Origin of the sequence: Streptomyces sp. NPDC001744 (genome assembly GCF_042892575.1) — a bacterium.
GTDB lineage: Bacteria > Actinomycetota > Actinomycetes > Streptomycetales > Streptomycetaceae > Streptomyces.
In genome coordinates, this window is sequence record NZ_JBIAUG010000018.1 from 1 (window position 1) to 56,306 (window position 56,306).

General features: G+C 73.8%; 49 protein-coding genes (1 of these 49 running past the window's edge). 25 read left to right on the forward strand and 24 right to left on the reverse strand.

Annotation, left to right across the window (positions count from 1 at the left end; genetic code table 11):
- Both ACFYZY_RS21090 and ACFYZY_RS21095 read right to left on the reverse strand, forming a co-directional pair.
- The coding region (locus ACFYZY_RS21090) for a hypothetical protein (protein ID WP_388696263.1) at nt 1–1,469 on the reverse strand (1,469 nt) is incomplete at its 3' end.
- Between the two features lie 344 nt (nt 1,470–1,813).
- Complete coding sequence (locus ACFYZY_RS21095; protein ID WP_388696266.1) at nt 1,814–2,557, reverse strand: SDR family oxidoreductase; 744 nt, start codon at nt 2,555–2,557, stop codon at nt 1,814–1,816.
- 135 nt (nt 2,558–2,692) lie between these two features.
- On the opposite strand from ACFYZY_RS21095, the gene ACFYZY_RS21100 reads away from it, so the two are divergent.
- Nucleotides 2,693–4,324 (forward strand): alkaline phosphatase D family protein, encoded by a 1,632-nt coding sequence (locus ACFYZY_RS21100; protein ID WP_388696269.1) that lies wholly within the window; start codon nt 2,693–2,695, stop codon nt 4,322–4,324.
- Here ACFYZY_RS21100 and ACFYZY_RS21105 read toward each other — a convergent pair.
- Nucleotides 4,311–5,333, reverse strand: a complete 1,023-nt coding sequence (locus tag ACFYZY_RS21105; protein WP_388696271.1) for a Gfo/Idh/MocA family protein — start codon at nt 5,331–5,333, stop codon at nt 4,311–4,313. The genes ACFYZY_RS21100 and ACFYZY_RS21105 overlap by 14 nt on opposite strands.
- Before the next feature lie 70 nt (nt 5,334–5,403).
- Here ACFYZY_RS21105 and ACFYZY_RS21110 point away from each other — a divergent pair, with 70 nt between their 5' ends.
- Nucleotides 5,404–6,831 carry a multidrug effflux MFS transporter gene (locus tag ACFYZY_RS21110; protein ID WP_388696274.1) on the forward strand — a complete coding sequence of 476 codons (1,428 nt, stop codon included), beginning with the start codon at nt 5,404–5,406 and terminating at the stop codon, nt 6,829–6,831.
- 9 nt (nt 6,832–6,840) lie between these two features.
- A complete protein-coding gene (locus ACFYZY_RS21115; RefSeq protein ID WP_388696277.1) occupies nt 6,841–7,818 on the forward strand; it encodes a small ribosomal subunit Rsm22 family protein in 978 nt (325 codons plus the stop codon).
- Between the two features lie 216 nt (nt 7,819–8,034).
- Here ACFYZY_RS21115 and ddaH read toward each other — a convergent pair whose 3' ends face one another.
- Nucleotides 8,035–8,865 carry a dimethylargininase gene (ddaH, locus tag ACFYZY_RS21120; RefSeq protein ID WP_388696280.1) on the reverse strand — a complete coding sequence of 277 codons (831 nt, stop codon included), beginning with the start codon at nt 8,863–8,865 and terminating at the stop codon, nt 8,035–8,037.
- A gap of 178 nt (nt 8,866–9,043) precedes the next feature.
- On the opposite strand from ddaH, the gene ACFYZY_RS21125 reads away from it, so the two are divergent.
- Nucleotides 9,044–9,838, forward strand: a complete 795-nt coding sequence (locus ACFYZY_RS21125) for a TetR/AcrR family transcriptional regulator (RefSeq protein ID WP_388696283.1) — start codon at nt 9,044–9,046, stop codon at nt 9,836–9,838.
- Between the two features lie 104 nt (nt 9,839–9,942).
- Complete coding sequence (locus ACFYZY_RS21130; RefSeq protein WP_388696285.1) at nt 9,943–10,722, forward strand: bifunctional DNA primase/polymerase; 780 nt, start codon at nt 9,943–9,945, stop codon at nt 10,720–10,722.
- Between the two features lie 167 nt (nt 10,723–10,889).
- Here the strand turns inward: ACFYZY_RS21130 and ACFYZY_RS21135 are convergent, their stop codons facing one another.
- From ACFYZY_RS21135 to efeO, 4 genes are all read right to left on the reverse strand, one after another.
- A complete protein-coding gene (locus ACFYZY_RS21135) occupies nt 10,890–11,903 on the reverse strand; it encodes a hypothetical protein (RefSeq protein ID WP_388696288.1) in 1,014 nt (337 codons plus the stop codon).
- Nucleotides 11,860–12,753 (reverse strand): iron uptake transporter permease EfeU, encoded by an 894-nt coding sequence (gene efeU, locus ACFYZY_RS21140; protein ID WP_388696290.1) that lies wholly within the window; start codon nt 12,751–12,753, stop codon nt 11,860–11,862. Before efeU ends, ACFYZY_RS21135 begins: the two co-directional genes overlap by 44 nt.
- A 94-nt stretch (nt 12,754–12,847) precedes the next feature.
- Entirely contained in the window at nt 12,848–14,128 is a 1,281-nt protein-coding gene (gene efeB / locus ACFYZY_RS21145; protein WP_388696292.1) for an iron uptake transporter deferrochelatase/peroxidase subunit, read from the reverse strand.
- 14 nt (nt 14,129–14,142) lie between these two features.
- Nucleotides 14,143–15,297, reverse strand: a complete 1,155-nt coding sequence (efeO, locus tag ACFYZY_RS21150; RefSeq protein WP_388696295.1) for an iron uptake system protein EfeO — start codon at nt 15,295–15,297, stop codon at nt 14,143–14,145.
- A gap of 289 nt (nt 15,298–15,586) precedes the next feature.
- Between efeO and ACFYZY_RS21155 the strand changes: the two genes are divergently transcribed.
- A complete protein-coding gene (locus ACFYZY_RS21155; RefSeq protein WP_388696297.1) occupies nt 15,587–16,255 on the forward strand; it encodes a PhzF family phenazine biosynthesis protein in 669 nt (222 codons plus the stop codon).
- An 18-nt stretch (nt 16,256–16,273) separates the two neighbouring features.
- Here the strand turns inward: ACFYZY_RS21155 and ACFYZY_RS21160 are convergent, their stop codons facing one another.
- Together ACFYZY_RS21160 and map are read right to left on the reverse strand one after the other, a co-directional pair.
- Nucleotides 16,274–16,924, reverse strand: a complete 651-nt coding sequence (locus tag ACFYZY_RS21160) for a heme oxygenase (biliverdin-producing) (protein WP_388696299.1) — start codon at nt 16,922–16,924, stop codon at nt 16,274–16,276.
- 115 nt (nt 16,925–17,039) lie between these two features.
- Nucleotides 17,040–17,897: a type I methionyl aminopeptidase gene (map, locus tag ACFYZY_RS21165; protein WP_388696301.1), complete on the reverse strand. Its 858-nt coding sequence runs from the start codon at nt 17,895–17,897 to the stop codon at nt 17,040–17,042.
- Nucleotides 17,898–17,956: 59 nt separating this feature from the next.
- Between map and ACFYZY_RS21170 the strand changes: the two genes are divergently transcribed.
- A complete protein-coding gene (locus ACFYZY_RS21170; protein WP_388696303.1) occupies nt 17,957–18,187 on the forward strand; it encodes a hypothetical protein in 231 nt (76 codons plus the stop codon).
- Between the two features lie 145 nt (nt 18,188–18,332).
- Here ACFYZY_RS21170 and ACFYZY_RS21175 read toward each other — a convergent pair whose 3' ends face one another.
- Complete coding sequence (locus ACFYZY_RS21175) at nt 18,333–19,637, reverse strand: MFS transporter (RefSeq protein ID WP_388696305.1); 1,305 nt, start codon at nt 19,635–19,637, stop codon at nt 18,333–18,335.
- A 185-nt stretch (nt 19,638–19,822) separates the two neighbouring features.
- Complete coding sequence (locus tag ACFYZY_RS21180; protein WP_388696308.1) at nt 19,823–20,425, reverse strand: hypothetical protein; 603 nt, start codon at nt 20,423–20,425, stop codon at nt 19,823–19,825.
- 171 nt (nt 20,426–20,596) lie between these two features.
- On the opposite strand from ACFYZY_RS21180, the gene npdG reads away from it, so the two are divergent.
- Nucleotides 20,597–21,355 carry an NADPH-dependent F420 reductase gene (gene npdG / locus ACFYZY_RS21185; protein ID WP_388696310.1) on the forward strand — a complete coding sequence of 253 codons (759 nt, stop codon included), beginning with the start codon at nt 20,597–20,599 and terminating at the stop codon, nt 21,353–21,355.
- 59 nt (nt 21,356–21,414) lie between these two features.
- A complete protein-coding gene (locus ACFYZY_RS21190) occupies nt 21,415–21,651 on the forward strand; it encodes a hypothetical protein (RefSeq protein WP_388696313.1) in 237 nt (78 codons plus the stop codon).
- A gap of 6 nt (nt 21,652–21,657) precedes the next feature.
- Here the strand turns inward: ACFYZY_RS21190 and ACFYZY_RS21195 are convergent, their stop codons facing one another.
- Complete coding sequence (locus tag ACFYZY_RS21195; protein ID WP_388696315.1) at nt 21,658–22,452, reverse strand: site-2 protease family protein; 795 nt, start codon at nt 22,450–22,452, stop codon at nt 21,658–21,660.
- 418 nt (nt 22,453–22,870) lie between these two features.
- On the opposite strand from ACFYZY_RS21195, the gene ACFYZY_RS21200 reads away from it, so the two are divergent.
- On the forward strand, nt 22,871–26,209 hold the full coding sequence (locus tag ACFYZY_RS21200; protein ID WP_388696317.1) for a BTAD domain-containing putative transcriptional regulator: 3,339 nt from the start codon (nt 22,871–22,873) through the stop codon (nt 26,207–26,209).
- 42 nt (nt 26,210–26,251) lie between these two features.
- On the opposite strand, the gene ACFYZY_RS21205 is transcribed toward ACFYZY_RS21200, so the two are convergent.
- The 3 genes from ACFYZY_RS21205 to panB all read right to left on the reverse strand — a co-directional run bounded on the left by ACFYZY_RS21205 (nt 26,252) and on the right by panB (nt 29,283).
- A complete protein-coding gene (locus ACFYZY_RS21205) occupies nt 26,252–27,121 on the reverse strand; it encodes an ABC transporter permease (protein ID WP_388696320.1) in 870 nt (289 codons plus the stop codon).
- Complete coding sequence (locus ACFYZY_RS21210; RefSeq protein WP_388696323.1) at nt 27,118–28,110, reverse strand: ATP-binding cassette domain-containing protein; 993 nt, start codon at nt 28,108–28,110, stop codon at nt 27,118–27,120. The genes ACFYZY_RS21205 and ACFYZY_RS21210 overlap by 4 nt, the downstream gene beginning before the upstream one ends.
- Before the next feature lie 297 nt (nt 28,111–28,407).
- Complete coding sequence (gene panB / locus ACFYZY_RS21215) at nt 28,408–29,283, reverse strand: 3-methyl-2-oxobutanoate hydroxymethyltransferase (RefSeq protein WP_388696326.1); 876 nt, start codon at nt 29,281–29,283, stop codon at nt 28,408–28,410.
- A 363-nt stretch (nt 29,284–29,646) separates the two neighbouring features.
- On the opposite strand from panB, the gene ACFYZY_RS21220 reads away from it, so the two are divergent.
- Together ACFYZY_RS21220 and ACFYZY_RS21225 are read left to right on the forward strand one after the other, a co-directional pair.
- Nucleotides 29,647–30,663 (forward strand): endonuclease/exonuclease/phosphatase family protein, encoded by a 1,017-nt coding sequence (locus ACFYZY_RS21220; protein ID WP_388696329.1) that lies wholly within the window; start codon nt 29,647–29,649, stop codon nt 30,661–30,663.
- A gap of 388 nt (nt 30,664–31,051) precedes the next feature.
- Complete coding sequence (locus ACFYZY_RS21225; protein ID WP_388696332.1) at nt 31,052–32,287, forward strand: MFS transporter; 1,236 nt, start codon at nt 31,052–31,054, stop codon at nt 32,285–32,287.
- A gap of 308 nt (nt 32,288–32,595) precedes the next feature.
- Here ACFYZY_RS21225 and ACFYZY_RS21230 read toward each other — a convergent pair whose 3' ends face one another.
- The 3 genes from ACFYZY_RS21230 to ACFYZY_RS21240 all read right to left on the reverse strand — a co-directional run bounded on the left by ACFYZY_RS21230 (nt 32,596) and on the right by ACFYZY_RS21240 (nt 34,446).
- Nucleotides 32,596–33,015 carry a CBS domain-containing protein gene (locus tag ACFYZY_RS21230; protein ID WP_388696334.1) on the reverse strand — a complete coding sequence of 140 codons (420 nt, stop codon included), beginning with the start codon at nt 33,013–33,015 and terminating at the stop codon, nt 32,596–32,598.
- Nucleotides 33,016–33,142: 127 nt separating this feature from the next.
- The gene (locus ACFYZY_RS21235) at nt 33,143–33,766 is read right to left on the reverse strand and encodes a DUF305 domain-containing protein (RefSeq protein ID WP_388696336.1); all 624 of its coding nucleotides are present in this window, start codon (nt 33,764–33,766) and stop codon (nt 33,143–33,145) included.
- 2 nt (nt 33,767–33,768) lie between these two features.
- Entirely contained in the window at nt 33,769–34,446 is a 678-nt protein-coding gene (locus ACFYZY_RS21240; RefSeq protein WP_388696338.1) for a DUF3105 domain-containing protein, read from the reverse strand.
- 776 nt (nt 34,447–35,222) lie between these two features.
- Between ACFYZY_RS21240 and ACFYZY_RS21245 the strand changes: the two genes are divergently transcribed.
- The 6 genes from ACFYZY_RS21245 (at nt 35,223) to ACFYZY_RS21270 (ending at nt 39,315) form a co-directional block, all read left to right on the forward strand.
- Nucleotides 35,223–36,584 carry a glutamine synthetase family protein gene (locus ACFYZY_RS21245; protein ID WP_388696341.1) on the forward strand — a complete coding sequence of 454 codons (1,362 nt, stop codon included), beginning with the start codon at nt 35,223–35,225 and terminating at the stop codon, nt 36,582–36,584.
- An 82-nt stretch (nt 36,585–36,666) separates the two neighbouring features.
- A complete protein-coding gene (locus ACFYZY_RS21250; RefSeq protein WP_388696343.1) occupies nt 36,667–37,305 on the forward strand; it encodes a hypothetical protein in 639 nt (212 codons plus the stop codon).
- A gap of 25 nt (nt 37,306–37,330) precedes the next feature.
- Entirely contained in the window at nt 37,331–37,783 is a 453-nt protein-coding gene (locus ACFYZY_RS21255; protein WP_388696346.1) for an NUDIX hydrolase, read from the forward strand.
- 56 nt (nt 37,784–37,839) lie between these two features.
- Nucleotides 37,840–38,199, forward strand: a complete 360-nt coding sequence (locus ACFYZY_RS21260) for a hypothetical protein (RefSeq protein WP_388696349.1) — start codon at nt 37,840–37,842, stop codon at nt 38,197–38,199.
- 54 nt (nt 38,200–38,253) lie between these two features.
- Nucleotides 38,254–38,778, forward strand: a complete 525-nt coding sequence (locus ACFYZY_RS21265; RefSeq protein WP_388696351.1) for an Imm21 family immunity protein — start codon at nt 38,254–38,256, stop codon at nt 38,776–38,778.
- 42 nt (nt 38,779–38,820) lie between these two features.
- A complete protein-coding gene (locus tag ACFYZY_RS21270; RefSeq protein WP_388696353.1) occupies nt 38,821–39,315 on the forward strand; it encodes a GNAT family N-acetyltransferase in 495 nt (164 codons plus the stop codon).
- 207 nt (nt 39,316–39,522) lie between these two features.
- Here ACFYZY_RS21270 and ACFYZY_RS21275 read toward each other — a convergent pair whose 3' ends face one another.
- Nucleotides 39,523–39,954: a VOC family protein gene (locus ACFYZY_RS21275; RefSeq protein ID WP_388696355.1), complete on the reverse strand. Its 432-nt coding sequence runs from the start codon at nt 39,952–39,954 to the stop codon at nt 39,523–39,525.
- A 387-nt stretch (nt 39,955–40,341) separates the two neighbouring features.
- On the opposite strand from ACFYZY_RS21275, the gene ACFYZY_RS21280 reads away from it, so the two are divergent.
- Nucleotides 40,342–41,586 carry a cytochrome P450 gene (locus tag ACFYZY_RS21280; RefSeq protein ID WP_388696358.1) on the forward strand — a complete coding sequence of 415 codons (1,245 nt, stop codon included), beginning with the start codon at nt 40,342–40,344 and terminating at the stop codon, nt 41,584–41,586.
- A gap of 89 nt (nt 41,587–41,675) precedes the next feature.
- Here ACFYZY_RS21280 and ACFYZY_RS21285 read toward each other — a convergent pair whose 3' ends face one another.
- The gene (locus ACFYZY_RS21285) at nt 41,676–43,799 is read right to left on the reverse strand and encodes a PIG-L family deacetylase (protein ID WP_388696360.1); all 2,124 of its coding nucleotides are present in this window, start codon (nt 43,797–43,799) and stop codon (nt 41,676–41,678) included.
- Between the two features lie 276 nt (nt 43,800–44,075).
- On the opposite strand from ACFYZY_RS21285, the gene ACFYZY_RS21290 reads away from it, so the two are divergent.
- Complete coding sequence (locus tag ACFYZY_RS21290) at nt 44,076–47,063, forward strand: bifunctional [glutamine synthetase] adenylyltransferase/[glutamine synthetase]-adenylyl-L-tyrosine phosphorylase (protein WP_388696362.1); 2,988 nt, start codon at nt 44,076–44,078, stop codon at nt 47,061–47,063.
- Between the two features lie 46 nt (nt 47,064–47,109).
- Here the strand turns inward: ACFYZY_RS21290 and ACFYZY_RS21295 are convergent, their stop codons facing one another.
- Nucleotides 47,110–47,718, reverse strand: coding sequence for a TetR/AcrR family transcriptional regulator (locus tag ACFYZY_RS21295; protein WP_388696364.1), 609 nt, complete (start codon nt 47,716–47,718; stop codon nt 47,110–47,112).
- A 156-nt stretch (nt 47,719–47,874) separates the two neighbouring features.
- Between ACFYZY_RS21295 and ACFYZY_RS21300 the strand changes: the two genes are divergently transcribed.
- Nucleotides 47,875–49,446, forward strand: coding sequence for an amidohydrolase (locus tag ACFYZY_RS21300; RefSeq protein ID WP_388696366.1), 1,572 nt, complete (start codon nt 47,875–47,877; stop codon nt 49,444–49,446).
- Between the two features lie 26 nt (nt 49,447–49,472).
- Here the strand turns inward: ACFYZY_RS21300 and ACFYZY_RS21305 are convergent, their stop codons facing one another.
- Complete coding sequence (locus tag ACFYZY_RS21305) at nt 49,473–50,387, reverse strand: phosphatase PAP2 family protein (protein WP_388696369.1); 915 nt, start codon at nt 50,385–50,387, stop codon at nt 49,473–49,475.
- A gap of 68 nt (nt 50,388–50,455) precedes the next feature.
- The gene (locus tag ACFYZY_RS21310; protein ID WP_388696372.1) at nt 50,456–51,496 is read right to left on the reverse strand and encodes a LacI family DNA-binding transcriptional regulator; all 1,041 of its coding nucleotides are present in this window, start codon (nt 51,494–51,496) and stop codon (nt 50,456–50,458) included.
- Between the two features lie 333 nt (nt 51,497–51,829).
- Between ACFYZY_RS21310 and ACFYZY_RS21315 the strand changes: the two genes are divergently transcribed.
- The 4 genes in view from ACFYZY_RS21315 to ACFYZY_RS21330 are tightly spaced (at most 47 nt apart) and all read left to right on the forward strand, a layout consistent with a single transcriptional unit that may run on beyond the window.
- Entirely contained in the window at nt 51,830–53,104 is a 1,275-nt protein-coding gene (locus tag ACFYZY_RS21315) for an extracellular solute-binding protein (RefSeq protein WP_388696375.1), read from the forward strand.
- Nucleotides 53,105–53,124: 20 nt separating this feature from the next.
- Entirely contained in the window at nt 53,125–54,138 is a 1,014-nt protein-coding gene (locus ACFYZY_RS21320; protein WP_388696378.1) for a carbohydrate ABC transporter permease, read from the forward strand.
- Nucleotides 54,132–55,004 (forward strand): sugar ABC transporter permease, encoded by an 873-nt coding sequence (locus tag ACFYZY_RS21325; RefSeq protein ID WP_388696617.1) that lies wholly within the window; start codon nt 54,132–54,134, stop codon nt 55,002–55,004. The genes ACFYZY_RS21320 and ACFYZY_RS21325 overlap by 7 nt, the downstream gene beginning before the upstream one ends.
- A gap of 47 nt (nt 55,005–55,051) precedes the next feature.
- A protein-coding gene (locus ACFYZY_RS21330; protein ID WP_388696381.1) for a glycoside hydrolase family 13 protein crosses the window boundary here: on the forward strand, nt 55,052–56,306 show its 5' portion. It continues 413 nt past the right edge of the window; only the first 1,255 of its 1,668 coding nucleotides appear in the window; its start codon is at nt 55,052–55,054; the stop codon falls past the right edge of the window.

Here is a 56,306-nt window from a genome sequence, read left to right on the forward strand (position 1 = left end):
CGCCCCCCGGGGGGGCGGGGGGGGCCCCGCCGGGGGGGGTGGGGGGGGGGGGGCGGCGGCCGCCGCCAGGGGGGGGGGGGGGGGGGGGGGGGGGGGGGGGGGGGGGGGGGGGCCGCGCCCCCCCCCCCCCCCCCCCCCGCCTCCGCCAGGAGCGGATCGGCCGAGCCGTTCCACTCGGTCACCTCGACGGGGCGCGGCCACGGGTTCCCGGTGTTGCAGAAGAGCCAGTCGCCGCCGTCGGCTGCCCGGCCCGCGAAGCCGGGCCCGGCCGTGGCCCGGCGGGCGCGCCGGGCGTACTCCAGGAGCAGGGCGGGCAGCGATTCCGCGAGCAGCGTCACCTCCGGGTACCCCCGCAGGGACGGGACGTCGGCGGGCACGGAGACCGCGTATCCCCACTCCCCGGTTTCCGGGTCGAGGCGTATCTGCACCAGGGTGCTGACGCTCTGGCCGTGGACCTCGGCCAGCGGCCAGTACGTGCCGTCGCCGCCCAGCATCCGGTGCACTTCCGGGTCTGTCCCGGCCCCGGCCTCCCGGGGGCGCATCCACAGTCCGGGCATGCCCTCGACCGTCACCCCGCCGGTCTCCCGCAGCACCCGGCGGACGTCCTCGGGCACCGGGACCGGCCACCCGTCCATCTCCGTGTCGTCGCAGCCGGGGGCGATCGTCACGTAGCCCGGGAACTCCTCGGCGAGCGCGCGCAGTTCGGCCGTCGACCGCGCCGCGGCGTCCGCCGGGACCGCGTGCCGCCGCACCGGCCGGCTCAGGAAGTCCCCGGTGACCTCGCTGTGCAGCAGCATCGCCCGGCCGTCGCCCGCCAGGCGGTAGTGGACCACGCTGTTTCCGGTACCGGGTGTGTCGTCCGCGTTGGAGAAGTACGGCTCCCAGTTCACCCGGCACGGGTAGTCGGGCAGGGCCCGCAGGTCGACCAGGTCGGTCAACGAGTCGCCCTCCCCGACCAGTCCGGCGAGTTCCGCGTCGGCTCCTCCCGCCACCTCGATGCTCGCCACCGCCTCGACGGACGCCTTCGGTCCGGGCCGGCCCGGCACGCCGGACACCAGGCGTTCGGCGCGGTCGGTGAGCCAGCCGAGGAAGTCGGGCGCCTCGACCGTCACCTCGCACACGTCGCTCCACTGGTCCGCGCTCACCACCGGTCCCCATCCGGCGGCCCGCGCGCCCACGAGCAGCGAGCCCTCGCCGGTCTCCATGTCCCCCAGACGCCAGAAGCCGTCGAGGGTTTCGATGTGCCGGTGCGGGCCGAACCTGTACGTCTCGCCGGGGGAGCCGGCGAGGCGCACGCCGCCGATCTCCCGCAGCACGGCCCGTACCTCCGGCGGCACCGGCACCCCCCAGCCGTCCATCTCGGCGTCCGTGAAGCCGGCGGACAGCTCGCATCCCTCCACACCCCGGCGGGCCGCTTCCCGCAAGGTCCGGACGACGGCCCCGGCCCGGTCGAATTCCTGCCCGCTCATTGCACACGCTCCCGAATCTGTCCTTGGCGACGGGCCGAAGCGTAACCACCGTCGTCACCGTGCCGAGAGGCCGTGGCCCCGTCGCGGCGGAGCCACGGCGGCCCGTGTACGGCCCGTCCCGCTCGCCCGGGTGGCCCGAGCCCGGCCGCCGACACGCGCGTGCGTACGGCGGGGTTCCCCGGGGAGCCGGGGCGGGCGGACGCCGCCCGCCCCGGCCCTCGCTGCCCGCCCCGGCCCCCGCCCCGTGTCCCCGGGTACCCCGGGCACTCCGCGCCGCCGCGCATACCTCCCCGGAACCCGGGCACGAGGACAACGCCCCGACCGGGGCCGTACGTCGGCCGGGCTCAGCCCCGGCCGACGTACGGCATCGCCGTCGCCATCACCGTCGCGAACTGCACGTTCGCCTCCAGCGGCAGGTTCGCCATGTGGACCACCGTCGCCGCCACGTCCGCCGCGTCCATCACCGGCTCCGGGGCCAGCTCGCCGTTCGCCTGGAGGATGCCCGTCCGCATGCGGGCCGTCATGTCGGTCGCCGCGTTGCCGATGTCGATCTGGCCGCAGGCGATCCGGTACGGACGTCCGTCCAGGGAGAGGGACTTCGTCAGGCCCGTCACCGCGTGCTTCGTCGCCGTGTACGCGATCGAGTGCGGGCGCGGCACGTGGGCCGAGACCGAGCCGTTGTTGATGATCCGGCCGCCCCGCGGCTCCTGCTCCTTCATGGCCCGGAAGGCCGCCCGCGCGCACAGGAACGCCCCCGTCAGGTTGACGTCCACCACCGCCCGCCAGGTCGCCGGGTCCAGGTCCTCGACCGGGACGCCGCCGCCCGCGAACGTCCCCGCGTTGTTGAAGAGCAGGTCCACGCGCCCGTACCGGTCCCGTACCGCCGCGAAGAGGGCCGCCACCTCGTCCTCCGAGGTCACGTCCGTCGGGACGCACAGGAAGTCGCCCGCCGGAAGGGCCGCCGCCGTCTCCTCCAGGGCGCCCGCACGGCGGCCCGCGAGCGCCACCGACCAGCCCGCCGCCGCGAGGGCGAGCGCCACGTTCCGGCCGATGCCCGAACCCGCTCCCGTCACCACTGCGATGCTCATGGGGGCGCAGCGTACGCGAGACGCGTGCCCCGTGAACTCATCCGTCCGACACGTGGATGCCCCGTGGCCGACAGCGCCGTGTCGCCCCGTGCCCGTGGAATGACGTGCGCACAGCAACCGTCAGGGGAGGGGCACATGAACCAAATCCACCAGCACTCCGGGGAACTCCGGGCCGCCGCACGCCACTTCGGGCGGCGGAGATTCCTCACCGCCACCGGGGCCGCCGCCGCGCTCGCCTTCGCCACCCAGCTGCCCGCCGCCGGTTCGGCCGCCGCCGCCGAACTCGACGCCCGGCACGTCACCGAGGACCCCTTCACCCTGGGCGTGGCCTCCGGCGACCCGCTGCCCGGCTCCGTCCTGCTCTGGACCCGGCTCGCGCCCCGCCCCTTCGAGCCCGACGGCGGACTGCCCGCCCACCGGGTCACCGTCCACTGGGAACTCGCCCGCGACGAGCGCTTCCGGCGGCCCGTGCGGCGCGGGGCCGCCACCGCCCACCCGGAGTTCCGGCACACCGTGCACGTCGAGGTCGAGCACCTGGAGCCCGGCCGCGTGTACTTCTACCGCTTCCGCGCCGGCGCCTGGACCAGCCCCGTCGGCCGCACCCGCACCGCCCCCGCCCCCGGCGCCCACAACGCGGCGCTCTCGCTCGCGGCCGTCTCCTGCCAGGCGTACCACGACGGCTACTTCACGGCCTACCGCCACCTCGCCGAGGAGGACGTGGACGTCGTCTTCCACCTCGGCGACTACCTCTACGAGTACGCCGTCAACGCCACCGGCGGCGCCCGCGCCCACACCGACCGCGTCCTCCCGGCCGTCTTCAACCGCGAGACGATCACCCTGGAGGACTACCGGCTGCGCTACGCCCTCTACAAGACCGACCCCGACCTGCGGGCCGCGCACGCCGCCCACCCCTTCGTCGTCACCTGGGACGACCACGAGACCGAGAACAACTACGCGGGCGACACCCCCGAGAACGACGTCCCGCCGGAGGAGTTCCTGCTCCGCCGCGCCGCCGCCTACCGCGCCTACTGGGAGCACCAGCCGCTGCGCCGCCCCCAGCTCCCCGACGGCCCCGACATGCGGCTGTACCGGCGGCTGTCCTTCGGGCGCCTGGCCCGGTTCGACATCCTCGACACCCGCCAGTACCGCTCCGACCAGGCGTACGGCGACGGCTGGCAGGTCCCCGGCCCCGCGTCCGAGGACCCGTCGCGCACCCTGACCGGCGCCACCCAGGAGCGCTGGCTGCTCGACGGCTGGCGCCGCTCCCGGGTCCGCTGGAACGTCCTGCCGCAGCAGGTCGTGTTCGCCGAGCGCCGCGACCGGCCCACCGCCGACTTCAAGCTCTCCATGGACTCCTGGGACGGCTACCCGGCCTCCCGGCGGCGCGTCCTGGCGGGCGCGGAGGCCGCCGGCGTCGAGAACCTGATGGTGCTCACCGGCGACGTCCACGTGGCCTACGGCCTCGACCTCAAGGCCGACTTCCGCGACCCGTCCTCCCGGACCGTCGGCACCGAGATCGTCACCACCTCGATCACCAGCGGCAAGGACGGCGCCGACCGGCCCGCGAACTACGACAAACTGATGCGGGCCAACCCGCACCTGCGGTTCTTCCACGGGCGGCGCGGCTACGTGAAGGTCTCCCTCGACCGGGAGAGCGCCCGCGCCGACTTCCGCACGGTCCCGTACGTGACGACCCCGGGCGCCCCCGTCACCACCGCCGCCTCCTTCGTCACCGAGGCGGGCAACCCGGGGCTCACCCCCGCGTGAGCGGGGCCTCCCCGGGGTAGCGGACGCCGATGCGGTCCCGTACCGCGTCGAGCGTCCGCATCACCGCGAGCGAACCGTCCAGCGGTACCAGCGGGGACTCCGTCCCGCCCGCCCGCAGGCAGCGCGCCACCTCGGCGGCCTCGTACCGCAGGGAGTGCGGGTCGCCCTCCGCCACGAACTCCTCCGGTTCCCGGCCGTCGCGGTGCAGGGTGAACCGCTCCGGGGCGAAGAAGGAGCGCGGCACGTCGATCCGCCCGAGCGTGCCCGTCACCGAGGCCGTCCCCGGCGTGTCCGCGACGATCGAGCAGGACAGCAGGGCCGACGCCCCCGACCCGGACCAGCCCAGGAGCACGCCCGTGTTCAGGTCGACGCCCTCCGGCGAGAGCAGGGCGTGGGCCCGGACCGTGTCCGGCTCCCCGAGCAGCAGCTGCGCGAACGACACCGGGTACACCCCCAGGTCGAGCAGCGCCCCGCCGCCGGTCTCCGGGTCCCGCAGCCGGTGGTCCGCCGCGAACGGGCCCGCGATCCCGAAGTCCGCCTGGACCGTGCGGACCTCGCCGATCGCCCCGTCGCGCACCAGCTCCGCGATCCGCCGGACCAGCGGATGGCAGTACGTCCACATGGCCTCCATCAGGAAGAGGCCCCGGTCCCGGGCGAGCGCGACCAGCTCCTCCGCCTCCCGGGCGTTGAGCGTGAACGCCTTCTCGCAGAGCACCGCCTTCCCCGCCTCCAGGGCGAGGCCGGCCGCCGCCCGGTGCGCGTGGTGCGGGGTCGCCACGTACACCACGTCGACGTCCTCGTCGGCGAGGAGACCGGCCCACTCCCCGTACGCCCTCGGTATCCCGAACCGCTCCGCGAACGCCTTCGCGGGCGCCTCGCTGCGGGACGCCACGGCCACCACCTCGGAGCCGTCGAGCGTCAGCAGATCGGTGGTGAAGCGCTCCGCGATGCCGCCCGTCGCCAGGATCCCCCAGCGCACCTTCTCGCCCGTGTGCCCACCCGTTCCCATGTCCCCGCCCGTCTCGCAGAGGTCTCGACCACGCCGGTCGAGCTGAGAGCATAGGCAAGGTTTCAACGAAATGGAGCGATCGATGCCGGAGAGCGGTCAGAAGACGACGCGAGGGAACAGAGACGAAACGGGGCCCGTCGCTCCCGACGCGCCCGGCGCCCTCGCCGCCGCCGGCGTCCCCGCCGCGGCCCCCGACCCCGCCGCCCCCGGCGTCACCGCTCCCGCGCCCGCCGCCCCCGGCGTCACCGCCGCCCGGCGGACGGGACTGCTCGTCACCCTCGTCCTGGGCGGCCTCACCGCCCTCCCCCCGCTCTCCATGGACATGTACCTCCCGGCGCTGCCCGAGGTCACCGGGGCGCTGGGGGCGCCCGCCGCCACCGTGCAGCTCACCCTCACCGCCTGCCTCGCGGGAATGGCCCTCGGCCAGCTCGTCGTCGGCCCCATGAGCGACAAGTGGGGCCGCCGCCGCCCGCTGCTCGCCGGCATGGTCGTGTACGTCCTCGCCACCGCGGCCTGCGCCTTCGCGCCCACCGCCGGGACGCTCGTCGGCTTCCGGCTGCTCCAGGGCCTCGCGGGCGCCGCCGGCATCGTCATCGCCCGCGCCGTCGTCCGCGACCTCTACGACGGCGTCGAGATGGCCCGCTTCTTCTCCACCCTGATGCTGATCTCCGGCGTCGCCCCGATCGTCGCCCCCCTCATCGGCGGCCAGATCCTCCGGATCACCGACTGGCGGGGCGTCTTCCACGTCCTCGCCGCCATCGGCGTCCTGCTCACCGTCGTCGTCCACCGCTTCCTGGGCGAGACGCTGCCGCCGGAGCGGCGGCACGAGGGCGGGGTGGGCGAGGCCCTGCGCACCATGCGGGGCCTCCTCGCGGACCGGGTCTTCACCGGCTACATGCTGACCGGCGGCCTCGCCTTCGCGGTCCTCTTCTCCTACATATCGGCCTCGCCGTTCGTGGTGCAGGAGCTCTACGGCGCCTCGCCGCAGACCTTCAGCCTGCTCTTCGGCCTCAACTCCGTGGGCCTCGTCGTCGTCGGCCAGATCAACGGCAAGCTCCTCGTCGGCCGCGTCAGCCTCGACAAGGCGCTCGGCTGGGGCCTCGGCACCATCCTGCTCGCCGCGACCGCGCTGCTCCTGATGACCACCGGCGTCTTCGGGAAGGCCGGGCTCGTGCCCGTGTCCGCCGGGCTCTTCGTCCTGATGTCCGCGATGGGCCTCGCCATGCCGAACACCAACGCCCAGGCCCTGATGCGCACCCCGCACGCCGCCGGGTCCGCCTCCGCCCTCCTCGGCACCTCGTCCTTCCTCGTCGGCGCCGTCGCCTCCCCGCTGGTCGGGATCGCGGGCGAGCACACGGCCGTCCCGATGGCCGTCGTCCAGCTCACCTGCGCCGTCCTCGCCCTAGCCTGCTTCCTGGGCCTGTGCCGCCCGTGGCGGGCCGACGCGGGCGCGGTGCCCGCCCCGGCGGCCGGGAAGGCACGGGGCTCCGCCGCCTAGACTGTCTCGGTGAACGCCTCCGCCGACTCCCTGCGCGCCGCCCTCGCCGCCGTCCTCGACGGCCTCCCGCCCCACCGGACCGCCCGGGCCGTCGAGCGGCTGATCGCCAGCTACCGGGGCACCACCCCGACGGACGCCCCCGTGCTGCGCGACCGCTCCGACGTCGCCGCGTACGCCGCGTACCGGATGCCGGCGACCTTCGAGGCGGTACGGGGCGCCCTCGCCGCCCTGCGGGACGCCGCGCCCGACTGGGAGCCGCGCACCCACACCGACGTCGGCGGCGGTACGGGCGCGGCGAGCTGGGCCGTCGCGGAGGCGTGGGGCGGACGGCCGCCCCGTACGACCGTCCTCGACTGGGCCGAGCCCGCCCTCGCGCTCGGCCGCGAGCTGGCCGGCGGCGTCCTGGACGCGGAGTGGCGGCGCGAGCGGATCGGCGGCGCGCTGCGCCTCGCCGACACGGACCTGGTCACCGTCTCGTACGTGCTCAAGGAGCTGACGGAGGCCGACCGGGCGTCGCTGGTCGCCGAGGCGGCCCGCGCCGCGCGGACGGTCGTCGTGGTCGAGCCGGGCACCCCGGACGGCTACGAGCGGATCATCGAGGCCAGGGCCCTGCTCGTCGGGGCCGGGTTCACCGTCGCCGCGCCCTGCCCGCACAGCGGGGCCTGCCCGATCGTGCCCGGCACGGACTGGTGCCACTTCTCGGCCCGGGTGAGCCGCTCCTCGCTCCACCGGCAGGTGAAGGGCGGTTCGCTGGCGTACGAGGACGAGAAGTACGCGTACGTGGCGGCCACCCGCGTCCCGGTGGTCCCGGCCCCCTCCCGCGTCGTCCGGAGGCCGCAGATCCGCAAGGGCCTGGTCCTCCTGGAGCTGTGCGGTCCGGACGGACTCGCGCGCGAGACGGTCACCAAGCGCCACGGCCCCCTCTACAAGCGGGCCCGTGACGTGGAGTGGGGCGACCCGTGGCCGCCGGGGGCGGACGGGTCCTGACGCGACGCCCAGGGCGGTGCCGACCTGCTGGGTCATGGTGGCGATGCCGGTGGCCGTGCCCTGCTCGGCGCCGGGCAGCCCGGAGGCGGCGGTCACCATGAGGCCGACGAGGGCGAGCGTGGTGCCGACGCCGCCCGCCCGCGCCGTGAAGGGCTTCTACCGTGCGCGCCTGGCCGAAGGGGCTCCGCAAGCCCTACGGGTCCTCCGGGGCTCCCCTCAGGGCCGCAGCTCCTGGGTGCAGCACTTCACGCTGCCGCCGCCCTTGAGGAGTTCGCTCAGGTCCATGCCGACCGGCGCGAAGCCCCGCTCGCGCAGCGGCCCGAAGAGGCCCACCGCCGCCTGCGGCAGCAGGACGTTCCGGCCGTCGCTCACCGCGTTGAGGCCGAGGGCCGCCGCGTCCTCGGCCGTCGCGATCAGGGCGTCCGGGAAGAGCCGGGCGAGCACCGCGCGGCTGCCGGGGGAGAAGGCGTCCGGGTAGTACATGACCTCGTCGCGGGCGTCGTCCAGGACGCACAGCGCCGTGTCCAGGTGGTAGTAGCGCGGGTCCACCAGCTCCAGGCCGATCACCGGCCGGCCGAAGAACTCCTGCGCCTCGCCCTGCGCGAGCGGGCTGGAGCGGAAGCCGCGCCCGGCGAGGATCCAGGAGGCGGTGACGGCGAAGTCGCCCTCGCCCTCGTTCACGTGCTCCGGCGTCCGCAGGTCCTCCTCCGCCCAGCCGTTGCGGCGGAACCACGCCAGGTGCGCGGCGGCCTCGGCCGCGCGCTCCGGGTGCGCGAACCTCGCGCCGAGGACCCGGCCCCCGACGACGGTGGCGCCGTTCGCCGCGAAGACCATGTCCGGGAGCGCCGGGTCCGGTTCCAGGAGCTCCACGGTGTGGCCGAGCGCCCGGTAGCGGTCGCGCAGATCCTCCCACTGGGCGAGGGCGAGGGGGACGTCGACCGGTTTGGCGGGGTCCATCCAGGGGTTGATGGAGTACGTCACCGCGAAGTGCGCGGGTGGGCACATCAGGTAACGGCGGGGCGAGGACGCGCGCGGAGTGGTGCGCAAGAGGGGCTCCTCACGGACGGGAGGGGGAAGGACCGGGACACCGGGGCACCGGGATGCCGGGACGGGGTGGACCCCATGGTCCGCCTTCGGGGCCCTCCGCGCAGTGGACCGTTCGGGTGGTTCGCGGACCGCCCGATCAGGCGAGACGTCACGTCTCGCCTGATGCTAGGTTGGGCGCATGTCTAGGACCGGGCCCGCCAAGGCCGCACCCGACGCCTCCCGCCGCAGCGAACGCTCCCGCCGTGCCATCTTCGACGCCGCCCTCGCCCTCGTCTCCGAGAACGGCTACGCGCGGACCACCGTCGAGGGCATCGCCGCCCGCGCCGGGGTCGGCAAGCAGACCATCTACCGCTGGTGGCCCTCCAAGGCGGCCGTCCTCCTCGACGCCTTCCTCGACCTGGCGGCCCGCGTGGACGGGGCGGCCCGGCCCGGCGGGGCCCGCGACGGGGAGGAGGCGGGCGGGGCCCCCGACACCGGCGGGACCTCCGACACCTGCGGGACCTCCGACACCGGCGGGACCCCCGACACCGGCGGCATCCCCGACACCGGCGGCATCCCCGACACCGGCGGCATCCCCGACACCGGCGGCATCCCCGACACCGGCGGCATCCCCGACACCGGCGACCTCGCCGCCGACCTCAAGCACGTCCTCCGCGCCACCGTGGACGAGTTGAACGACCCCGTCTTCGACGTCCCCGCCCGCGCCCTCGCCGCCGAGGGGATCGTGGACCCCGAGCTGGGCGCCCGCTTCACCGGGGCGCTGCTCGAACCCCAGCTCCAGCTCTACGTGCGCCGCTTCGAAGCCGCCCTGGCCGCCGGAGAGGTCGACCCCGGCACGGACCCCCGCCTCGCCGTCGAACTCCTGGTCGGGCCCCTCCACCACCGGTGGCTCCACCGCACCCTGCCGCTCACCCACGCCTACGCCGACGCCCTGGTCGACCACGTCCTGCGCGGCCTCGCCCCGAGGCCCTGACGACCGGACGGGCACCCCGGTTCCGCACTCCGGTCACCCGGAGCGCAGGATGGTGGGACCATGGGCGGAGCCGAACGGGCGAGCACGAGGTTGTGAGGGGATAGATGGGCGACGGCATCGACCGCTACCGCGGCACGGAGGGCAGACTCGCGCAGTGGCTGCGCAGGCGTCCCAAGCGCACCGCGGCCGACGACGAGGGCGACCGGGAGAAGCTGCTCCTGGCCACCGCCGCCGCCGGGCTGCCCCTGGCCCCCGCCGCGTACCCGGTCGGCTACAGCTGCTCCTGCGAGCGGATCGGCTGTCCCACCCCCGGCCGGCACCCCGTCTCCTTCGCCTGGCAGACCCAGTCGACCACCGACCCCGCCCAGATCGAGCGCTGGGCCCGCAACGAGCCCGCGGCGAACTTCATCACCGCCACCGGCATGGTCCACGACGTCCTCGACGTGCCGCTGGCCGCCGGCCGCGCCGCCCTGGAGCGCCTGCTCGCCGAGGGCGTCGAGGTCGGTCCCGTCGCCGAGTCGGCCGACGCCCGCCCCGAGGGCGGACGGATGCTCTTCTTCACCGCCACCCGCGGCACCCCCGAGGACGAGGACGAGTGGTGGCCCTGCGAGCTGGACTGCCACCCGGAGACCATGGACGAGCACCCGGGCCTCCGCTGGCACTGCCGCGGCAGCTACGTCCTCGTACCGCCGGCCCGCCTTCCCGGGGACGAGGACGCCCACCCGGTCGTCTCCTGGCTGCGCGGCCCCGAGCACCCGCTGCCCGACCCGCTGAACCTCCTGGAGACCCTTCAGGACGCCTGCGCCCGCCACGCCGCCGAGCGCGGGGCGGACGGCGACGACGGACACGCGGCCCACGAGATCGCCTGGCCGCTGACCCGCTGACCCGCTGACCCGTACTGACCCGCTGACCCGCTGACCCGTACTGACCCGCTGACCCGTACTGATCCGCCGGCCCACCGTTTCGCGCCGGACCGCCGGGGCCCGGCCGGACGGGGAAGAGCCCCACGGGGCGGGACCGGACGGCGCCGGCCCGCCGTGCGCCGGGAGCGCTACGAGCCCACCGCTCCCACCACGCCCTGGAGCCGGCCCACCACCGTGACCGCCTCCCGGTCCGCGCCCTTCGGCTTCACCAGGGCCGCCTGGCCGGACACCCACTCCCGGGTGACCGTGTCCTTGACCGTGCCGGTCATCAGCGCCTTGACGTCCGCGCTCACCTTGGGCCGGTAGCCCCGCGCCGCCGTCTGCCGCTCGAAGTAGCGGATCGCGAAGAAGACGAACGCGCCGCCGTCCCGGGTCCGCAGCGCCAGCGGCGCGAAGTCCCCCTGGTCGGCGGTCCGGTCGGCGTACTGGGTGGCGAGACCGGGCCGCTCGGCCGTCTTCCGCCGCTGCGCCCGCCACTCCGTGGTGTGCCGGCCCGCCGCGAACGGCCCCTCCCGCCCGTCCTTCAGGTACGCCACGTACTCCGCGCCCAGCTTCCCGGGCGCGACCGCCAGCGCGCCGGTGTCCGCGGCGACCGGCACGGGGTACCCCTCCTCCTCGGCGAACGCGGGCACCTCGCTCCCGGCCAGGACGGCGAGGTGGGCGGCCTCCCACCCCTGCCCGGGACCGTTGCGCACGAAGGCCAGGAGCCAGCGCCGGCCGGTGTTCAGGTTGGAGGCGGCGTCCGCGACGAACCAGCGCGGCCAGCCCGCCTTGCGGGGCAGCAGGAAGCGCGCGTCCGTCAGCTCCAGCGGCTTGTGCTCCGTGTTGCCGTCGGGCGCGAGGACCGCGCGGGCCCGCAGACCCGCCTGGTTGATCTCCCCGAACGGACCGGTGACCCGGTCCGCGTCCAGGGCCGGGTCGAGGGCCTTGTCGGCCCGGTTGAAGGCGCTCGTGAAGTCCGCGAGGGCCCGCGCCGCCTCGGCCTCCGTCGCCGGCGGCACCAGCGCCGTCTCGCCGTGCACCGTGACGCAGCCGCTCGCCGTCAGGGCCAGGACGGTCACGGCGGCGGTCACCGCGAGCAGCCCCGCCGACCGCCGCTCAAGCGGTCTTCTCGGTGCTCGCCCCAGCCTCAGCCTTCTCATCGGTCGCCTTCTGCTTCTTCAGCCGCGTGGACGCACCCGACCCTATCGGGGCCAGGAACAGCGCGAGCGTGGGGACCAGATACAGCGCCCACACCGTGACCTGAAGGACCGTCGGGTCCGGCTGGAAGTTGAGGACGCCCTTCAGGAGCGTGCCGTACCAGCTGTCCGGCGGGATCGTCTCCGAGACGTCGAACGCCTTGTCCGCGAGGCCGCCGAGGAAGCGCGCCTCCTGGAGGTCGTGCACGCCGTACGCGAGGACGCCCGCCGCCACCACGACCAGCATCCCGCCGGTCCAGGTGAAGAACTTCGCCAGGTTGATCCGCACCGCGCCCCGGTAGAACAGCCAGCCGATCAGGACCGCCGTGAGCAGGCCGAGGAGGACCCCGGCCAGCGGCGCGTACGTGCCCTCGGAACCGCCCGAGGAGGCCGCCCGTACCGACGCCCACACGAAGAGCGCCGTCTCCAGGCCCTCGCGGCCCACCGCCAGGAAGGCGGTGGCGACCAGCGCGCCCGTGCCCATCCGGAGGGCCGCGTCCAGCTTCCCGTGCAGCTCCGACCTGAGGTGCCGGGCCGTGCGCCGCATCCAGAAGACCATCCAGGTCACCAGGACCACCGCGACGATCGACAGCGAGCCGCCGAGCAGCTCCTGCGCCTCGAAGGTCAGCTCCTGGGAGCCGAACTCGAGCCCGGCGCCGAAGGCCAGGGCGACGCCGACGGCCACGCCGACGCCGGCCCAGACCGGCTTCAGCGCGTCCCGCCGCCCGGTCTTCACCAGGTACGCGATGAGGATGCAGACGACCAGGCTGGCTTCGAGGCCCTCGCGGAGGCCGATCAGATAGTTACCGAACACGTCGGCTCCCTCCCAGGAATGCGTGAACCGGAGTGGTGTGGACCGGAGTGGCGCGGACCGGGACGGTACGGGCCGGGGTGGGCGCGGGCCGGGCTCACGAGAACAGGGCCCGGCCCCACCAGTCGCCGGTGTCCCGGACGCCCGGCGGTATCGCGAACACCGCCGAACCCACGTGCTGGACGTACTCGTTGAGGGCGTCGGAACGGGCCAGCGAGGTCTGCACCGGCAGGAACCCGGTGCGGACGTCCCGCTGGTACGCGAGGAAGAACAGCCCCGCCTCCAGGCGCCCGAGACCGTCCGTGCCGTCCGTGAACGAGTAGCCCCGGCGCAGCATCGCCGCGCCCCCGTTGCTGTCCGGGTGGGCGAGCCGGACGTGCGCGTCCGGCTTCATCCCCTTCAGGAACGGCTCGTCGTGCTCCTTCGCCCTTCCGGCCGGGGCACCCTCGCGCTTGTCGCGGCCGAAGACGTCCTCCTGCTCGGCGAGCGAGGTCCGGTCCCAGGTCTCGATGTTCATGCGGATGCGGCGGGCGACGAGGTACGAGCCGCCGGCCATCCAGGCCGCCGGGCCCCGCGCGTCCTTCCCGGAGACCCACACGTGCTCGTCGAGGCGGGCGGTGTCGGTGCCCGCGATGTTGCGGGTGCCGTCCTTGAAGCCGAAGAGGTTGCGCGGGGTCTGGGCGTCCGGGGTCGTCGAGGACGTCTTGCCGAAGCCGAGCTGGGACCAGCGCACCGCGACCCGGCCGAAACCGATCCGGGCGAGGTTGCGGATGGCGTGCACCGCGACCTGCGGGTCGTCCGCGCACGCCTGGACGCAGAGGTCGCCGCCGCTGCGGGCCGGGTCCAGGTTGTCGCCGGGGAAGCGGGGCAGGTCGATCAGGGCCCCGGGGCGCCTGTCCTTCAGGCCGAAGCGCCCGTCGAAGAGCGAGGGCCCGAAGCCGATCGTGAGGGTGAGCCGGGAGGGCTTGAGGCCGAGGGCCTCGCCGGTGTCGTCCGGCGGGGCCTCCGGCAGACCGCCGTACGCCCCCTCGCCGACCTCGGAGCCGGCCGTCATCCGCTCGGCGGCCCGCGTCCAGTCCTGGAGCAGCCGGACCAGCTCCGCCCGGTCCCGCGTCTTCACGTCGAAGGCCGCGAAGTGCAGCCGGTCCTGCACGGCGGTGGCGATGCCGGCCTGGTGCGAGCCGTGGAAGGGCACGGCCGGACCGCCGTCGGCGACCGGCTCCGCGCCGCCCCCGTCCCGGGTCAGCGCGACGGCGCCACCGGCCGCGGCGGCACCGAGCGCGAGCCCGGCGCCGCCCCAGCCGATGACCGTGCGGCGGGAGGGCGCGGCGGTCTCCCGCGCGGCGGTCCTGTCGCCCCTGTCAATGGGCTCGCTCATGTCGGGGCCTCCGGTCACTTGACGACGGCGGCGGCCAGCTTGGAGAGCGGCTCGGCCAGCGCGTTGACGCCGTCCGACAGCTCCTTGCGCTGCTCCTTGCCGACCTTGTCGTACGGGGTGAAGTCGTAGCCGCTCTTGTCCGCGCGGTACTTGTCGAGCAGCGCGTTCAGGGCGGCGAACTGCTTGTCGAGCTCGGCGACCAGCGCGGGGTCGTTCTTCGACGCGACCGGCTTCAGCAGGCCGAAGGACATCTGCGCGCCCTCGACGTTCGCCTTGAAGTCGACCAGGTCGGTGTGGGAGTAGCGCTCCTCCTCGCCCGTGACCTTGCCGCTCGCGACCTCGTCCAGGAGCTCCTTGGCGCCGTTGGCCATGGAGGTCGGGGTGATCTCGGCCCTGCCGACCCGCTTCACCCAGTCCGCGAGGTCCTTGTCCAGGGCGTCCGCGAGCTCCTTCTCCCGGGTGTCGATCTTCTTGTCCTGCCAGAGCGCCTTCTCCAGGCGGTGCCAGCCGGTCCAGTCCTTCGCCGGGTCCTGGCCGTCCTCCAGGCCGTCCTCGCGGACGTCCACCTTGGGGTCGATGTCGCCGAAGGACTCCGCGACCGGCTCGGTGCGCTCCCAGCCGACGCGGGAGACGGCGTACGCCTTCTTCGCGGCCTCGACGTCCCCGGCGCGGACGGCGTCGGTGAAGACCTTCACCTTGGGGAGGGTCTCCTCGGCCTGCGCCAGGACGTACTGGCGGTAGGCGGCGACGGCCGCGTCCATCTCGGGGGAGCGCCCGGCGGCGGCGGTACCGCCGGTGACCTTGACCTGCTGCCGGATGCCCGCGCCCTTCATGCCGGGCTTGCAGGTGATCGCGTAGTCACCGGGCTTGATCTCGGCGGTGAGCGTGGCGCTGGTGCCGGGGCCGATGTTCTCGCGCTCGGTGACGATCCGGTCGTCCGGGTGGAGGACGTAGACCTCGGTGACCTTGGAGCCCCGGTTCTCGACGGCCAGCTTCACGTGTCCGGCCGGGAACTCCTTCTTCGACACCTCGCAGGAGTCGTCCTTGGCGACGACGGTGATCGCGCCGTCCTTCGCGTCGCCGCCGCCCTTCTCCGCGCAGCCCGTGACGGCGGTCAGGGCCGCGGCGGTCGCTGCGGCGGTGACGACGGAGAGGCGGACGGCTCGCATGGGGGCTCCAGGGACGGCGGGACGGGGAACTGAGGCGGACCTAACTTAGCGGAGGCTTACCGTGGTCATACCGGTCCGTCCAGTGATCCGGCTCTCATCCCCGGCACATCGGACACGGAGAGGTCACGGGGGCTCCAAGAAGGGTTCAGGCCGCGGTCAAGGAAGGGTCAAGGGGGGTGGACGGGCGGGGGTTCCGGCCCGTCGGCGGCGGGCGTCCGGCCGCCGTCCCGCGCCGCCCGTATCCCGGATGCCGCCCTGCCGCCGCGTGACCGGGTGGTTCAATTCCGTCATGAACGCGACCGCCACTGACATCGACGTCCTGCGGGTCTTCTGCGCGGGCGACGGCCGGCACGGGAACGCCCTGGGGGTCGTGCGGGACGCCCGTACCCACCCCGACGAGGCGTCGCGGCAGGCGCTCGCCAAGGAGCTCGGCTTCAGCGAGACGGTGTTCGTGGACGACCCGGAGCGCGGGACCGTCGACATCTACACGCCCGGCCTGCGGCTGCCGTTCGCCGGACATCCGCTCGTCGGCGCGGCCTGGCTCCTCGACCTGGAGGTCGTCCACCCGCCGGCGGGCGAGGTGTGGGTCCGCGGCGACGGGGAGTTCACCTGGATCGAGGCGCGCGCCGAATGGGCCCCGCCCCGCACCCTGCGCCGGTACGCCTCCGCGGCCGAGGTCGAGGCGCTGGAGGTGCCCGAGCCCGGCGAGTGGATCTACGCCTGGGCCTGGGAGGAGGAGGCGGCGGGCCGGATCAGGGCGCGGGCCTTCCCGGGGCGCGGCGACGGCATCGACGAGGACGAGGCGACCGGGGCGGCGGCGCTGCTCCTCACGGCGGAGCTGGGGCGGGCCCTGAACATCACGCAGGGCCGGGGCTCGCAGCTGCTCACGGCCCCCGGCCCCGACGGCGTCGTGGAACTGGGCGGGCGCGTCCGCCTGGAGGGCACGCTCACCCGCTGACCCCGCCCCGTACGGGCGTCACGCGCTCAGCGGGAACTCGCTCCCGAGCCGGCGGAGGACCGCGCTGTTGAAGCCGAAGGCGCGCCGGCACTCGTCCACGATCCGCTGCTTCTCCAGGTCGTCGGCGTCCACCCCGTCGAGCAGCTCCCGGTAGGCCCGCTTGAAGGCGGCCGGGTTGGGGATCTCCTCGAAGACGTAGAAGCGGACTCCGTCGCCCCCGCGCGCGAAGCCCCAGGCGCGCTCCGCGCGGTCGCGGATGACCTGGCCGCCCGACAGGTCGCCCAGGTAGCGCGTGTAGTGGTGGGCCACGTAGCCGGCGGGCCAGTCGCGGGCGCACTCGGCGACCCGTTCGGCGTACGCCGCGGTGGCCGGCAGCGGCGCGAGGCCGGCCCGCCAGTCCGGGCCCCGCAGATGGGCGAGGTCCCGTTCCAGGGCGGCCGTGCGGAACAGCTCGGGCCGGACGAACGGTCCGGCGACCGGGTCCCCGCGCAGCGCCTCCGCGCCCTCCTCCAGGGCCCGGTAGACGAACCAGAGCTGCTCCGTGTAGCGCGCGTAGGCGTCGACGCCGAGGCGCCCGCCCAGGAGGTCGCCCATGAAGGACGACGTCTCCGCTTCGGTGTGCTGATCCTGCGACGCCGTGCGGATGAGCGTCGAGAAGGGCGTGTCCAAGGCGTACCTCCGGGCCGGGGGGACGGGTACCGGTGACGATCCTGTCGACTTAGGCTTACCTAAGTCAACCGGTTCCCGACGTCCTGTCGGCAAGAAGGGCTACCCGCTTTCCGGGTCAGGGCAACGTCAGGATCTCGGCCCCGGTCTCCGTCACCACGAGGGTGTGCTCGAACTGGGCCGTCCGCTTGCGGTCCTTGGTCACCACGGTCCAGCCGTCGTCCCACATGTCGTAGTCGTGGGTGCCGAGCGTCAGCATCGGCTCGATGGTGAAGGTCATGCCGGGCTGGATGAGGGTCGTGTGGTGCGGGGAGTCGTAGTGCGGCACGATCAGACCGGAGTGGAAGGACGTGTTGATGCCGTGCCCGGTGAAGTCGCGCACGACGCCGTAGCCGAAGCGCTTGGCGTACGACTCGATGACCCGCCCGACGATGTTGATCCGGCGGCCCGGCTTCACCGCCTTGATCGCCCGGTTCAGGGCCTCACGCGTCCGCTCCACGAGCAGTCGCGACTCCTCGTCCACGTCGCCGCAGAGGTAGGTGGCGTTGTTGTCGCCGTGGACGCCGTCGATGTACGCCGTGACGTCCAGGTTCACGATGTCGCCGTCCCGCAGCACCGTGGAGTCCGGGATGCCGTGGCAGATCACCTCGTTCACCGAGGTGCACAGGGACTTCGGGAACCCGCGGTAGCCGAGGGTGGACGGGTAGGCGCCGTGGTCGCACATGTACTCGTGCGCGACCCGGTCGAGCTCGTCGGTGGTCACCCCCGGGGCGATGTGCTTGGCGGCCTCCTCCATCGCCCGCGCGGCGATGCGGCCGGCGACCCGCATCCGCTCGATGGTGTCGGAATCCTGCACCTCGGGACCGGTGTACGGGGCCGGGGCGGGCTTCCCGACGTACTCGGGGCGGCGGATGGAGCCCGGAACGGAGCGGTGGGGGGAGAGTTCCCCCGGTACGAGAAGCGACTGGCCAGACATGCCAGCGAGTGTAACGACCGGGTCCGGGGCACCATGATCTCCGGAGGAAGGAGCCGACGATGGCCCTGTTCAAGAAGCGCACCACGGGCAAACCGGGCGAGTGGTACTACTGCCTGGAGCACAAGAAGGTCGAGGAAGGCCCCGACTGCCCCGCGAAGAACCGTTTCGGCCCGTATCCCGGCCGTGCGGAGGCCGCCCACGCCCTGGAGACCGCCCGCGAGCGGAACCTGGAGTGGGAGACCGACCCGCGCTGGCACGACCGCGCGGGGAAGGACGAGGACCCCGAGTAGGAACCGGGTAGGACCCGAGTGACCCGAGCAGGACCGAGCAGGAACGGCACGGAGGCCCGGGGGCCCGGCCCCGGGCACCCGCCCCGCCCGCGCCGGGGCCCCGCGTCCGGGGCCGTCCGGGGCCGGGCCGGGGCCCCGCGCGGGCTCAGGCGGCCCCGGTGGTCTCCGTGCGGGCCTTCTCCGCCGCCGCCTGCTGCGCCCTCCGGCGCAACGAGTCCGCGTCCGTCCCGGAGTCGTACGTCATGAGCTTCGGCAGCGCCAGGCAGAGCAGCCCCACCGAGGCCACGCAGGCCACTCCGCCCGTCCAGATCGCCGTCCGGGTGCCGGTCCAGCCCGCCATCACGCCCGCCCGCACCTGCCCCAGCTGCGGGCCGACGCTGTAGGACAGCACCTCGATGCCGGCGAGCCGGCCGCGCAGCTCCTCCGGGATCGTCTGGTTCCAGATGGTGGAGCGGCCCAGACCGCTCAGCATGTCGCCCGCGCCCGCGAAGGCCAGGCACAGCAGCACCAGCCAGACGTTCCCGAACAGGCCGGCCGCCGCGATCGCCAGGCCCCAGGCCGCCGCCCCGCCGGCCACCAGCAGGCCGTGCCGCCGCACCTTGGAGGTCCAGCCGCTGGTCAGCCCCAGGACCAGCGAGCCGACCGACCCCGCCGCGTACATCAGGCCGAGCGACCAGTCCGCGTCCAGGTCGTCCGCGAGGAACGGGAAGATCGCGTTCGGGAAGGCGAAGAACATCGCCGCCATGTCGATCGCGTACGTGCCGAGCAGCACGGGCCGCGACCAGGCGTACCGGGCGCCCTCCGCGATCCCCCGCAGCGACGGCTTCTCCGCGTCGTGCGCGGGCGGCGCGGGGGAGAGGCCCCGGCACATCAGGACCGAGACCGCGAAACCGCCCGCCGTCACCGCGTACGCGGGCGCGTGGCCCGCGTACGCCACCACCAGGCCCGCGATCGACGGGCCCGCGATGGCGCCCGTCTGCCAGCGCAGCGAGTTCAGCGCCGCCGCCGCCGTCTGATGCTCGTGCGGCACGATCCGGGCGAACAGCGAGTCGAGCGCGGGCCGCTGGAGCCCCGCGAGCGCCGACACCCCGGCCGCGACCACGTACAGCGGCCAGAGCATCGGCTCCGGCAGCAGCGCGTTGACCAGCAGGACCACGGCGAGCGCGCCGAGACCCGCCTCGGTCCACAGGATCACCCGCCGCCGGTCGACCGCGTCCGCGAGCGCCCCGCCGTACAGGCCGAACACCACGAGCGGCACCAGCTCGACCGCGCCCATCGCGCCGACCGCGAGCGGCGAGTCCGTCAGCTCCTTGATCTGCAGCGGCAGGGCGACCATCGCCATGGCGCTGCTGAAGAACGTCACGAGCCCCTGGACCCACAGGAGCCGGAAGTCGCGCGAGGCGCGCCAGGGCGCCAGGTCGGGCAGAACGGCGGAAAACTTCGAGAGCACGGAGGACACGAGGGGCCATGTTCCGTACGGGAGGTGCCGGAGGCAACCGGATAAGCGGGGAGGTCCCGTACGGGAGGTGCCGGAGGCGACCGGACGAAACGGGGAAGGCCCCGTTCGGCGGTCCGTGGGGAGACCGTGCCGGGTCCCGTCCGGCGGTCCGTGGGGAGACCGTGCCGTGCCGGGGCCTACCAGCGCGGCGGCGGCGGCGCCGTCAGGCGGTCCACGAGCTCCGCGAGACGGTCCCGGAGACGGCGGCCGCCGCGCGGCGACGGCACGCTGTTCTCCCCGGCCGCCGCGCTCACCAGGTGCTGCACGGTGTCCAGGTCCACCTCCGCCCCCTCCGCCACCGTCAGCGTCTCGTGCGCGAGCCCCCGCACCTCCGTGTCGCCCCCGTCGAGGGCCAGCACCGTCGCCCCCGCCCGCCGGGCGTCGTGCACCCGCTGGAGCAGCCCCGCGTCCGGCCGCTCCGGGGCCACCACCAGGAGCGTCGCCCCGCGCCCCGCCGTCTCCAGCCGGCCCAGACCGACCGCCAGGTGCGCCGGGGCGCCCGGCCGCACCCGGTGCCGCACCAGCGTCGGCGCCAGCTCCGGAAGTCCCGACCAGGCGGACTCGTCCACCAGGTGCGCCGCCAGGTGCCAGGGCTCGTACTCCTCGGTGCCGACCAGGAGCAGCCCGCCCCGGTGCGCCGTCACCGAGGAACGGAGCGTCCCCGCGAACCGGCGGGCCGCCCCCGGCCACTCCGTCCCGGCGAGCACGTCCCGCAGCAGCGCGACCCGTACGGCGTCCATGCGCCCGCATCCTGCACCACGCCGGGCCCGCGTGCGGCCCGATTCCGAGGGTTCCACCCGTACGGGTCCCACGGGCGCCCCGGGGACCACGGGGCGTCGCGCGCCCCGGACCCCGGGGGTCTCCCGTACGGGTACGGCCCGGCCGCCCCGCCGCTGGGTAATGTCGGGTCCATGACTTCGCATTCCCCCAGCGCGCCCCAGGACCCCGCCGCCCCCGCCGCCCCCACGGCCTCCGAAGCGTCCCAGCGGTCCAAGGCGCCCAAGGACCCGTGGGACCTCCCCGACGTCTCCCACCTCGTCGTCGGCGTCCTCGGCGGCACCGGCGAACAGGGCCGCGGCCTCGCCCACCGCTTCGCCCGGGCCGGCCAGAAGGTGATCATCGGCTCCCGCTCGGCCGAGCGCGCGCGGGAGGCGGCCGGGGCGCTGGGCCACGGCGTCGAGGGCGCCGACAACGCCGAGACCGCCCGCCGCAGCGACGTCGTGATCGTCGCCGTGCCGTGGGACGGCCACGCGGAGACGCTGGAGTCGCTGCGCGAGGAGCTGGCCGGCAAGCTCGTCGTGGACTGCGTCAACCCCCTCGGCTTCGACAAGAAGGGCGCCTACGCCCTCAGGCCCGAGGAGGGCTCGGCCGCCGAACAGGCCGCCGCGCTCCTCCCCGCCTCCCGGGTCACCGCCGCCTTCCACCACCTCTCCGCCGTCCTCCTCCAGGACGCCTCCGTCGAGGAGATCGACACCGACGTGATGGTCCTCGGCGAGGAGCGCGCCGACGTGGAGATCGTCCAGGCCCTCGCCGGCCGCGTGCCCGGCATGCGCGGCGTCTTCGCCGGCCGGCTGCGCAACGCCCACCAGGTCGAGTCGCTCGTCGCCAACCTGATCTCGGTCAACCGCCGTTACAAGGCCCACGCGGGCCTCCGGATCACCGACGTCTGAGGCGGCCGGGGCGGGGCGCGCGGGCGGGAGGGCGAGCCGGAGAACGGAAGCTTCCGGGCATGGGGGACACTGGACGGGCACCGTCAGCCGTACCCGGACAGGAGCCGACCCCCATGCCCCGCCTCGCCCTCTACGCCTCCGTCGTCTGCGTCCTCGCCGTCGTCGCGGCCGTCGTCTCCTTCGTCGAGGGCAGCTTCCTCGGCGTCGTCTGGATCCTCCTCGCCGGCCTCTCCTCCAACATGGCCTGGTACTACCTCCGCCGCGCCAGGGTCGAGAAGGCCGCCGCGCGGGGCTGATCCGCCTCAGGCCCCGCAGAACTCCGGCGTCCCCTCCCAGAACCGGAACAGCCGCGCGCCGCAGTACCGGCTCGCCTCCGGCACCCCGAGGGCCCGCATCAGCGCGTCGATCGCGTCGAAGAACGCCCCGTTGACCGCCGGGACGAACAGCAGGGCGATCACGACGAAGAAGCCGTACGGCGCGTACGGCTCGATCCGCCGCTTCAGGCCGTACGACAACCAGGGCTCCGCGACCCCGTACCCGTCGAGCCCCGGCACCGGCAGGAAGTTCAGGAGCGCCGCCGTCACCTGGAGGAACGCCAGGAACGCGAGCGCGTACCGGAAGGCCGGCGGCACGCCGTCCAGCGCGTCCAGCCAGAACGGGGCCGTGCAGACCAGCGCGAAGAGCACGTTGGTCAGGGGACCCGCCGCCGAGACCAGGCTGTGCTTCCAGCGGCTCCCGATCCGGCCCCGGTCGACGAAGACCGCGCCGCCCGGGAGGCCGATCCCGCCCATGATCACGAAGAGCACCGGGAGCACGACGCTCAGCACCGCGTGCGTGTACGCCAGCGGGTTCAGGGTCAGGTAGCCCTTGGCGCCCACCGTGACGTCCCCGCCGTACAGGGCCGTCCGGGCGTGCGCGTACTCGTGCAGGCAGAGCGACACCACCCAGGCCGAGGTCACGAAGAGGAAGACCGCCAGACCGGGCAGGGCGGCGAAGTCCGTCCACACCGCCCAGCCGGTGACGGCCATGACGGCGAGGATCGCCAGGAAGACGGGGCTGATCCGCCGCTCGTGGCTCCGGGTGGTGGCCGTGGTCATGGTGGGGGCTCCCAAGGGGACGGGGACGGGTCGGTACGGGGGCGGGTCGGGGTCGGGGTCGGTGCGGGGTGGTGTGCGGGGAACGTACCGGGGGCGGACCCGGTTCCGGGCCCCGGCTTTCGCCTGCGGGGCCTCCGTCTCCGCCCCCTGGCGTCCGGCCTCCGCCTCCGGCGTCCGGCCTCCCCCCTGGCGTCCGGCCTCCGCCCCGGGGCCCCGGCCCCCGCCCCCCTGGCGTCCGGCCTCCGCCCCGGAGCCCCGGCCCCCGCCCCCCCGGCGTCCGGCCTCCGCCCCGGAGCCCCGGCCCCCGCCCCCCGGCGTCCGACTTCCGCCCCCGCCCTCCGCCCTCCGCCCTCCGCCCTCCGCCCCCGTTTCCGCTCCCCGCGGAGAGCGGGTTCGCGGACTCACGGAGAATGGGCCCGTGCGCTACTCCGTCCTCGGCCCCACCCTCGTCCACGCGCCCGACGGCACCGGCGTGCCCGTCGGCGGCCCCCGGGTCCGCGCGCTGCTCACCGTCCTCGCCCTGCGGGCGGGCCGCGCCGTGCCCGTGGCGGACCTCGTGGACGAGGTCTGGCACGGCGACGAGCCGCCCGCCGACGCGGTCGCCGCGCTCCAGGCCCTCGTCGGACGGCTGCGCAGGGCCCTCGGCCGGGACCGGGTGGTCTCCGCCGACGGCGGCTACCGGCTCGACGCCCGGCCCGAGGACGTGGACGCCCACCGCTTCGAGCGCCTCACCGCCGGGGGCGTGGCCGCGCTCGGCGCCGGCGACCCGGCCCGCGCCGCCGCCCTCCTCGACGGGGCCCTGGCCCTCTGGCGCGGTCCCGCGCTCGCCGACCTTCCGGACCGGGGCGCGGAGGCCCCCCGCTGGGAGGCCCGCCGCCTCGACGCCCGCCGCGCCCGGCTGGAAGCCGCCCTGGCCCTCGGGGACGCGCCCGCCGCCCTCCCGGGCCTGACCGACCTCTGCGCGTCCCATCCCCTGGACGAGCCCCTCCAGGCCCTCAGGATCCGCGCCCTCCGCGACACCGGCCGGGCGGCCGAGGCCCTCGCCGCCTACGAGGAGGTCCGCCGCGCCCTCGCCCGCCGCCTCGGCACGGACCCGTCCCCGGCCCTGCGGGCCCTCCACGCGGAACTGCTCGCGCCCGCGTCCGTTCCGGAGCCGGAATCCGTACCCGTACCCGTACCCGCGTCCGCCGCCGCTCCCGCGCCCCTCCCCGCCCCCGCTCCCGTCCCCGGCAACCTGCGCGCGCGGCTCACCAGCTTCGTCGGCCGCGACGAGGAGATCGCCGCCCTCCAGGAGGACCTGCGGACGGCCCGGCTCGTCACCCTGCTCGGCCCCGGCGGCGCCGGGAAGACCCGTCTCTCGCAGGAGGCGGCCGAACGCGGCGCCGGAGCCTGGCCGGACGGCGTCTGGGTCGCCGAACTCGCCCCCGTCACCGCTCCGGAGGCCGTGCCCGAGGCCGTCCTCGCGGCCGTCGGCGCCCGCGAGACCGTTCTGCGCGGCGCGGGCGCCGAGGAGCTGCGGGCCGGGAACGACCCCCTCGCCCGGCTCGTCGAGCACTGCGCCGGCCGCCGGATGCTGCTGCTCCTCGACAACTGCGAGCACGTGGTCGGCGCCGCCGCCGGGCTGGCCGAGACCCTCCTCGCCCGCTGCCCCGGGCTGCGGATCCTGGCGACGAGCCGGGAGCCGCTGGGGGTGCCGGGGGAGGCGGTGCGGCCGCTGGGACCGCTGCCGACGGGGACGGCGCTGCGGTTGCTGGGGGAGCGGGGCGCGGCGGCGCGGCCGGGGTTCTCGGTGGGGGAGGACCGGGAGGCGGCGGAGGAGGTGTGCCGGCGCCTGGACGGGCTGCCCCTGGCGATCGAACTGGCGGCGGCGCGGCTGCGGATGCTGTCGGTGCGGCAGATCGCGGACCGGCTCGACGACCGCTTCCGGCTGCTGACGGCGGGGGCGCGGACGGTGCTGCCGCGCCAGCAGACGCTGCGGGCGGTGGTGGACTGGTCGTGGGACCTGCTCGACGGGGCGGAGCGGGCGGTGCTGCGGCGCCTCGCGGTGTTCACGGGCGGGTGCGACCTGGCGGCGGCGGAGGCGGTGTGCGTCGGCGACGGCACCGGGGACGTGCTGGACGCCCTGGGCGCGCTGGTCGACAAGTCGCTGGTGGTCGCCTCGCCGGGCGAGGCGGGGATGCGCTACCGGCTGCTCGAAACGGTGGCGGAGTACGCGCGGGAGCGGCTGGAGGAGGCCGGGGAGCGGACCGCGGTGGAGCGGCGGCACCTGACGTACTACCGGGAGCTGGCCCGCCGCACCGACCCCGAGCTGCGCGGACCGGGGCAGGTCGCCGCCATCGCCCGCTTCGGGGCCGAGTACGGCAACCTCCGCACCGCCCTGCGCCGGGCCGTCGACGCCCGCGACGAGGACGAGGCGCTCGTCCTCGTCCACTGCCTGCTCTGGTACTGGCAGATGCGCGACCTGCGCACCGACGCCCTGTACTGGACCGAGGCCGCCGCGGCCCTCGGACCCGACCCGTTCGCGCCGCCCGCCGCCCCCGTCGTGCCCCTGTACGAGCCGTGCACGGCCGCGCCGCCGCCGCTCTCCGAGGAGCAGCGGTGGGAGGCCCGGCGCGGGGTGAGACTCGTCGAACTGATCAACATGAGCCACCAGACCGGCCGCTGGACCAGCCCCGAGGGCGTGCGGCGGCTGCGCGAGATGACCGCCGTGTACGACCCCGGCCTGCCCCAGTCCTGCCGGCTGCCCGGCACCTACGCCTTCTTCGCGCTCCTCCTCGCCGGGGAGGCCGACCGGCTCGGCGAACTGCTCGACGTCACCGTCGACGCCTGCCGCCGGTACGGCTACGACTGGGACCTCGCCAACGTGCTCCAGCTGCGCGCCAACATGCTCGCCAACCGGGGCGACCGGGCCGCCGAGGCCATCGCCGACGCCGACGAGAGCCTGGAGGTCTTCGTCCGGTTCGGTGACGCCTGGGGCGCGGCCGAGGCGCTCTCCTCCCGCGCGGAGGCCAGGGAACGGCGGCTGGAGTTCGAGGAGGCGGCCGCGGACTTCACCGCCGCCATCGGCTACGCCGAACGGATCGGCGCCCAGGCGCAGGTGCTGCTCCTGCGGGCCCGGTACGCCGGCACGCTCGTCGAGTCCGGCCGGCTCGACGAGGGCGAGGCGATCCTGCGCGAGATCCTGGACGGCGACCACGGCCTGGGCCACGAACCCCGGGTCGGCGCCCGCATGTTCCTCGGCGTGGCGCTCGGCCGCGCGGGGCGCACCGCCGAGGCCCGCGAGCACCTCCTGACGCTGCGGAAGGAGTTCGACACCGAGACCCTCGCCCTCTTCGAGGGCTTCACCCTCGGCGGCCTGGGCTGGCTGGACGTCCTGGACGGCCGGTACGGCTCCGGGCTCGTCCTCGCGGCGGAGGCGTACGAGCGCTCCCTGGAGCCGCTGTCCATGATGATCGGCCCGCAGATGCCGGCGGCGCACCTGACCGTCGCCGCCTGGGCGCTCGCGGGGCTCGGCGGACCGGAGGCGCGGACCGGCGCGGTGCTGCTCGGGGCCAGGGACGCGCTGGTCCCGCCGGGGCACCTGCTGTCGCCGGCGGAGCGGGAACAGCAGGAGCGGGCCACCGCCCTGGCCCGGTCCGTGCTCGGCGACGGGGAGTTCGGGGCGGCACGCGCCGAGGGCGACGGCCTCTCCCTGGAGGAGGCCGCCGCCCTGCTCGGACGCGCCGCCGACGCGATCAGAGGACGCGCCGAGTCCTGATCCCCGAGGGGGCCGATCCCGAGGGGGGTTCTCGCCGCCGGCTCAGGTCTTCCTGCGGAACTTGGCGACCGCGAGGGGTGCCGTGACGACCGTGATCAGGACCGACCAGCCGAGCGTCATCCACACCGAGTGGGCGACCGGGCCGCCGTTGACCAGGTTCCGCGCGGCGTCCGCGAGGTTGGAGAGCGGGTTGTAGTCGGTGAACGTCTCCAGCCAGCCGGGCATCGAGGTCGGCGGGGCGAAGATCGACGAACCGAACTGGAGCGGCATCAGGACCAGCATGGCCATCCCCTGGACGGCCTGCGCCGTCTTCACGGTGAGCCCGAGCAGGATGAAGATCCACATCAGCGAGGCGCCGAAGACCATCGACAGGCCGATCGCGGCGAGGAGGCCGAGGACCGAGGTCTTGATGTCCAGGCCGAGCAGGAAGCCCATGCCGAGCAGGATCGCGGTGGCGACCAGCATCCGGCCGACCTCGACGACGATCTTGGCGATCAGGACGGAGGACCGGGCGATCGGCATCGTCCGGAACCGGTCCATGACCCCCTTCTTGAAGTCGTCGTTGATGCCGACCCCGACGGCCATCGCGATGTTCATGCCCATCATCGCCATCAGACCGGGCGTCACGTAGTTCACGTACGCGTCGTTGTTGCCCTTGCCGGCGATCGCGCCGCCGAAGACGTACACGAACAGCAGGATGAAGATGATCGGCATCAGGACGGCGTCGAACATCGACTCCGGGTCCTGCTTGATCTGGAGGGCGTTGCGGCGGGCCAGGGCGCCGATGTGGCGCAGGTTGGCCCGCAGGCCGATCCGGCCCTCGTCGGGCAGCGTCCGGGCCCGGTCCGCGCCCGTGTCCGGGCCGTCCGCGGAGGGCTTGGAGAGCTGGGTGGTCGTGGTGGTGGCGCTCATGCGGCGACCTCCTCGGGAAGCGCGTCGGACGCGGACGTCTTCTGGCCGGTGATCGCCAGGAACACCTCGTCCAGACTGGGCAGGTGGGTGCCGATGTGGGCGATGCCGAAGCCGCGCGCGCCGAGCAGGCCCACGACGGCGGTCAGCTGCTCGTCGGCGAGGATCGGCACGTACAGCGCGCCCTCGTCGGTGACGACGGTCGCGCCGGCGACGCCGTCGAGACCGGTCTCGCGGAGCGCGGCGGCCATGGCGGTCAGGTCGGCCGGGTCCACCGGGCGCACCTTCAGGGTGCGGCCGCCGACCCGGGCCTTGAGGTCGTCCACCTTGCCGTTGGCGATGACCCTGCCGCGGTCGATGACGGTCAGTTCGCTCGCGAGCTGCTCCGCCTCCTCCATGTACTGGGTGGTGAGCAGGACCGTGGCGCCCTCGGAGACCATCCGCTGCACCTCGTCCCAGACCTCGTTGCGGGTGCGGGGGTCGAGACCGGTCGTCGGCTCGTCCAGGTAGAGGACGGCGGGGTTCCCGATCATCGAGGCGGCCAGGTCGAGCCGCCGGCGCATGCCGCCCGAGTAGTTCATCGCGGGCCGCCCGGCGGCCTCGGTGAGGGAGAAGCGCTCCAGGAGCTCGTCGGCACGGCTCCGGGCGTCCTTGCGGGAGAGGTCGAGCAGCCGCCCGATCATGTAGAGGTTCTCCCGGCCGGACAGCTTCTCGTCGACCGAGGCGTACTGGCCGGTGAGGCCGATGGTGCGGCGCAGCTGGCGGGGCTGGCGCACCACGTCGTACCCGGCGACGAAGGCGGTCCCGGCGTCCGGGACGAGCAGGGTGGACAGGCAGCGGACGAGCGTGGTCTTCCCGGCGCCGTTGGGGCCGAGCACCCCGAGGACCGTGCCCTCCCGGACGTCCAGGTCGACCCCGTCGAGGGCCTTCGTTTTGCCGAAGTGCTTCACGAGGCCCCGGACCTCGACGGCGTTGGTGTGTGATCGCGTCATGTCCCTCAGGAAACAGGACGCCACCGACAGTCCCCCGACAGACGGCCGACAGCCCGCCGACGGGGCTGTCGGCGGGCTGTCGGCGGGGGCGTTCCCGAGCTTCCGGGAGGACCCCGGACCCCTAGGTCGTGTCCGGAAAGTCCCGCCTGGGTCGCGGCGCCCGGCACGCACGCTCACCGCGTTGCCGAAATGCCCCAGTAGCTCCGCTACGAGGGCGTCCCGGTGCCTTGCGATCGCACGCACCGGACGCCGCGACCCCTGCCCTCCGGGCAGACGGCGCTACGTTCCGGACACGACCTAGTGGAAGGTGTGCTCCTCGGCCGGGAACGCCCCGCCGGAGACGTCCTCGGCGAAGGCGCGCGCGGCGTCGCCGAGCGTCTCGCGGAGGTTCGCGTACTGCTTGCTGAAGCGCGGCACCCTGCCGCCGGTCAGACCGGCCATGTCGGTCCAGACGAGGACCTGCGCGTCGGTCCCGGCACCGGCGCCGATGCCGATGGTCGGGATGTCCAGCGAACGGGTGACCTCGGCGGCCAGTTCGGCCGGCACGAGCTCCAGGACGACCGCGAACGCGCCCGCGTCCTGCGCCGCCTTGGCGTCGCGGAGCAGCCGGTGGGCGGCCTCGTCCGAGCGGCCCTGCACCCGGTAGCCCATGGTGTTGACGGACTGCGGGGTGAGGCCCAGGTGGGACATGACGGGGATGCCCGCCTGGACCAGCAGCTCGGTCTGCGGCAGCGAGCGCTCGCCGCCCTCCAGCTTGATCGCGCCGACACCGGCGTCCTTGACGAGCCGGGTGGCGTTGCGCAGGGCCTGGACGGGCCCCTCCTGGTACGAACCGAAGGGCAGGTCCCCGACGACGAGGGCCCGCCTGGTCCCGCGCACGACGGCGGCGGAGAGCAGGGTCATCTCGTCCATCGTGACGGGCACGGTGGTGTCGTAGCCGAGGTGACAGTTGCCCATCGAGTCGCCGACGAGGATCACGGGGATGCCGGCCTCGTCGAAGACGGAGGCGGTCATCGCGTCGTAGGCGGTGAGCATGGGCCACTTCTCGCCGCGCGCCTTGGCGGCGGCGATGTCGTGGACGGTGATGCGGCGGGTGCCCTTCCCCCCGTACAGCGACTTGTTGGTGCTGCCGCTGTGGTCGGCGGGCGGGTTCTGGGCAGCCTGAAGCGTCATGGCGAACGGCTCCTTGTCGTCATCTCGAGGCGCCCTCACGGCGTCCCCGGACCGCATCCATGGTGGCACTTCGGCGGGCGGGCGGGGAAGTGGGCCGCAGTGGCGCTGTTCACACCGCCGTCATGGACGGGCCCGGCCGCCGGACGGCCGGGGACACCACGGGGGCTCCGCCCCGCCGCCCGGCGCCGGGGCGCGGACCCGTACGCATGTGCGCGTTCTGTCACAACCGTCGCGTAACGGCCTTCCGCAGGAACCCGCCACGCGCGGGCGTCGTCCCTGGGTGAGTACCGCCGTCCCGTGATCGCCTAGGGTCGCGGCGAGGCGGTACGGCGCACGGCGGCAAGGCAGCAGTGAGGACAGGCGATGACGCGGGTGGACATGACGGAGACCGAGTACGACGGCGCGAACGGCGGGCGCTCCCGGTTCCGGACCGCCCTCGCCCGGCTCCGCCGGGACCGGGGGATCTGGCGCCGGGGCATCCTGCTCGCGCTGGTCTCCCTGGCGCTCACCCTCCTGATGGTCTTCCACGCCGACATCCCCAACCGGGTCGGCAACCTGGGCAGCCTCACGGAGACCTTCCTGCCCTGGTGCGGCGTCTTCCTGCCGGTCCTGCTCGTCCTCGCCCTGCTCCGCCGGTCCGCCACCGCGCTGATCGCCCTGCTGCTGCCGGGCGCGGTGTGGCTGAACCTCTTCGGCGGCCTCGTCGCCGACAAGTCGTCCTCCGGCGGCGACCTGACCGTGGCCACCCACAACGTGAACGCCGACAACCCGGACCCCGAGGGAGCCGCCCGGCAGCTCGCCGGCTCCGGCGCCGACGTGCTCGCCCTGGAGGAGCTGAGGGGCGAGATGGTCCCGGTCTACGAGAAGGGCCTCGCCGAGGCGTACCCGTACCACTCCGTCCAGGGCACCGTCGGGCTCTGGAGCAAGCTCCCGCTGCGCGCCGCGCAGCCCGTGGACATCCACATGGGCTGGACCCGCGCCATGCGCGCCTCCGTCGTGACCCCCAAGGGCGAGCTGGCCGTGTACGTCGCCCACCTGCCCTCCGTGCGGGTCAGGATGGACGCGGGCTTCACCGCCAACCAGCGCGACACCAGCGCCAACGCGCTCGGCGAGGCCATCTCCCACGACCCGCGCGAGCGGATCATCCTCCTCGGCGACCTCAACGGCACCATGAACGACCGCGCCCTCACCGCCGTCACCTCGCAGCTCCGCTCCACCCAGGGGGCCGCCGGCGACGGCTTCGGCTTCAGCTGGCCCACCTCGTTCCCGATGGCCCGCATCGACCAGATCATGGTCAAGAACGTCGAGCCCGTCTCCTCCTGGGCGCTGCCCGCCACGAAGAGCGACCACCTCCCGATCGCGGCCCGCGTGAGGCTCTGAGCCCGCCCACGGGCGCCCGGCCCCGCCCGGCCCGCGCCGGGCTTTCCGGGGGCCCGTACGGGCCCGAGGGAGTCCCGTAGGGGCTCTGAGCCGACCCGTACGGGACTCCGGCCCCGTAGGGAACTTCGGGACCCCGTACGGGACTCGGGGATCCCGTACAGGGCTCCGGGGACCGCGTACGGGGCTCCCGCGCCCCCCGTACGGGTCCCCGGACCCCGTACGGGTCCCCGGACCCCGTACGGGCTTCCCCGTCCGGTCCCGTCCCGCAGCCCCCTCCTCGGCCCCCGCAGCCCCCCTTGCCCCCCGATCGTCCCCCTCGAAGCCGCCGGGAACATTTCACCTGCGACACTTTGTTCCGCAGAAGAACTAACTTCCGGAAAGGCTCCCCATGCCCCTGGCGCTGTTCGCGCTCGCCGTCTCCGCCTTCGGCATCGGCACCACCGAATTCGTGATGATGGGCCTCCTGCCCCAGGTCGCCGACGACCTCGGCACCTCCGTCCCCACCGCCGGACACCTCGTCTCGGCGTACGCGATCGGGGTGGTCGTCGGCGCCCCGCTGCTCACCGCGCTCGGCTCCCGCCTCCCGCGCAAGCGGATGCTGCTCCTGCTGATGGCCCTCTTCACCGTCGGCAACCTCGCCTCCGCCCTCGCCCCCGGCTTCGGCTGGCTCGTCGCGGGCCGGGCCCTCGCCGGCCTCCCGCACGGCGCCTTCTTCGGCCTCGGCGCGGTCGTCGCCGCCCGCCTGGTCCGCGAGGGACGGCAGGCGCGGGCGGTGGCCACCATGTTCCTCGGCCTCACCGTCGCCAACATCCTCGGCGTACCGGCCGCGACCCTGCTCGGCCAGCACCTCGGCTGGCGCGCCACCTTCCTGGTGGTCTCCGCGATCGGCCTGCTCGCCATGGCCGCGCTCGCCCGCCTCGTCCCGCACATCCCCTTCGACGAGCGGCGGGGCCTGGGCCGCGAGGTGCGCGCCCTCGGCCGCCCGCAGGTGCTGCTCGGTCTGCTCACCGCCGTCTTCGGCTTCGCGGGCGTCTTCGCCGTCTACTCCTACCTCGCGTCGATGACGACCGAGGTGATGGGCTTCGGCGACTCCACCGTCACGATCGTCCTCGCCCTCTTCGGGCTCGGGATGACCGGCGGCGCGCTCGCCGCCGGGCCCCTGACCGACCGGGCGCTGCGCCCCACCCTGTACGGCTCGCTCGCCGCCCTCGTCCTCGCCCTGGTCGCCTTCCGCTTCACCGTCCACGTGCCCTGGCTGGCCCTGGTCACGGTCGTGGTGCTCGGCGCGGTCGGCTTCATGACCACCACCCCGCTCCAGATGCTGGTCATGAACAAGGCCAAGGACGCCCCGACGCTCGCCTCCGCCTCCAACCACTCGGCCTTCAACCTCGCGAACGCGGGCGGCGCCTGGGCGGGCGGCGCGGCCGTCGCCGCCGGCTGGGGCTGGACCTCCCCGGCCCTCGTCGGCGCGGCCCTCACCGCCGCCGGCCTGGTGATCGCCGTGGTGGCGGGCCTGCTCGACCGCCGGGCACCGGAAGGATCCTCCCGCGTCGTGACGGGAAGCGCCCCGGGAGCGGCCGACCCGGTCGCCGGCCGGCAGGAGGCCCCCGCCGGCGGTTCGTGACGGAAGGCCCGGTCCCGGCGGAGCCCTCCGCCGGGATCCTGCCGTCCGACGGCCACCGGCACCTCTCCGAGCCCCGCCCTCCGACGGACGGCCGCCCGGCGGGCGCGCGGAGCACCCGCCGGGCGACCGTCCGGCCCTGGAGCGGCCCGTCCTCGACCGTCCGGCCCTGGACGGGCCCGCCTTCGTCCGTCCGGTCCCGACGGACCCGTCAGGACCGGCCCGTCAGGACCGGCCCGTCAGGACCGGACCGTCAGGACCGGACCGTCAGGACCGGACCGTCAGGGCCGGTCCCGTTTTCGACCGGCCCGTCAGGACTCGGCGTAGACGCTCACGCAGAACGCCCTGATCTGCTCGTCCGACAGGTGCTGCGCCAGCTCGGCCTCGCTGATCATGCCGACGAGCCGCTTGTCCTCGATGACGGGAATCCGCTTGATCCGGTGGCTCTGCATCTCCTCCAGGACGGTGCCCACGTCCGCGCCCGCCTCCACCCAGCGCGGAGTGCCCTTCGCCATCTCGCCGCAGGTGACCTTGGCCGGGTCGTGACCCATGGCCACACAGCCGACGACGATGTCGCGGTCCGTGATGATGCCGCAGAGCCGCTCGTTCTCGTCGGCGATGGGCAGCGCGCCCACCTTCAGGTCGCGCATCAGCTGCGCGGCGCGGTCGAGCGTCTCGTGGGCCGGGATCCAGCGGGCCCCGGAGTGCATGATGTCCTTCGCCGTGGTCATGGGGTCGCGTGCCTTTCGTCGAACGTCGTCGTACGAGTCCCCGAGCCCCCTCATTGTCGGCGCGCGGCACGGCCCCCGCGACCGCAGCGGGTCACGGGGGCCGTGGAGCCGTACGGGGGCCGGACGGTCAGGCCCCGCGCTCCTTCAGCATGTCCGCCATCAGCAGCATCTCGGACTTCTGCGCGTCGACCATGCCCTGGGCGAGCGCGCGTTCGGCGCCCACGGAGCACTTCCGTACGCAGCCCTCGGCCATGTGGACCCCGCCCCTGTGGTGCTCGGTCATGAGCTTCAGGTACAGGACCTCGGCCTCCCGGCCCCCGGCCCTCCGCAACTCCTCGATCTGCTTTTTGGTCGCCATGCCCGGCATGAGCGCCCCGTCCAGCGGGCCGGTGCCGCCCGAGCCGCCCATGCCCATCCAGGTCATCGGCTCGACGCCGGACTCGTTCTTGGGCAGCCCCCACAGGTCGAGCCAGCCGAGCATCATGCCCCGCTGGTTGGCCTGCGTGTTGGCGATGTCGTACGCGAGCCGGCGCACGGCCTCGTCCTTCGTCCGGTCCCGGACGATGAACGACATCTCGACGGCCTGCTGGTGGTGGACCGCCATGTCCCGGGCGAACCCGGCGTCCGCAGACGTGGAGACGGGGGTGGCGGGGGCCTCGTCGCGGTCCGCGGAGGCGACGGTGACGGCGCCCCCGGCGAAGAGCAGCGCGAGGACGACGGCGGTGACCGCCGCGCCCTGCGTGCGGCCCACCCTCACTGCCCCATCCCCGCACCGCCCGCGCCGCTCGCGTCGAGACCGCCCGTGCAGGCCGCGCCCGGCTCGGGGGTCTGCGGCCCCTGCACGTACTTGGTGAAGAAGGCGTCCACGCGCGGGTCGTCCGCGCCGTCCACGGTCACCTGCTTGCCCCAGGCGGACAGCATGATCGCCCCGGTCTGGTCGTCCACGGGGCTCATCAGCGAGTACTTGGTCTTACCGACCTTGTCGGCCAGCTTCTTCACGTCGGCCTCGGGGGCCTTCTTGGTGTAGGTGACCCAGACGGCGCCGTGCTCCAGCGAGTGGACGGCGTTCACCTCGGGGATCGCCTTCGTGTAGACGTCGCCGTCGCAGTTCATCCACACCGGGCTGTGGTCGCCGCCGACCGGCGGCTTCATGTCGTACTTCACGGCCGTCTCGACGTGGTTGCGGCCCAGCTTGGCCGGGTCCCAGCTCTTCTCGGCGGAGATCGGGGCCTTGGCGGCGGCTTCCTTCTGCTCCCGCTCGTCGGACTTCTTCATCAGGACGAAGGAGCCGAAGCCGACGAGGCCCAGCACGACGACGGCGGAGACGCCGATGGTGATCAGACGGTTGCGGCGCTCACGGGCCTGTTCGGCGCGGCGCATCTCCTCTATTCGGGCGCGGCGGTCGGCGGTGGCGGAACGGTTGGCGGCCATGGTGGTGTCGTCCTTCTTCGGGAAGTCTTCGGGAAACCCGCGGAGGGGTCCCGGGAGTTCTTCGGGGATTCTTCGGGAACGGGCGGTGTCCGGGGACGGCTGGGGTCCGGGGACGGACGTGCGGACGGGGGCGGGAGGCCCGTCGCCGCTATGTCCGGAGAACTTGAAGGACGTGCAGGTCCGGCGCGCGCGGCCGGACGCCCGAACGGCGCGCCGGCCCGTCGCCGGAGGCCGGGGCGAGGCGCGGAAGCCCGTCCGCCGCGTGGAGCGGGGGATCGAGCGGGGGCGCGCCGAGCACCGCGGGGGAGGGGGAGGGGACGAGTGAGCAGCCGTTCCGGTCGTGAGGACAGACGTACTCGGCGGAGACCGGGCTCACCGTCGACGCCCGCTGTTCCGCCCGGGCCCCGTGGCGGGCTTCCGGACCCGTCCCGGAACAGAGGAAGAGCATGGCGAGGAGCGTCGCCACGGCACTCACCAGCGCCGTGGGACGTGCGTGCCGGAACGGGCGTACGAGCCGCGGTCCCCCCATGGGGGCAGATCGTAGTGGGCGAAGGCCCCCCGTGGGCCGAACGGGGTACCCGCGGGTACCGGCGGGCGGGCGGGGAAAGGGGGGAACGGGGGCCCGGAGCCGTCCCTCCCCCGTTACCCGGGCCACCGTTGAGCGGGCAGTATGGGTGTGCAACGTGCGCGAAACCATGTGGTGGGATGCTCAGGTGCCCCCGACGAACCCGAGGCGGTGGGATCAGGCGGCCCGACCAGCGAGGATGGGTGTGGAAATGGACAAGCAGCAGGAATTCGTGCTCCGTACGCTCGAAGAGCGCGACATCCGCTTCGTGCGCCTGTGGTTCACCGACGTGCTCGGCTTCCTCAAGTCGGTGGCCGTGGCCCCCGCCGAACTGGAGCAGGCGTTCGACGAGGGCATCGGATTCGACGGCTCCGCGATCGAGGGCTTCGCCCGCGTCTACGAGTCGGACATGATCGCCAAGCCGGACCCGGGCACCTTCCAGATCCTGCCGTGGCGCGCGGAGGCCCCGGGCACGGCCCGGATGTTCTGCGACATCCTCATGCCGGACGGCTCCCCGTCCTTCGCGGATCCGCGCTACGTCCTCAAGCGGGCCCTCGCCAAGACCTCGGACCTGGGCTTCACCTTCTACACCCACCCCGAGATCGAGTTCTTCCTCCTCAAGGACAAGCCGCTCGACGGCTCCCGGCCCACCCCGGCCGACAACTCGGGCTACTTCGACCACACGCCGCAGAACGTCGGCATGGACTTCCGCCGCCAGGCCATCACGATGCTCGAATCGATGGGCATCTCGGTGGAGTTCTCCCACCACGAGGGCGCCCCGGGCCAGCAGGAGATCGACCTCCGCTACGCCGACGCGCTCTCGACCGCCGACAACATCATGACCTTCCGCCTGGTCATGAAGCAGGTGGCCCTCGAACAGGGCGTGCAGGCCACCTTCATGCCCAAGCCGTTCTCGGAGTACCCGGGTTCGGGCATGCACACCCACCTCTCCCTCTTCGAGGGCGACCGGAACGCCTTCTACGAGTCGGGCGCGGAGTACCAGCTCTCCAAGGTGGGCCGCTCCTTCATCGCGGGCCTCCTGAAGCACGCCGGCGAGATCTCCGCCGTCACCAACCAGTGGGTCAACTCGTACAAGCGCATCTGGGGCGGCTCCTCCCGCACGGCGGGCTCGGGCGGCGAGGCCCCCTCGTACATCTGCTGGGGCCACAACAACCGCTCGGCCCTCATCCGCGTCCCCATGTACAAGCCGGGCAAGACGGGCTCCTCCCGCGTCGAGGTCCGCTCCATCGACGCGGGCGCCAACCCGTACCTCACCTACGCGGTCCTCCTCGCCGCCGGCCTCAAGGGCATCGAGGAGGGCTACGAACTCCCGGCGGGTGCCGACGACGACGTCTGGGCCCTCTCCGACTCGGAACGCCGCGCGATGGGCATCGAACCCCTCCCGCAGAACCTCGGCGAGGCGATCGCCCTGATGGAGAAGAGCGAACTGGTCGCGGAAACCCTGGGCGAACACGTCTTCGACTTCTTCCTGCGCAACAAGAAGCAGGAGTGGGAGGAGTACCGCTCCGAGGTCACGGCGTTCGAGCTGCGGAAGAACCTGCCGGTGCTGTGACCCCCTCGGTCGGCGCGGCCCGGGGCCGGCGGCCGTGCGCCGCCGGCCCCGGGCCGTTCCGCCGTCCGTCACCATGGTGGGCATGACCGACGGAATAACCTGGCTCGCCGCTCCCCGTGCGGTCGCGTACGGCGGCTACGGCGTGGTGCTGGCGCGCGGCCTGGACGAGGAAGGGCTTGCGTCCCGGCTCGCGGAGGCGGCGTACGGGGACCGGCGCACCGTGCGTCCGCTGGGCGAGCTGACCGGCGTGGACCTGATCGAGGAGCTGGAGTACGCGTACGACTCCGAGGAGATGGCTCTGCGCCTCGGCCGGGACGGCGCGTGGGTCTTCGCCGTCATGTACGGGCTCTGGCAGGGCGAGTTCGAGAGCCTGGAGCCCGTCTCGCGCGGCGGTGCCCACGTCTTCCACCTGGAGTTCGAGGAGGAGAACGGCAAGCCGGTACCGCCGTTCTTCCGGTACTTCCACGACGGGCGCGTCATGTGCGACCTCAACCTCCACCTGGACCGCTCGTGGGGCTCCGCCGGTGTGGAAGGGGACCCCGGCGTCGCCCCGCACGTCGAGCGGCTGCTCGCGGAGGCCGGCCTGCCCGACGAGAGCCTTCCTCCCCGTGGCGTCCACCGCACCTCACTGCACGTCCTGGAACGGCACTTCGGTCTCTCCCTGCCCCGCGCCCGGGTCCTGGAGGAGTCGCTTCCCGCCGTGGTCCTGGAGACCGGCTGAGGGGGACCCTTCTAGGCTTCCGCGCATGAGCAACAGCGTCCCCGGAGCCCGGTCGACGTCCCCTCTGCACTCAGTCTCCGTGGCCGGGGCCGTCGTGCGTGAGGACGGGCGATTGCTGGCCATTCGCCGGGCCGACAACGGTACGTGGGAGTTGCCTGGCGGTGTTCTCGAACTCGGCGAGACTCCCCAGGAAGGGGTCGTGCGGGAGGTGCTGGAGGAGACCGGGGTCCGGGTCGAGGCCGGGCAACTCACCGGGGTCTACAAGAACCTCGCCCGGGGGATCGTCGCCCTGGTGTTCCGGTGCCGGCCCGTGGGCGGGGATGAGCGGACCTCCGACGAGGCCGTCGCCGTCGAGTGGCTCACTCCCGCCGAGGTCCGGGAGCGGATGACAGAGGTGTACGCCGTGCGGCTTCTCGATGCCATGGAGGGGGCCGGGCCCCATGTGCGCGCTCATGACGGACAGCGGTTCGTTTCGTAGGGAAGCGGCGGTTTAACCGGTGGGCTTCGGACCGGTCTTCTCCGTACGGTCCAGGCATGTGCACCTACTCCTTCTATTACAAGCTGCACTACGCGTGCGTCTCCTGCCGCGTCAGTTTCAAGCGGTACTCCCATGACGCCGCGCCTCCGTGCCCCCGCTGCTCCGAACCGATGCTGTGCGCCGGGCACGACTTCGCGGCGCCGCGCCGCAGCGACCGGAAGGCGTGGTCGGTCGTCGCGGTCGTGCTCCGGGCCGGGCTGCGGTACGAGGGGTTCGAGGCGTGCGGGTGCGGGCGGGAGCCGAAGTTCCGGCCCCGGACCCGGGCCCAGGTGCGGGCCCGGCGCATCGCCGCCGCCCGGACCGGCGTCCCGCTCGCGGAGGCGCTCGGGCGGGTCGAGCCGTCGGAGCCGTGCTGAGGCCGATGGTGCTCGCCGCGTGGCGTTGTCACAGGGCGGTGGCATGCTCACCGCGTGAGGAATTGGGTTCGGTCCATGGGCGGGCCGCTTGTCGCGGTGCCGGTGTCGGAGTTTCGGAAGTGGAGCGGGTGCACGGAGGACGGCGTTCTCGTCGGAAGTGGCGAGGCGCCGGACGACTATGACAGGGCTTGCGCGGTGGAGGGCCTCGCCGGGGTGATCAAGGGGAACGTCCTCGTACTGGGGGACGAGCCCGCCACCACGCTTTACCTGTCCGGGCGGCAGGCTTTTGTGCGGTGGCTCAGGGCCGGTTCCGAGGAGGAGGCGGTCGCCGCCGCCGAGGCCCTGCTGGGCGATCCCGGTACCTCCTGGGAGGAGTGCGGCGTCTGGGAGACGGACGGGGCCGCCGTACTCATGGACTCCGCCGACGCCGGGGCCGATCTCGGGGTGCGGTACCCCGGTGACACGCGGATGCCGGAGCAGGCCGATGTCGACATACCGGCGGGTCGGTGGCGGGTCGGCGCCCACCAGTCGACAGGCGGGGACACCGGGGTCGGTGTCGTACGGCTCCTGCCCTGGTAAAAGCCGTTGCCCGGCGTCCCGGCGGCCGATCAGACTTCCGGGGTGAAGATCCCTCCCGTCGCCACCGCGCGACTCCTCCTGCACCCGCTGACCGCCGACGAGGCCGAGCGGATCGTCGCTCGGGCGCCCCGCGCCGGGGACCTCTGGGCGGAGGGGTACCCCCAGGACGGTGACGTCCGCGCGTGCACCGGGTTCCTGCGGGGGGTCGCCGGGCGCGGGGACCCGGGGGTGTTCCGGCCGTACGAGATACGGCTCCGGGACACGGGTGCCGCCGTCGGCGGGATCGGGTTCCACGGGCCGCCCGACGAGGTCGGGGTCGTCACCGTGGGGTACGGGCTCGTGCCCGGTGCACGGGGGGAGGGGTACGCCTCCGAGGCCCTGCGCGCGCTCCTCGAAACCGCGCGGCTGGCCGGCGTCGCCGGGGTGAAGGGCGACGCCGACCTGGACAACCCGGCCTCGCACCGGGTCATGGAGGCCGCCGGGATGCGGTGCGTCGCGGAGGGCGAGGGACTCCGGCACTTCTATCGGGGGTTCTGAGGCCCGCCCGGTCACCCGGGACTCCGGAGCGTCTGTCCGGCCGCCCGGGGCTCCGAGTGCCGGCCGTCTGCCCGGCGGTCCGGGGTCCGGCCGTTTGTCCGGCGGTCCGGGCCCCGCCCGTTTGTCCGGCGGTCCGAGTCCCGCCCGGTCGTCCGGCCCCCGGACCCCGGCGCCTGCGCGGCCCCCGGGTCCCCGGGCCCGTCCGGTTCAGCGTTCCGACAGCTCCGACGGGGCCTCCTGGACCACCCAGCCGTTGCCGTCCGGGTCCTCGAAGGTCATGAACGAGTTCCAGGTGTCGCCCTTCCCCTCCTCCCAGCCCGTCGCGCCCACGTGCATCACCGGCGAGACCTCGACGCCCCGGTCCACCAGCTCCTTCCGCGCCGCCTCGATGTCCGTGACGCAGAGCTGGAGGCCGTGCAGGCCGCCCGGAGGCGTCTCCTTCGTACCCGGCATCGGCGGCATCCCGCTCAGCAGCGCGATCGAACAGCGCGAACCCGGCGGGGTCACCTGGACGATCCGCACGCCCGGGGCCACCTCGTTGTCCAGGTCGACGGTGAAGCCGCACTTCTCGCCGTAGAACTCCTTCGACCGGTCCACGTCGGTGACCGGGACGGGGACGACTTCCAGCGTCCAGTTCATGAGGTTCCTCTTTCTCCGCCGGGGGATTCCGCAGGACCACCCCACCGTCGCCCGGAGAGCCGCTCCGCGCACCCCGACCCGCCGGTACGGCCCCCCGGAGCGCCGTTCTTTCCGGCCCGCCTTCCGGTACGTCCCCCTTCGTGCCGTACGACGCGGAGAACCGGTCGCGGACGAAGGTCCCCGCGACACGCAACGTCCCTATAGTGAGCCACCGTTGAGCACGCGGACGCGGCGCGTACGGTCGCCGTCCGGGAGTCCGGAACTTGTGGCGCGCCCTCCTCGCGCCGGGGCCGCACCGGGCCGCCGTGTCCTCCGCTCTTCCGCGCGGCGCGCACGCCGTTCCCCGCCCGCCCCGCCCACATCCCGCCCGTACGACAGGAGCCCCTCGTGAAATGCCCCCACACCGCCGCCCAGGCCGGCGGGACCGTCGTTATCGACCCGATGGTCCGGGACCTCGACGGCGAGACGGCGCGGCTGCGCGGCGCCGGACCGCTGGCCCGGATCGACCTGCTCGGCGTGCCCGCCCTCGCCGTCACCCGGCACGCCGACGCCCGGCGGCTCCTGATGGACCCCCGTCTGGTGAAGGACCTCGGCGCCTGGAGCCGGTGGCGGAGCGGCGAGGTGACGCACGCGTGGCCGCTCATCGGGATGATCGACGCCGGGCGGTCCATGTTCACCGTCGACGGCGACGAGCACCGCAGGCTGCGGGCCAAGACCTCCCAGGCGCTCACCCCCCGCCGCCTCGAAGCGATACGCCCCGCCGTCGAGAGGTTCACCGCCGAACTCCTCGACGCGCTCGAAGAGGGCGGCGGGGACGGGGCCGTCGTCGACCTCAAGGCCGTGTTCGCGCAGCCGCTCCCCATGCGGGTCGTCGGCATGCTGATGGGCGTCGACCCCGCCGAGAACGCCATGCTGACCCGTCAGTACAAGAAGTTCTTCTCCATGCTCACCCCGCAGGACGAACGCCTCGCCCTCCTCGCCGACCTGGACGTCTTCTACGCCGGTCTCGTCCGCGAGAAGACCGCGCGGCCCGCCGACGACCTGACCTCCGCGCTGATCCTCGCCGACGAGGGCGGCGAGCCGCTGACCGAGGAGGAGGTGATCGGCAACCTCAAGGCGATGGTCGCCGCCGGGCACGAGACGACGATCGGGCTCATCCTCAACGCCGTACGGGCCCTCCTCGCCCACCCCGGCCAGCTGAGGAAGGTCCTGGACGGAGAGGTCTCCTGGGAGGCCGTGATCGAGGAGACCCTGCGGTGGGACACCCCGACCACCCACCTCCTGATGCGGTTCGCCACCGAGGACATCGAGGTGGGCGACGACGTCGTCCCCGAGGGGGAGGGCGTGGTCGTCTCCTACCGGGCGGTCGGGCGCGACACCGGACAGCACGGCCCCGACGCCGACGCGTTCGACGTCACCCGGCCCGCGCCCGTGCGGCACATGGCGTTCGGACACGGCCCGCACATCTGCCCCGGCGCGGCCCTCTCCCGCCTCGAGGCCGGGATCGCCCTGCCCGCCCTCTTCGCGCGCTTCCCCCGGCTGCGGCTCGCGGTGCCCGACGACGGACTCCGCAGGCTTCCCGTGATGACGCAGAACGACCTGGAGGCGTTTCCCGTCCTCCTCGACGCCTGAGGGCGGGGCCCGGAACCCGGGACCCCGTACTTCTGGTACCCGACGGCCCGGAGCCCCGCGCCCCGCGCCCCGTACTTCCGGGCCCCCGCTCAGCGACCCGCCGGCGTCCAGTGCAGCCGGCCGTCCAGGCCGATCGCCGCGACCCCGTCCGTGCCCGCGTCCGGCGCGCCCGAGAAGAGGAACGGGTCCACCGTCCAGGCCGGCCGCGCCCCCGTCCTGCCGTACGAGGCGGTCGCCAGGAAGCCGGTGCGGGAGCGGACCGCGAGGATGCCGTCGCCGCCGCTCACCGGGCCGAAGCCGGCGACCCCGGTGCCCGGGAGCTCGGTGAACGGGGCGGCCGGGTTCGGCCCCCTGAAGTCGGCGCTCCGCAGGTCGCCGGAGGCGGGCTTGCGGAACCAGAGGCGGACCCCGTCGCCGTCCGGCATCCGGGTCGCGCTCAGGGCCAGCGTCGTCATGGGCAGACCCGTCCCCACCGGGCCCGTCACCGGTCCGCCGGGGAACCGCTGCGCCCAGGACAGGACGGTCTTCGGAGTGCTCGCGAAGACGTACCCGCGTCCGCTCGCGTCCGTCGCCGCCACCGGATCGCCGGACAGGTCCTTGCCGCCCAGGACCCGCCACGGCCCCCAGCCGCCGTCGGCGCGCTGCTCACGGGTGACGAGCTGGCGGCGGCTGTTCCGCAGGAACACGGCCGCCCGCCCGTCGGCGTCCGCGGTCACGGCGGGCGCGCTGATGTCCGAGGTGCTCGTGGCGTCGTTCCGCTCGGGGGTGCCGAGCGAGCGCCACGGGCCGAAGGCGCCGCCCGGCGTCTTCTGGGTCGTGCTCACCACTTCCCGGCGGTAGTTCACGAGCACCGTCCGGGTGCCGTAGACGGAGATGCGGCCGTCCGGCAGGGTCACGGAGGTGACCCCGCTGTCGAGGCCGTCGCCGGGCAGCAGCTCCGGGCCCCGCCACGCGGCGGTGTTCGCCGCCTTCCGCCAGACCGCGAGCCGTCCGTCCAGGACGGAGAAGGCGCGGAGGCCGCCGTCCGCGTCCCGCTGCACCCAGGAGGTGGAGGTGCCCCGGGCGTAACGGACCGTCTGGGTCCAGTTCCGCCCGGAGGGGCGCGCGGCCACCTTCAGGTCTCCGCAGCCCGCGAGGGTCCCGCAGTCCCTGACCCCGTCCAGCCACGCGTACGTCTTCAGGGTCTTCAGCTTCGCGCCCGCCGCCTCGGCGTCGAGGGTGTGGGGCAGGCCGCTGGTCGGATAGCCGAGGTAGTTCTGCACGCCCACGTGCGGGTGGCCGGGCTTCTTCGCGTACCGGGCGAGGGCCTCCTGCAGGAACCGCGCCCCGTACAGGTGGTCCTGGTGGTCCGCGATCGCCCCCGTCTTCGGGTACGTGCCGGGACTCGGGTCCTGCATCCGCACGAAGGTCGGCCGGAAGCGCTCCAGGAGCCCGGTCAGCACCGCGACGACCTGGTCCTTCGAGTACGTGAAGTCGGCGGGGACCGGGGTGCCGGTGGAGCGCTGGGACTCGAGCCTGGTTATTCGGCCGTGCCAGAGGCCGTTGAGGCTGTGCGGGCGGTTCCCCCTGATGGAACCGGCTTCGCGCATCTGCAGCCACACCAGCTTGATCTGCGGCTTCGCCCGCAGGGTGTCCAGCTCGGCCCATGCGCCGCCGGCCGTGGGGATCGAGGTCCGGATCCAGGGGCTCGTCCTGCGGCCCGTCGCCATCTCGGCGTACGCGGCCCGTATGCCGTTCTGCCGGGCCTCGGCGTAGCCGGCCTTGTCGGGCGCGGTCTTGGTGCGGCGCGACCGGGCGTTGACGCCGTCCGACTCACCGGCGGTGAGGTAGACCGAGGTCAGGGGACTGCCGGAGCGGAGGGAGTGGGATATGTCCGGGTTCATGAAGAACAGGTCGTCGTCCGGGTGCGCGACGACCTGCAGCACCGAGACCGGGGCCGCCGGAGTGCGGGCGGGCCTGACCCGTATCTCGGACGGCCGGACCGCCGGAAGGGCGGCGCCCGTCCGGGGCTGAGCGGGCACCTCGGCCCCCGGGACGGCGCGGGCCCCTCGCGGTTCGGAGACCGCGTGCGCCTCTCCTCCGTCGGGCGTTCCCGTCATGGTGAGGGCTCCGGCGGCGGCGGCGCCCAGCAGGGCGGCGGTGACCACGGTCACGGCGGCCCTGCGGCGGGACCGGAGGGCGGAGCGGCGGAAACGGCGAAGGCGGGTGGGCATGGGTCGGCAACGCACTTTCGAGAGGTCGGACGGACGGACGAGCCCCGGCGGGGTGTGCCGGTCGAACGGGCGGGCGGGTCTCGCGAACAGCTAGACGGACTTTCAAGAAATACGGTTTACTCCCCGCGAAAAGCCACCAATGTGCGGGATGTCACCTGTGCCCCACTGTGTTCCGAAGGCCGGGACGCCCCCGCGCCCCGCGCCGGATAGGCTCGGTCCCCCGGGCCAGTCCCTGGGCTTGGACCTGTCCCGGACCTGTTCGGAGGGAGCGGCGGAATGACGGTGCCCGGACGCAGGAGCAGTACGTTCACCCGTCTGCTGCGGCACGGATTCACCGACCCCTCCGGGGCCGAGCGGCTGCTCGACGTGCCCGAGCTGTCCGAACTGCGCGGCGACCCCGTGCTCCTGGACGCCCTCGGCGCCACCGCCGACCCCGATCTCGCCCTGCGCGGCCTGGTCCGGCTCGTCGAGGCGCAGCCCGAGGCCGAGCGGCACGCCTTCACCGCCACGCTGCTCTCCGCCAAGCCCTTCCGGGACCGGCTCCTCGGCGTGCTCGGCGCCTCGGAGGCGCTCGCCGACCACCTGGCCCGCCACCCCCGCGACTGGGAGACCCTCGTCACCTACGAGGCGGCCGATCTGCACCCGGGGGTCGAGGAGTTCGAGCGGAGGCTCGCCGGCGCCGCCGACCCGGTCGCGCTGCGGGTCGCCTACCGCCGCTGCCTGCTCGCCATCGCCGCCCGCGACGTGTGCGGCACCACCGACGTCGCCCAGACCGCCGCCGAACTGGCCGACCTGGCGACGGCGACCCTGCGCGCCGCGCTCGCCCTCGCGGAGGCCGACGCGCCCGAGGACGCCGCCCGGTGCCGGCTCGCGGTGATCGCGATGGGCAAGTGCGGCGGCCACGAGCTGAACTACGTCTCCGACGTGGACGTGATCTTCGTCGGGGAACCGGCCGACGGGGCCGACGAGGGGGAGGCCCTCCGGGCCGCGACCCGGCTCGCCTCCCACCTGATGCGGATCTGCTCGGAGACCACCGTCGAGGGGGTCATCTGGCCCGTCGACGCCAACCTGCGCCCGGAGGGCCGCAACGGCCCCCTCGTCCGCACCCTCTCCTCCCATCTCGCCTACTACCAGCGCTGGGCGAAGACCTGGGAGTTCCAGGCCCTCCTGAAGGCGCGCGCGGTCGCCGGCGACCCGGAGCTGGGCGCGCGGTACATCGAGGCCGTCTCGCCGCTCGTCTGGCAGGCCGCCGAACGCGAGAACTTCGTCCCCGACGTGCAGCGGATGCGCCGCCGGGTCGTGGACAACATCCCGGCCGCCCAGATCGACCGCGAGCTGAAGCTCGGCCCCGGCGGACTGCGGGACGTCGAGTTCGCCGTCCAGCTCCTCCAGCTCGTCCACGGCCGCAGCGACGCCACCCTGCACAGCGGCACCACCCTCGACGCGCTCGCCGCCCTCGCCGCCGGCGGCTACGTGGGCCGGGCCGACGCGGCCCAGCTGGACGAGGCGTACCGCTTCCTGCGGACCATGGAGCACCGCATCCAGCTCTACCGGCTGCGCCGCACCCACCTCGTCCCCGAGGGCGAGACCGACCTGCGCCGCCTCGGCCGCTCGCTCGGCCTGCGCACCGACCCGGTCGCCGCGCTCAACAAGGAGTGGAAGCGGCACGCGGCCGTCGTCCGGCGGCTGCACGAGAAGATCTTCTACCGCCCGCTGCTCGACGCGGTGGCCCAGCTCGCCCCCGGCGAGATCCGGCTCAGCCCCGCGGCGGCCGTGCAGCGGCTCGAAGCCCTGGGGTACGCGGACCCCGGCGCCGCCCTGCGCCACCTGGAGGCGCTCTCCTCCGGGGTGAGCCGGAAGGCCGCGATCCAGCGGACCCTGCTGCCCGTGCTGCTCGGCTGGTTCGCGGACTCGGCCGACCCGGACGCCGGACTGTTCGGCTTCCGCAAGGTCTCCGACGCCCTCGGCAAGACCCCCTGGTACCTGCGGCTGCTCCGGGACGAGGGCGCCGCCGCCGAGAACCTGGCCCGGGTGCTCTCCGCCGGCCGGTTCGCCCCCGACCTGCTGCTCCGCGCCCCCGAGGCGGTCGCGATCCTCGGCGACCCGGAGGGCCTGAAGCCGCGCGACCGGGGCCACCTGGAGCAGGAGGTCCTGGCGGCGGTCGGGCGCGCGGACGACGCCGAACAGGCGGTCGCCGCGGCGCGCGGGGTGCGCCGCCGGGAGCTGTTCCGCACCGCCGCGGCCGACCTCATCGGCTCGTACGGCACCGAGGACAACCCCCGCGAGTCCGACCCGGGCGCCCTCGTGGACCGGGTGGGGGAGGCCGTCACCGACCTCAACGCGGCCACGATCGCGGGCGCCCTGCGGGCCGCCGTGCGCGCCGGCTGGGGCGACGAACTGCCGACCCGGTTCGCGGTCATCGGCATGGGCCGCTTCGGCGGCCACGAGGCGGGGTACGGCTCCGACGCCGACGTGCTGTTCGTGCACGAGCCCCGCGAGGGAGTGGACGAGCAGGAGGCGGCCCGGGCCGCGCAGCAGGTGGTCACGGAGATGCGGCGGCTCCTCCAGCTGCCCACCGCCGACCCGCCGCTGCTGATCGACGCGGACCTCAGGCCGGAGGGCAAGAGCGGCCCCCTGGTCCGCAGCCTGAAGTCGTACGGGGCCTACTACCGCCGCTGGTCGCTGGTCTGGGAGAGCCAGGCGCTGCTGCGCGCCGAACACATGGCGGGCGACCGCGACCTGGGCGAGAGGTTCATCGAACTCGTCGACCCGCTGCGGTACCCGGCCGGGGGGCTCGGCGAGGACGCGGTCCGCGAGATCCGCCGCCTCAAGGCCCGGATGGAGTCCGAGCGGCTGCCGCGCGGCGCCGACCCGACGCTCCACGCCAAGCTGGGGCGCGGCGGCCTGAGCGACGTCGAGTGGACGGTCCAGCTCCTCCAGATGCGCCACGGCCGGTCCGAGCCGGGGCTGCGCACGACCCGTACCCGCGAGGCGCTGGCCGCCGCCCACGCGGCCGGGCTCGTCCCGGCGGAGGAGGCGCAGACCCTGGACGAGGCGTGGGTGCTCGCCACCCGCGTCCGCAACGCGGTGATGCTGGTGCGCGGCCGGCCCGGCGACACCTTCCCCACGGAGCCGCGCGAACTCGCGGCGGTGGGGCGGTACCTGGGGTACGAGTCGGGGCACGTCGGCGAGATGGTGGACGACTACCGCCGGATCACCCGCCGGGCCCGCGCGGTCGTGGAGGAGCTGTTCTACGGGGCGTAGGCGCGGGGCCCCGGCTTCCGGCGGGGCCTCCCCGGGGGGATGATTCCTACGACGCCTCCAGCAGCGCCCTGACGTGGGCCAGGTAGCCCGCGAGCGCCAGCTCGAACGCCTGGTCCGTACGGCTGCCGCGGACCGCTCCCAGGGCGTCGGCCAGCCGGGGGGTGGCCGACTCGTCGGAGAGTTCCCACATCGACTCGGGGGCGGCCAGGTCGAGGGCCGAGCCGAGGACCAGGTTCTCCAGGGCGATGATCACGGGCATGACGTCGGGCAGGGCGAAACCCGCGTCGATCAGGCGGCCGACGGCCCGTTCGTACTGGTCGAGGACCCGGGGCGCGCGCACCGGTGACGTGGTGAGGAGCGGGATCGCGCGCGGGTGGGCGGCGAAGGCGGCCCGGTAGGAACGGGCCCAGGCGGCGAGGGCCGTGTCCCAGGGGCCCCGGTCGAGGGTCTCGCTCTCGATGGCGGAGGCCACCCGCTCGCGCAGCAGCTCCACGATCCCGTCCCGCCCGTCCACGTGGTGGTAGACGGAGGCCGTCTGCACGCCGAGCCGTTTCGCGACCTGCGGGACGCTGAACTCCCCCCGCTCGTCCACGATGTCGAGCGCCGTGGTGGCGATGCGTTCCCGGTCGAGGAGGGGTCTGTGCGGCCGGCCCATGAAACGTCACTCCCTGTTCAGGTCTTCCCGAATCGACGAGGGCGAGGTTACATTGCGTAAACCGAAAGCCTTTAGGTTTCGGTCTCCCCGCGCCCGCTCCGCCGCGGAACCCGCCACCGGTCCCGCCGCGGAACCCACCGAAGGAGCAGCATCCCCGTGTCCGCACCCGACCTCGTCCTCGTCAACGCCCGCGTCCGCGACCCCGGGCCGACCGGCGCCACCGCCGTCGCCGTCCGGGACGGACGGATCACCGCCCTGGGCGACGACGCCGAGGCCCGCGACTGGGCCGGGACCGGCACCGAGACCGTGGACCTCGCCGGCGCCACCCTCACCCCCGGTCTCACCGACGCCCACAGCCACCCCGTCCTCGGTCTGGAGATGTCCACCGGCACCGACCTCTCCGGCGTCACCGACCTCGACGGACTGCGGGCCGCGCTCAGGACCGCCGAGCGGCGCGACGGCTGGGTCCTCGGCTTCGGCCTCGACCACAACGTCTTCGGCGGCCGGCCCCTCCACCACGACCTGATCGACGACGTCCTCGACGGCGCCCCCGCCCACCTGCGCCTCTACGACGCCCACTCCGTCCTGGTCAGCGGCGCGGCCCTGGCCGCCGCCGGGATCGACGGCCCCCGCGCCTTCGCCCAGCACTCCGAGATCGTCTGCGACGCCGGGGGGCGCCCCACCGGCCACCTGGTCGAGTACGCGGCCATGGACCTGATGGCTCCGGTCCTGCCCGCCCGCTCGTACGCCGAGCGCCGCGACCGGCTCGTCGGCCTGCTCACCGCCATGGCCGCCACCGGTCTCGCCTCCGCCCACGTCATGGACCTCCGCGGCCACGACGTCCCCGGCCTGCTGACCGCCCTGGAGGAGGAGGGCGACCTGCCGCTGCGCCTGCGCCTCGCCCCCTGGTGCATGCCCGGGGCCTCCGCCGAGGAGCTGGACGGTTTCGTACGGCTCCAGGAGCGGGCCGGGCGCCTGTGGCGGATCGGCGGGGTGAAGTTCTTCATGGACGGCACCGTCGAGGGCGGCACCGCCTGGCTGGAACACGCCGACTGCCACGGCCGGGGCACCGACGCCTTCTGGCCCGACCCGGCCGCCTACTCCGCCGCCGTGCGCCACCTCCACCGCGCCGGGGTCGGCACCGTCACCCACGCCATCGGCGACGCGGCCGTCCGCCACGTCCTCGACACCGTCGAAAGCCTCGGCGCGGGAGGCCCCCGCCACCGGATCGAGCACATCGAGACCGTCCCCGGGGACCAGCTCGGGCGGTTCGCCGCGCTCGGCGTCGTCGCCTCGATGCAGCCCCCGCACTCCGCGTACACCCGCGCCGACCACACCGACGAGTGGTCCCGGCGGCTCGGCGGGGAGCGGGCCGCCCGCGCCTGGCGCTGCCGCGACCTGCGGGACGCCGGGGCGTACCTCGCACTCGGCTCCGACTGGCCCGTCGCCTCCTACGACGCCCGGCAGGTCCTCGCCACCGCCCGGTCCCCGCGCGGCGCCGCCTCGGCCCGGCACGGGCTCACGGGCCTCATGGCCCTGGAGGGGATGACCACGCACGCGGCGGTCGCGGCGGGGGAGGAGGCGGTCGCGGGCCGGGTGGCCCCGGGTTTCCGGGCCGACCTCACCGCCTTCGCCGTGGACCCGGTCGAGGCCCCGGCGGACGAGGTCGCGGAGGCTCCGGTCCGGCTCACCGTCGCGGGCGGCCGGATCACGCACCGGCAGGTCTGAGCCGCGGCCGGCGGGACCGGGGCGTCCTACCTCCCGGAGCCGACCGGCCGCTCCGCGTCCGCCCCCTGGTCCGTCCCCGCCTCCGGGGGCGGACCTCCGTGGGCGACGACCCCGGCGGGCTCCGCGGGGCCGACCAGCTTCGGCAGCCGGTGCGGCCGGGAGCCGTACCAGAAGTACGAGACCAGGAAACCGAAGGACACGCAGATCATCCCGCCGACCGCGTCCAGCCAGAAGTGGTTGGCGGTGGCGACGATCACGACGAGCGTCGCCGCCGGGTAGAGCAGGCCCAGGATCCGCGCCCAGGGCGCCCTGGCGAGCAGGAAGATCGTCAGTCCGCACCAGAGCGACCAGCCGATGTGCATCGACGGCATCGCCGCGTACTGGTTCGACACGTGCTTGAGGTTGCCCGAGGCCATCGAGCCCCAGGTGTGGTGGACGAGGACCGTGTCGACGAAGTCCTGGCCGTTCATGAGCCGGGGCGGCGCGAGCGGGTAGAGGTAGTAGCCGACCAGAGCGACGCCGGTGGTGGCGAACAGGACCGTGCGGAACGCCGCGTAACGGCCCGGCTGCCGGCGGTACAGCCACACCAGCACGCCGATGGTGACCACGAAGTGCAGCGTCGCGTAGTAGTAGTTCATCGACACGATCAGCCACGTCACCGAGTTCACGGCGTGGTTCACGGTGTGCTCGAAGGCGAGCCCCAGGGACTCCTCGGTCCGCCAGATCCAGTCGGCGTTCCGCAGGGCCTGGGCCTTCTGCTCCGGCACCGCGTTGCGGACCAGCGAGTACGTCCAGTAGCTCACCGCGATGAGCAGGATCTCGAACCAGATCGTGGGGCGCCGGGGGACGCGGAGGCGCGGCCGCGACAGCCGGTCGTCGGCCGCGATGGGTGACGACGGGGTCGTCCGGTGGTCCACACTCTTCACGGTCGTTTCACCCATGGGGAGAGAGTCTGCCAGATGGCCGCCCCCGACCGATCATCTCTCGGTCGGGTCCCGGGCGCACCCGGTCAGTCGGAGGTCGGAGTCCTGAGGGGGGACGGCGCGGAGGCGGTGGAGCCCCGGACGACCAGCTCGGGCATGAAGACGAACTCGGAGTGCGGGGCCGGGGTGCCGCCCACCTCTTCGAGCAGCGCGCGGACCGCTGCCTGGCCCATCGCCTGCACGGGCTGCCGGATGGTGGTCAGCGGCGGATCGGTGAACGCTATGAGGGGGGAGTCGTCGAAGCCGACGACGGAGACGTCCCGGGGCACGTCGAGCCCCTGCTGCCGGGCGGCCCGGATCGCGCCGAGCGCCATCATGTCGCTCGCGCAGACGATGGCCGTGCAGCCCCGGGAGAGCAGCGCCCCGGCGGCCGCCTGGCCGCCCTCCAGGGTGTACAGGGAGTGCTGGATCAGCTCCTCGGCCTCCTCGGGGCCGAGGCCGAGTCGCTCCTCCATGCCCTTGCGGAAGCCCTCGATCTTGCGCAGCACCGGCACGAACCGCTTCGGTCCGACCGCGAGCCCGATCCGGGTGTGCCCCAGCGAGGCCAGGTGCGTCACGGCGAGCCGCATCGCGGCGCGGTCGTCGGGCGAGACGAAGGGCGCCCGTACCTTGGGGGAGAAGCCGTTGAGGAGGACGTACGGGACGCCCTTGCCGCGCAGCTGGTCGTAGCGCGTCATGTCGGCCGTCGTGTCCGCGTGCAGTCCGGAGACGAAGATGATGCCGGCGACGCCGCGCTCCACCAGCATGTCGGTGAGCTCGTCCTCGGTGGACCCGCCGGGGGTCTGGGTGGCGAGGACCGGCGTGTAGCCCTGCCGGGTCAGCGCCTGCCCGATGACCTGCGCCAGGGCGGGGAAGATCGGGTTGTCCAGTTCGGGGGTGATGAGGCCGACGAGCCCCGCGCTGCGCTGCCGCAGCCGCACGGGCCGCTCGTAACCGAGCACGTCGAGCGCGGCGAGGACGGATTCGCGGGTGGTGGTGGCCACGCCGGGCTTTCCGTTGAGCACGCGGCTGACTGTGGCTTCACTGACCCCCGCCTGGGCTGCGATGTCGGAGAGCCGCGCGGTCATGGAAGGGGACTGTACCGGTCACGGGGCGTATTGCCCACCGGCCCGGCGGCGGGGATTCGCCCCCCCTTCCGCAAGGACTTGCAGCCCTTGCGGGGCGCCTTGCGGGGTCGGGAAGGGCGGAGGGAGGGGCGTTCGCCCCTGTCAAGCGGCCCGCCGGCAACCTTAGGGACACGCGGATGTAACGATCCCCGGCTCTTGCAGAAAATTCCCGCAAGGTCTTTCGGCGCGTTTTCATCCCTGTTACGTTCCTGGCAACCCGGAGCGCCGCGAGGGAGCGGTCGCATGAGGAAGGTTCCAGCCCCTCGTCCCCCGGGATCAGTTGAAGGAGTTCACATGCGGCGTGGCATAGCGGCCACCGCGCTGGTCGCGGCCCTGGGCGTGACCCTGGCGGCGTGCGGGAGCGGCGACGATTCGAACGGCGGCTCGAAGAGCTCGGGCGAGCTCTCCGGCACCGTGACCTGGTGGGACACCTCCACGGTCGGCTCCGAGGACAAGGTCTTCAAGAAGCTCGCCGAGGACTTCACCAAGAAGCACCCCAAGGTCACGGTCAAGTACGTGAACGTGCCGTTCGGCGAGGCGCAGAACAAGTTCAAGAACGCCGCGCAGTCCGGCTCCGGCGCGCCCGACGTCATCCGCTCCGAGGTCGCCTGGACCCCCGAGTTCGCCGATCTCGGCTACCTCGCCCCGCTGGACGGCACCCCGGCCCTCAAGGACGCCGACGACTTCCTGAAGCAGGCGGCGGCCTCCGTCAAGTACAAGGACAAGACCTACGCCGTCCCGCAGGTCATCGACTCCCTGGGCGTCTTCTACAACAAGAAGATCTTCAAGGACGCCGGCGTCGCGGTTCCCAAGAGCGTCGACGAGCTGAAGACGGCCTCCGCCAAGATCAAGGAGAAGACCGGCAAGACCGGGTTCTACCTCCGCGGCGACGACCCGTACTGGTTCCTCCCCTTCCTGTACGGCGAGGGCGGCGACATGGTCGACGCCGACCAGAAGAAGGTCACCGTCGACGACGAGTCCGGCGTCAAGGCGTTCAGGACCGTCAAGGACCTGGTCGACTCGAAGGCCGCGATCACCGACGCGACCAACGGCTGGGACAACATGCAGGCCGCCTTCAAGGACGGCAAGGTCGCCATGATGATCAACGGCCCGTGGGCCGTGGCCGACACCTTCACCGGCAAGGAGTTCGCCGACAAGGCCAACCTGGGCATCGCCCCGGTCCCGGCCGGCTCGGCCGGCCAGGGCGCCCCGCAGGGCGGCCACAACCTCGCCGTCTACGCGGGCTCCAAGAACCTCGACGCCTCCTACGCGTTCGTCGAGTACATGACCTCGGTCGAGTCCCAGGCGAAGGTGACGAAGGAGCTGAGCCTCCTCCCGACCCGCTCGTCCGTCTACATCAAGCCGGACATCGCGACCAACGAGATGATCGCCTTCTTCAAGCCGGTCGTCGACAAGGCCGTCGAGCGCCCCTGGATCCCCGAGGGCGGCAGCCTCTTCGAGCCGCTCAAGGTCGAGTACACCAAGGTGCTCACCGGCCAGACCACCCCGGAGGCGGGAGCGAAGGCGGTCGGCGACCGCTACCGCAAGCTCCTCAAGGACTGGAAGTAAGAAGGAAGGCAGACCGGCTGATGGCTGTGGACACCACCGGCCAGTCGGTGGCGAAGGCCGCGGGCGACACCGTCGCCCGCGGCCGGAGCCGCGGAACTGGCAAGCGCCGGAGCGTGCGGAAGCGCTCCCTCGCCACCCACTGGTACGCCTGGGCGATGGTCGCCCCGGTGGTCGTCGTGATCGGCGTGATCATCGGCTACCCGCTGGTCCGTGGCATCTACCTGTCGTTCACCGACGCGAACGAGCGGAACGTCGCCCGGTCCATCGGCGTCAACCAGATCCCGGCCACGTACGAGTTCGTCGGGCTGGACAACTACACCGAGGCGCTCACCGGGACCCAGTTCCTCGGCACGCTCCTCTGGACCGTCGTCTGGACGGTGGCCTGCGTCTCGATCACCTTCGCCCTCGGCCTCACCCTCGCCAACGTGCTCAACCGCAGGATCGTCGGCCGCTCCGTCTACCGGATGCTGCTGGTCCTGCCCTGGGCCGTCCCCGGCTTCGTCTCCGTGTTCGCCTGGCGGTTCCTCTTCGACGAGCGCCGCGGCCTGCTCAACGAGATCCTGGCCGGTGGCGGCATCTCCGCCGTGCCCTGGCTCAACGACCCGACGGTGGCGAAGTTCGCGGTCGTCGCCGTCAACGTCTGGCTCGGCGTCCCGTTCATGATGGTCGCCCTCCTCGGCGGCCTCCAGTCCATCCCCGGCGAGCTGTACGAGGCCGCCGAGATGGACGGCGCCAACGCCTGGCAGCGCTTCCGCAACATCACCATGCCGGGCCTCGGCTCGGTCTCGACCACGGTGATCCTGCTCTCCACCATCTGGACCTTCAACATGTTCCCGGTGATCTTCCTGCTCACCCGGGGCGGACCCGGCGAGGCCACCCAGATCCTCGTCACCCAGGCGTACAAGTTCTCCTTCGAGATCAGCCCGCGCGACTTCGCCCAGTCCTCCACGTGGGGCGTGCTGATCCTGATCCTCCTGATGGTCTTCGCCGCGGTCTACCGGCGCGTCCTCCGCAAGCAGGGAGAAGTCTGGTGACCACCACGACCCCCGCCCCCCAGACCCCGAACGCCCCGGTGCGCGGACGCCGTTCGCCGCTCGCCTCGGCCGGGCTGCACCTCACCCTGATCGTCGCCTCCGTGATCGCCGTCTTCCCGGTGCTCTGGGTGCTGCTGACCTCGCTGAAGCCGGCGAAGTACGCGACCACCACGGACTTCGTGAAGGAGACGACCTTCGAGAACTACACGAACCTGCTGAAGGACACCCCGTTCCTCACCTGGTTCGGCAACTCGCTGCTCGTCGCCGCCCTCACCACCCTGATCGGCGTCTTCATCTCCGCCACCACCGGCTACGCCGTCAGCCGCTTCCGCTTCCCCGGCAAGCGCGGCCTGATGTGGACGCTGCTCATCACCCAGATGTTCCCGGTCGCCGTCCTGATCGTGCCGATCTACAACATCATGTCGTCGATGGGCCTGCTCAACCAGCCGGCCGGCCTGGTCATCACCTACCTGACCATCGCCGTCCCGTTCTGCGCCTGGATGATGAAGGGCTTCTTCGACACCATCCCGCGCGAGATCGACGAGTCCGGCTACGTCGACGGCCTCACCCCGTTCGGCACCTTCTGGCGGCTGATCCTGCCCCTCGCCAAGCCGGGCATCGCCGTCACCGCCTTCTACTCCTTCATCACCGCCTGGGGCGAGGTCGCCTACGCCTCCGCCTTCATGGTGGGCGACGAGAACCTCACCCTCGCGGGCGGACTGCAGAAGTTCGTCAACCAGTACGGCGCCCAGTGGGGCCCGATGTCCGCGGCCTCGGTGCTCATCGCCATCCCCGCCGCCCTGGTGTTCCTCTTCGCCCAGCGGCACCTGGTCACCGGCATGTCCGCCGGTGCCGTCAAGGGCTGAGCCCGACCACCGCCTCCGTACGCCCCTCCATACCTCCCAGGGAAGACATGACCCAGCATCTTGCCGCCCCGGCCGCCGCCCCCACCACCGGCACGCACACGGGCTGGTGGAGAGACGCCGTGATCTATCAGGTCTACCCCCGCAGCTTCGCCGACGGCAACGGCGACGGCATGGGCGACCTGGAGGGCGTGCGCAGTCGGCTGCCCTACCTCAGGGACCTGGGCGTCGACGCCGTCTGGCTCTCGCCGTTCTACGCCTCGCCGCAGGCCGACGCCGGTTACGACGTCGCCGACTACCGGGCCATCGACCCGATGTTCGGCTCCCTGCTCGACGCCGACGCGCTGATCCGCGAGGCCCACGACCTGGGCCTGCGGATCATCGTGGACCTGGTCCCCAACCACTCCTCCGACCGGCACGAGTGGTTCCGGCGCGCGCTCCACGAGGGCCCCGGGTCGCCGCTGCGCGAGCGCTACCACTTCCGCCCCGGCAAGGGCACGGACGGCGAACTGCCCCCCAACGACTGGGAGTCCATCTTCGGCGGCCCGGCCTGGACCCGCACCGAGAACCCGGACGGCACCCCCGGCGAGTGGTACCTGCACCTCTTCGCCCCGGAGCAGCCCGACTTCAACTGGGAACACCCCGCCGTACGCGACGAGTTCCGCTCCATCCTGCGCTTCTGGCTCGACATGGGCGTCGACGGCTTCCGCGTCGACGTCGCCCACGGCCTGGTCAAGGCCGCCGGCCTGCCCGACATCGGCGCCCACGACCAGCTCAAGCTGCTCGGCAACGACGTCATGCCCTTCTTCGACCAGGACGGCGTCCACGAGATCTACCGCTCCTGGCGCCAGGTCCTCTCCGAGTACGACGGGGAGCGCATCCTCGTCGCCGAGGCGTGGACCCCGACCGTCGACCGCACCGCGAACTACGTGCGCCCCGACGAGATGCACCAGGCGTTCAACTTCCAGTACCTGGGCACCCACTGGGACGCGACCGAGCTGCGGACCGTCATCGACGCCTCGCTCGCCGCGATGCGCCCGGTCGGCGCCCCCGCCACCTGGGTGCTCTCCAACCACGACGTCACCCGGCACGCCACCCGCTTCGCCAACCCGGCGGGCCTCGGCACCCAGCTCCGCGAGGCCGGCGACCGCGAACTCGGCCTGCGCCGGGCCCGCGCCGCCACCCTCCTGATGCTGGCCCTGCCCGGCTCGGCCTACGTCTACCAGGGCGAGGAGCTCGGCCTGCCGGACGTCACCGACCTGCCCGACGAGGTCCGCCAGGACCCCTCGTTCTGGCGCGCCAGCG

Excerpts from the sequence above, each read along its gene's own strand:
- ACFYZY_RS21245 (WP_388696341.1), top strand. The coding sequence starts at position 35,223 with ATGGACAAGCAGCAGGAATTCGTGCTCCGTACGCTCGAAGAGCGCGAC.
- ACFYZY_RS21105 (WP_388696271.1), bottom strand. The coding sequence starts at position 5,333 with ATGGGAACGGGTGGGCACACGGGCGAGAAGGTGCGCTGGGGGATCCTG.
- ACFYZY_RS21295 (WP_388696364.1), bottom strand. The coding sequence starts at position 47,718 with ATGGGCCGGCCGCACAGACCCCTCCTCGACCGGGAACGCATCGCCACC.
- ACFYZY_RS21290 (WP_388696362.1), top strand. The coding sequence starts at position 44,076 with ATGACGGTGCCCGGACGCAGGAGCAGTACGTTCACCCGTCTGCTGCGG.
- ACFYZY_RS21155 (WP_388696297.1), top strand. The coding sequence starts at position 15,587 with ATGAACGCGACCGCCACTGACATCGACGTCCTGCGGGTCTTCTGCGCG.
- ACFYZY_RS21130 (WP_388696285.1), top strand. The coding sequence starts at position 9,943 with ATGGGCGACGGCATCGACCGCTACCGCGGCACGGAGGGCAGACTCGCG.
- ACFYZY_RS21195 (WP_388696315.1), bottom strand. The coding sequence starts at position 22,452 with ATGACCACGGCCACCACCCGGAGCCACGAGCGGCGGATCAGCCCCGTC.
- ACFYZY_RS21285 (WP_388696360.1), bottom strand. The coding sequence starts at position 43,799 with ATGCCCACCCGCCTTCGCCGTTTCCGCCGCTCCGCCCTCCGGTCCCGC.
- map (WP_388696301.1), bottom strand. The coding sequence starts at position 17,897 with ATGTCTGGCCAGTCGCTTCTCGTACCGGGGGAACTCTCCCCCCACCGC.
- efeO (WP_388696295.1), bottom strand. The coding sequence starts at position 15,297 with ATGCGAGCCGTCCGCCTCTCCGTCGTCACCGCCGCAGCGACCGCCGCG.
- ACFYZY_RS21100 (WP_388696269.1), top strand. The coding sequence starts at position 2,693 with ATGAACCAAATCCACCAGCACTCCGGGGAACTCCGGGCCGCCGCACGC.
- efeB (WP_388696292.1), bottom strand. The coding sequence starts at position 14,128 with ATGAGCGAGCCCATTGACAGGGGCGACAGGACCGCCGCGCGGGAGACC.
- ACFYZY_RS21305 (WP_388696369.1), bottom strand. The coding sequence starts at position 50,387 with ATGGGTGAAACGACCGTGAAGAGTGTGGACCACCGGACGACCCCGTCG.
- npdG (WP_388696310.1), top strand. The coding sequence starts at position 20,597 with ATGACTTCGCATTCCCCCAGCGCGCCCCAGGACCCCGCCGCCCCCGCC.
- ACFYZY_RS21225 (WP_388696332.1), top strand. The coding sequence starts at position 31,052 with ATGCCCCTGGCGCTGTTCGCGCTCGCCGTCTCCGCCTTCGGCATCGGC.
- ACFYZY_RS21095 (WP_388696266.1), bottom strand. The coding sequence starts at position 2,557 with ATGAGCATCGCAGTGGTGACGGGAGCGGGTTCGGGCATCGGCCGGAAC.
- panB (WP_388696326.1), bottom strand. The coding sequence starts at position 29,283 with ATGACGCTTCAGGCTGCCCAGAACCCGCCCGCCGACCACAGCGGCAGC.
- ACFYZY_RS21125 (WP_388696283.1), top strand. The coding sequence starts at position 9,044 with ATGTCTAGGACCGGGCCCGCCAAGGCCGCACCCGACGCCTCCCGCCGC.
- ACFYZY_RS21315 (WP_388696375.1), top strand. The coding sequence starts at position 51,830 with ATGCGGCGTGGCATAGCGGCCACCGCGCTGGTCGCGGCCCTGGGCGTG.
- ACFYZY_RS21220 (WP_388696329.1), top strand. The coding sequence starts at position 29,647 with ATGACGCGGGTGGACATGACGGAGACCGAGTACGACGGCGCGAACGGC.
- ACFYZY_RS21230 (WP_388696334.1), bottom strand. The coding sequence starts at position 33,015 with ATGACCACGGCGAAGGACATCATGCACTCCGGGGCCCGCTGGATCCCG.
- ACFYZY_RS21135 (WP_388696288.1), bottom strand. The coding sequence starts at position 11,903 with ATGAGAAGGCTGAGGCTGGGGCGAGCACCGAGAAGACCGCTTGAGCGG.
- ACFYZY_RS21110 (WP_388696274.1), top strand. The coding sequence starts at position 5,404 with ATGGAGCGATCGATGCCGGAGAGCGGTCAGAAGACGACGCGAGGGAAC.
- ACFYZY_RS21240 (WP_388696338.1), bottom strand. The coding sequence starts at position 34,446 with ATGGCCGCCAACCGTTCCGCCACCGCCGACCGCCGCGCCCGAATAGAG.
- ACFYZY_RS21205 (WP_388696320.1), bottom strand. The coding sequence starts at position 27,121 with ATGAGCGCCACCACCACGACCACCCAGCTCTCCAAGCCCTCCGCGGAC.
- ACFYZY_RS21190 (WP_388696313.1), top strand. The coding sequence starts at position 21,415 with ATGGGGGACACTGGACGGGCACCGTCAGCCGTACCCGGACAGGAGCCG.
- ACFYZY_RS21180 (WP_388696308.1), bottom strand. The coding sequence starts at position 20,425 with ATGGACGCCGTACGGGTCGCGCTGCTGCGGGACGTGCTCGCCGGGACG.
- ACFYZY_RS21275 (WP_388696355.1), bottom strand. The coding sequence starts at position 39,954 with ATGAACTGGACGCTGGAAGTCGTCCCCGTCCCGGTCACCGACGTGGAC.
- ACFYZY_RS21260 (WP_388696349.1), top strand. The coding sequence starts at position 37,840 with ATGTGCACCTACTCCTTCTATTACAAGCTGCACTACGCGTGCGTCTCC.
- ACFYZY_RS21320 (WP_388696378.1), top strand. The coding sequence starts at position 53,125 with ATGGCTGTGGACACCACCGGCCAGTCGGTGGCGAAGGCCGCGGGCGAC.
- ACFYZY_RS21255 (WP_388696346.1), top strand. The coding sequence starts at position 37,331 with ATGAGCAACAGCGTCCCCGGAGCCCGGTCGACGTCCCCTCTGCACTCA.
- ACFYZY_RS21310 (WP_388696372.1), bottom strand. The coding sequence starts at position 51,496 with ATGACCGCGCGGCTCTCCGACATCGCAGCCCAGGCGGGGGTCAGTGAA.
- ACFYZY_RS21210 (WP_388696323.1), bottom strand. The coding sequence starts at position 28,110 with ATGACGCGATCACACACCAACGCCGTCGAGGTCCGGGGCCTCGTGAAG.
- ACFYZY_RS21170 (WP_388696303.1), top strand. The coding sequence starts at position 17,957 with ATGGCCCTGTTCAAGAAGCGCACCACGGGCAAACCGGGCGAGTGGTAC.
- ACFYZY_RS21250 (WP_388696343.1), top strand. The coding sequence starts at position 36,667 with ATGACCGACGGAATAACCTGGCTCGCCGCTCCCCGTGCGGTCGCGTAC.